Source organism: Streptomyces sp. JJ36, from assembly GCF_021696945.1.
GTDB lineage: Bacteria > Actinomycetota > Actinomycetes > Streptomycetales > Streptomycetaceae > Streptomyces.
On the sequence record NZ_JACYHE010000041.1, the window covers coordinates 1 to 52,258 of the forward strand.

Annotated in this window: 28 protein-coding genes; 14 read left to right on the forward strand and 14 right to left on the reverse strand. The window is 76.5% G+C overall.

Annotated elements, in window-relative coordinates; translation table 11 throughout:
* The 4 genes from HOY81_RS27600 to HOY81_RS16560 form a co-directional block, all read right to left on the reverse strand.
* A partial coding sequence (locus HOY81_RS27600; RefSeq protein ID WP_308341081.1) for a hypothetical protein occupies positions 1-297 on the reverse strand: 297 nt, incomplete at its 3' end.
* A gap of 415 nt (positions 298-712) precedes the next feature.
* Positions 713-1,813, reverse strand: a complete 1,101-nt coding sequence (locus HOY81_RS16550) for a HAMP domain-containing sensor histidine kinase (RefSeq protein WP_237321193.1) — start codon at positions 1,811-1,813, stop codon at positions 713-715.
* On the reverse strand, positions 1,813-2,589 hold the full coding sequence (locus tag HOY81_RS16555) for a response regulator transcription factor (protein ID WP_237321194.1): 777 nt from the start codon (positions 2,587-2,589) through the stop codon (positions 1,813-1,815). The genes HOY81_RS16550 and HOY81_RS16555 overlap by 1 nt, the downstream gene beginning before the upstream one ends.
* 80 nt (positions 2,590-2,669) lie before the next feature.
* Entirely contained in the window at positions 2,670-3,437 is a 768-nt protein-coding gene (locus tag HOY81_RS16560; RefSeq protein WP_237321195.1) for a spermidine synthase, read from the reverse strand.
* 237 nt (positions 3,438-3,674) lie between these two features.
* Here HOY81_RS16560 and lon point away from each other — a divergent pair, with 237 nt between their 5' ends.
* Together lon and HOY81_RS16570 are read left to right on the forward strand one after the other, a co-directional pair.
* A complete protein-coding gene (gene lon / locus HOY81_RS16565; RefSeq protein WP_237321196.1) occupies positions 3,675-6,104 on the forward strand; it encodes an endopeptidase La in 2,430 nt (809 codons plus the stop codon).
* Between the two features lie 300 nt (positions 6,105-6,404).
* Positions 6,405-6,860 (forward strand): MarR family transcriptional regulator, encoded by a 456-nt coding sequence (locus HOY81_RS16570; protein WP_237321197.1) that lies wholly within the window; start codon positions 6,405-6,407, stop codon positions 6,858-6,860.
* A 73-nt stretch (positions 6,861-6,933) separates the two neighbouring features.
* On the opposite strand, the gene HOY81_RS16575 is transcribed toward HOY81_RS16570, so the two are convergent.
* Positions 6,934-7,788 carry a protein phosphatase 2C domain-containing protein gene (locus tag HOY81_RS16575; protein WP_237321198.1) on the reverse strand — a complete coding sequence of 285 codons (855 nt, stop codon included), beginning with the start codon at positions 7,786-7,788 and terminating at the stop codon, positions 6,934-6,936.
* Positions 7,789-8,268: 480 nt separating this feature from the next.
* On the opposite strand from HOY81_RS16575, the gene HOY81_RS16580 reads away from it, so the two are divergent.
* From HOY81_RS16580 to HOY81_RS16600, 5 genes are all read left to right on the forward strand, one after another.
* Positions 8,269-11,313 (forward strand): nitrate- and nitrite sensing domain-containing protein, encoded by a 3,045-nt coding sequence (locus tag HOY81_RS16580; RefSeq protein WP_237321199.1) that lies wholly within the window; start codon positions 8,269-8,271, stop codon positions 11,311-11,313.
* The gene (locus HOY81_RS16585) at positions 11,310-11,849 is read left to right on the forward strand and encodes a roadblock/LC7 domain-containing protein (RefSeq protein WP_237321200.1); all 540 of its coding nucleotides are present in this window, start codon (positions 11,310-11,312) and stop codon (positions 11,847-11,849) included. The genes HOY81_RS16580 and HOY81_RS16585 overlap by 4 nt, the downstream gene beginning before the upstream one ends.
* The gene (locus tag HOY81_RS16590; protein WP_237321201.1) at positions 11,846-12,244 is read left to right on the forward strand and encodes a DUF742 domain-containing protein; all 399 of its coding nucleotides are present in this window, start codon (positions 11,846-11,848) and stop codon (positions 12,242-12,244) included. Before HOY81_RS16585 ends, HOY81_RS16590 begins: the two co-directional genes overlap by 4 nt.
* A complete protein-coding gene (locus tag HOY81_RS16595; RefSeq protein ID WP_237321202.1) occupies positions 12,225-12,824 on the forward strand; it encodes an ATP/GTP-binding protein in 600 nt (199 codons plus the stop codon). The genes HOY81_RS16590 and HOY81_RS16595 overlap by 20 nt, the downstream gene beginning before the upstream one ends.
* A gap of 96 nt (positions 12,825-12,920) precedes the next feature.
* Entirely contained in the window at positions 12,921-14,153 is a 1,233-nt protein-coding gene (locus tag HOY81_RS16600; RefSeq protein ID WP_237321203.1) for a styrene monooxygenase/indole monooxygenase family protein, read from the forward strand.
* Here the strand turns inward: HOY81_RS16600 and HOY81_RS16605 are convergent.
* Together HOY81_RS16605 and HOY81_RS16610 are read right to left on the reverse strand one after the other, a co-directional pair.
* Positions 14,143-15,414 (reverse strand): NlpC/P60 family protein, encoded by a 1,272-nt coding sequence (locus HOY81_RS16605; RefSeq protein WP_237321204.1) that lies wholly within the window; start codon positions 15,412-15,414, stop codon positions 14,143-14,145. The two genes, HOY81_RS16600 and HOY81_RS16605, sit on opposite strands and share 11 nt — an antisense overlap.
* 160 nt (positions 15,415-15,574) lie before the next feature.
* Positions 15,575-16,213 (reverse strand): alpha-ketoglutarate-dependent dioxygenase AlkB, encoded by a 639-nt coding sequence (locus HOY81_RS16610; RefSeq protein ID WP_237321205.1) that lies wholly within the window; start codon positions 16,211-16,213, stop codon positions 15,575-15,577.
* A gap of 157 nt (positions 16,214-16,370) precedes the next feature.
* Here HOY81_RS16610 and HOY81_RS16615 point away from each other — a divergent pair, with 157 nt between their 5' ends.
* A complete protein-coding gene (locus tag HOY81_RS16615; RefSeq protein WP_237321206.1) occupies positions 16,371-16,787 on the forward strand; it encodes a hypothetical protein in 417 nt (138 codons plus the stop codon).
* A 263-nt stretch (positions 16,788-17,050) separates the two neighbouring features.
* On the opposite strand, the gene HOY81_RS16620 is transcribed toward HOY81_RS16615, so the two are convergent.
* The 7 genes from HOY81_RS16620 to HOY81_RS16650 all read right to left on the reverse strand — a co-directional run bounded on the left by HOY81_RS16620 (position 17,051) and on the right by HOY81_RS16650 (position 22,142).
* On the reverse strand, positions 17,051-17,923 hold the full coding sequence (locus HOY81_RS16620) for a protein kinase (protein WP_237321207.1): 873 nt from the start codon (positions 17,921-17,923) through the stop codon (positions 17,051-17,053).
* An 84-nt stretch (positions 17,924-18,007) separates the two neighbouring features.
* The gene (locus HOY81_RS16625; protein WP_237321208.1) at positions 18,008-18,298 is read right to left on the reverse strand and encodes a hypothetical protein; all 291 of its coding nucleotides are present in this window, start codon (positions 18,296-18,298) and stop codon (positions 18,008-18,010) included.
* A gap of 5 nt (positions 18,299-18,303) precedes the next feature.
* Entirely contained in the window at positions 18,304-18,786 is a 483-nt protein-coding gene (soxR, locus tag HOY81_RS16630) for a redox-sensitive transcriptional activator SoxR (RefSeq protein WP_237321209.1), read from the reverse strand.
* Between the two features lie 31 nt (positions 18,787-18,817).
* Complete coding sequence (locus HOY81_RS16635) at positions 18,818-19,582, reverse strand: TetR/AcrR family transcriptional regulator (RefSeq protein WP_237321210.1); 765 nt, start codon at positions 19,580-19,582, stop codon at positions 18,818-18,820.
* Positions 19,583-19,629: 47 nt separating this feature from the next.
* Complete coding sequence (locus HOY81_RS16640; RefSeq protein ID WP_237321211.1) at positions 19,630-20,559, reverse strand: diiron oxygenase; 930 nt, start codon at positions 20,557-20,559, stop codon at positions 19,630-19,632.
* A gap of 222 nt (positions 20,560-20,781) precedes the next feature.
* The gene (locus tag HOY81_RS16645; protein ID WP_237321212.1) at positions 20,782-21,198 is read right to left on the reverse strand and encodes an SH3 domain-containing protein; all 417 of its coding nucleotides are present in this window, start codon (positions 21,196-21,198) and stop codon (positions 20,782-20,784) included.
* A 218-nt stretch (positions 21,199-21,416) separates the two neighbouring features.
* Positions 21,417-22,142, reverse strand: a complete 726-nt coding sequence (locus HOY81_RS16650) for an N-acetylmuramoyl-L-alanine amidase (RefSeq protein ID WP_237321213.1) — start codon at positions 22,140-22,142, stop codon at positions 21,417-21,419.
* A gap of 241 nt (positions 22,143-22,383) precedes the next feature.
* On the opposite strand from HOY81_RS16650, the gene HOY81_RS16655 reads away from it, so the two are divergent.
* The 6 genes from HOY81_RS16655 to HOY81_RS16690 form a co-directional block, all read left to right on the forward strand.
* Positions 22,384-22,962, forward strand: coding sequence for a TetR/AcrR family transcriptional regulator (locus tag HOY81_RS16655; RefSeq protein ID WP_237321218.1), 579 nt, complete (start codon positions 22,384-22,386; stop codon positions 22,960-22,962).
* A 492-nt stretch (positions 22,963-23,454) separates the two neighbouring features.
* Positions 23,455-32,922 (forward strand): type I polyketide synthase, encoded by a 9,468-nt coding sequence (locus HOY81_RS16670; RefSeq protein ID WP_272892910.1) that lies wholly within the window; start codon positions 23,455-23,457, stop codon positions 32,920-32,922.
* On the forward strand, positions 32,919-37,823 hold the full coding sequence (locus HOY81_RS16675; protein ID WP_237321214.1) for a type I polyketide synthase: 4,905 nt from the start codon (positions 32,919-32,921) through the stop codon (positions 37,821-37,823). The genes HOY81_RS16670 and HOY81_RS16675 overlap by 4 nt, the downstream gene beginning before the upstream one ends.
* Positions 37,820-41,389, forward strand: a complete 3,570-nt coding sequence (locus tag HOY81_RS16680; protein WP_237321215.1) for an amino acid adenylation domain-containing protein — start codon at positions 37,820-37,822, stop codon at positions 41,387-41,389. Before HOY81_RS16675 ends, HOY81_RS16680 begins: the two co-directional genes overlap by 4 nt.
* A 4-nt stretch (positions 41,390-41,393) precedes the next feature.
* Positions 41,394-47,540 carry a type I polyketide synthase gene (locus HOY81_RS16685; RefSeq protein ID WP_237321216.1) on the forward strand — a complete coding sequence of 2,049 codons (6,147 nt, stop codon included), beginning with the start codon at positions 41,394-41,396 and terminating at the stop codon, positions 47,538-47,540.
* A gap of 82 nt (positions 47,541-47,622) precedes the next feature.
* On the forward strand, positions 47,623-52,258 hold a 4,636-nt coding region (locus HOY81_RS16690), incomplete at its 3' end, for an amino acid adenylation domain-containing protein (protein WP_237321217.1).

The window sequence follows — 52,258 nt, forward strand, 5'->3', positions numbered from 1 at the left end:
GGGCGCGGGGCGCGCGGCCTGCGCGGTCCCCGCGTCGGCGGCGGGCGCGGCGGCACCGGGGGCTCCCGGGCCGGCCTTCCCCTCGGCCGCGGTCTTCGGGCTGCCGCCCGCCGGCCCCGGCTTGTAGTCCGCGAAGAAGTCCCACCAGGCTCGGTCTACCGAGTTCGGGTCCTGGAGGTACTGCTGGTAGATCTCGTCGACGAGCCACTCGTTGGCACCGAAGGCGGGGGAGGGGGTCTTCCCCTCTCCGTCCTGCTCGGTCGAGACGCTCGAGGTGTTGGGGGACTGTGACGACACGGCGGCAACCGCCCTCTTCCGCTTCCTTAGGTGGTGGACAGCGGAAATAAAGGCTACGCCTACCGAGGCGATCCTTGCAGTCCGCACGGGGTCGTCGTCGCGTACGTCACACTGCGGAGCTGGTTTGGTGCGGTTTCCGGGCGGGAAAAACCCGAAGTTTCGCCGTCAGCTGAGGAACCGGACCGGACCCGGGTGCGTCCCGCGCGTGACTCTACCCCGGTGAGCTGGGGCGATGCCCGGCCGGACAGCCGTGCGCCCCCACGGACCGGCCGTCCGTGCCGGGCCGGAGCCGTCCGTGCACCCGGGGTGAGCGGGCCGCTCGCGGAGGCCCGTGGGCGCTCCGGGGGACGCCGGTGGATCTCCCCGGGGCCCCCGCGGGGCGTGCGGGGAGCGCCGCGTACTTCCCCCGCACGCGTCAACCGCGGGCTGGATCCGGCCCCGGAAGGGTGACCCGTATCCGGCAGCCCCGGGGGGACTCGGCCACCCTGATCACACCACCGTGCAGATCGACCGCCCAGCGCGCGATGGCCAGTCCGAGCCCCGTGCCGCCGTCGGAGCCGCCCGAGGGCCGGGGACCGGCCGCCTTGGCGCGGTTGAAGCGCTCGAAGACGCGGTCCCGCTCCTCCTCGGGGATGCCGGGGCCCTCGTCCAGCACCTCGACCTCCAGGCTGCCCGGCAGCTCGCCGCCGCGCGCCCGTATGGTGACCCGGCCGTGCGGGGGGCTGTGCTTCACGGCGTTGTCCACGAGGTTGGTCACCACCTGGTGCAGCCGCTCCGCGTCCGCGTACGCGGTCAGCTCGGGCGGGGAGACGTCCAGGTGCAGGTGCACGTCCGTGCGGGCGTGCCCCGGCCCCTTGCTCATGTTCGCCTCCTTGAGCACGCCGGCCAGGTGGGGCCACACCTCGAAGCGGCGGACGTGCAGCGGCACCACCCCGTTGTCCAGCCGGGAGAGGTCCAGGAGCTGGTCCACCAGCCGCCCCAGCCGCTGGGTCTGGGAGAGCGCGGTGCGCATGGTCTCCGGGTCGGGGTCCGAGACCCCGTCCACCACGTTCTCCAGCACGGCGCGCAGCGCGGCGATCGGCGTCCGCAGCTCGTGCGAGACGTTGGCGACCAGCTCCTTGCGGTGCTGGTCGACCGCTGCCAGGTCGGCCGCCATGCGGTTGAAGGTCTTCGCCAGCTCGCCGAACTCGTCACGCCGCCCGCCGCGCACCCGGCGCGAGTAGTCGCCGTGCGCCATGGCGCGCGCCGCGTGCTTCATCTCGTCCAGCGGCGCCGTCAGCGACTGCGCCACGAACTGCGTCAGCAGCAGCGAGACGATGATCGACAGGATGGTGATGACCCGCAGTTCCGTCGCCGAGTGCACGGCGAAGAGCGCCAGCAGCGTGGTGATCACCACCGAGACGATCACCAGCGCGCCGAGCGCCGCCTTGACCGAGCGGTACGGGTCGAGCGGGCGCAGCCCCTCCCACGCGCGGGACCAGAGCCGGGAGCCCGCGGCGCGCAGCCGCCCGCCCATTACGCCCCGTCGGCGGCGGGGGTGGCGGGCGCCGGCGTCTCCAGCGCGTAGCCGACCCCGTGCACCGTGCGGATGCGCTCCGCGCCGATCTTGCGGCGCAGCGCCTTGATGTGGCTGTCCACGGTGCGGGTGCCGGAGGCGTCCGCCCAGTCCCACACCTCGGCCAGGAGCTGCTCGCGGGAGAGGACCGCCCGCGGCGAGTGGGCCAGGCACACCAGCAGGTCGAACTCGGTCGGCGTGAGATGCACGTCCTCACCCGAGACCCGCACCCGGCGCTGGGCGTGGTCTATCTCCAGCTCGCCCAGGCGCAGGGTGCCGTTGCGCGGGGTGCTGGCGGCCAGCGCGGCGCGCTCCACCCGGCGCAGCAGGACGTGCACCCGGGCGGCCAGCTCCCGCATGGAGAACGGCTTGGTCATGTAGTCGTCGGCGCCGACGCCGAGCCCGACCAGCATGTCCGTCTCGTCGTCCCGCGCGGTGAGCATCAGCACCGGCACCGGGCGCTGCGCCTGCACCCGGCGGCAGACCTCCAGGCCGTCGAAGCCGGGCAGCATGATGTCCAGGATCAGCAGGTCCGGCTGCCACGCCTCCGCCGTCTCCACCGCGGCGGGGCCGTCGCCGGCCGTCTGCACCTGGAAACCCTCGGCCCGCAGCCGCATGGCGATGGCGTCGACGATCGTCGGGTCGTCCTCGACGACCAGGATGCGTCGCTGCGCGCCCGGGGTGGTGGCCTGAGCGGCCGTGCCGCCGTGGTTCTGTGGTGTGTTCTTCTGGTCCATTCGGCCCGCCCGTGCGTCGCCCCTGCTTGCGTTGTGTGTACGTGCTGGGCAGCAGCGTAAGCGCCGCGCGGGTACCGCGGCTACGTCGCTCTCCGCGCGAGATGGACCACGTCGGGGACGCCTCGGACGACCGGGATCTCTTCCGTACGGACCCGGACGAATCCGGAATGCCGCAATGCGTCCTCGAAGGCGGGCGAGGGGCGGGCCGACCAGACCGCCAGCACCCCGCCGGGGGCCAGCCGCTCCCGGCAGGCGGCCAGTCCCGCGGGGGAGTAGAGCGCGTCGTTGTCCTCGGTGACGGTCCAGTCGGGTCCGTTGTCGACGTCCAGGCAGAGCGCGTCGTAGGCGTCGTCCGCGGTGCGCAGCCAGGTCAGCAGATCGGCGTGGACGAGTTCGGTGCGGGGGTCGTCCAGCGCGGCCGCGGAGACGGCGGCGAGCGGGCCCCGGCGGTGCCAGTCGAGGATCGCCGCCTCGCGCTCCACCACGTCGATGCGGCCCCAGGCGGGCTCCGCCGCCGCCTCGGCCAGCGAGAACCCCACCCCGAGGCCGCCCAGCAGCAGCGCGGGCGGCTCCGTGCGGGCCCCCAGTTCCGCCAGCGCGGCCCGGACGAGCAGCCGCTCGGAGCGCCCGTCGGAGGTGTCCATCAGGAAGCAGCCGTTGGCGATGATCTGGAGCAGCGGGCCGTTCCGGCGCAGCACCACCTCGCCGTACGGGCCCTCGCGGCGGTCCAGCACCCGGGGCGCCTCCTCGCCGGCGTCCCCCGGGGAGCCGGGGTCGGCGGGGTGACCGGTGTCCGCGGGGTCGTACGGGCCGTACGGGGGCTCCGGTGCGCGTGTCATGGCGCCCATCCTGGCGCATCGCCCGTGCCCGGCGGCCCGTCCGGGGCGGCCCGCCGGCCGGCCCGCACCCCGCGCGCACCGTCGCGATCGCCCTGAGCGAACGCCGTCCGCCCGGGCGTGCCGCTCCCGCCCGCGGGTGCCCCCGACGCTGATCGCCCACAGCGAACATCCGCCCACCGGGGGAACACCAGGCGGTCCCGCCGCATTGAGCCCGTACAGCTCAACTTGCCTGCCTAGGGAGAGATCATGGCTGTCACGCCCGCAACGCTCACCCTGCCCGTGCTGCCTCTCGACGACGAGGTGGTGCTCCCCGGCATGGTGGTGCCGCTCGAACTGTCCGCCGCCGAGGTACGCGCCGCGGTGGAGGCCGCGCAGTCCGCCGCCCGGGAGCGGGAACCCGGCGCGGGCAAGCCGCGGGTGCTGCTGGTCCCACGGGTGGACGGGTCCTACCCGGACATCGGCGTGCTGGGGCGCGTCGAGCAGGTCGGCAGGCTGGCCGACGGCGATCCGGGCGCCCTCGTCCGCGGTCTGCACCGGGTCCGCATCGGCTCCGGTACCACCGGCCCCGGCGCCGCCCTCTGGGTGGAGGGGACCGAGATCGAGGAGCGGGAGCCGGAGCCCCTCCCCGGCGCCGTCGCCGAACTGGCCAAGGAGTACAAGGCGCTGGCCACGAGCTGGCTCCGCAAGCGCGGCGCCTGGCAGGTCGTGGACCGGGTGCAGCAGATCGAGGGCATCGCCGCACTCGCCGACAACGCCGGCTACTCGCCCTTCCTGACGACCGAGCAGAAGATCCGGCTGCTGGAGACCACCGACCCGGTGGAGCGGCTGCGCCACGCCACCGAGACGCTGCGCGAGCACCTGGCCGAACAGGACGTCGCCGAGTCCATCGCCAAGGACGTGCAGGAGGGCGTGGACCGGCAGCAGCGCGAGTTCCTGCTGCGCCGCCAGCTCGAGGCGGTCCGCAAGGAGCTCGCCGAGCTCAACGGCGACCCGGAGGACGAGGGCGAGGACTACCGCGCCCGGGTGGAGGCCGCCGACCTGCCGGAGGAGGTCCGCAAGGCGGCCCTGAAGGAGGTCGACAAGCTGGAGCGCGCCTCCGACCAGAGCCCCGAGGGCGGCTGGATCCGCACCTGGCTGGACACCGTGCTGGAGATGCCCTGGCAGGTGCGCACCGACGACGCGTACGACATCCCCGGCGCGCAGCGGGTGCTGGACGCCGACCACGCCGGGCTGAAGGACGTCAAGGAGCGGATCACCGAGCATCTCGCGGTCCGCAAGCGGCGCACCGAGCGCGGACTCGGGGTGATCGGCGGGCGCCGCGGGGGTGCGGTACTGGCCCTGGTGGGTCCCCCGGGCGTCGGGAAGACCAGCCTCGGCGAGTCGGTGGCCCGCGCGATGGGCCGGAAGTTCGTCCGGGTCGCCCTGGGCGGCGTACGGGACGAGGCGGAGATCCGCGGCCACCGGCGCACCTACGTCGGGGCGCTGCCCGGCCGGATCGTCCGGGCGGTGAAGGAGGCGGGCTCGATGAACCCGGTGGTCCTCCTCGACGAGATCGACAAGGTCGGCTCCGACTTCCGCGGCGACCCGGCCGCGGCGCTGCTGGAGGTGCTCGACCCGGCGCAGAACCACACCTTCCGGGACCACTACCTGGAGGTCGAGCTCGACCTCTCCGACGTGGTCTTCCTGGCCACCGCCAACGTCCGGGAGGCCATCCCGGAGGCGCTGCTGGACCGGATGGAGGTGGTGCAGCTCGACGGCTACACCGAGGACGAGAAGGTCGTCATCGCCCGCGAGCACCTGCTGCCCCGGCAGCTCGAACGGGCCGGACTGCGGCCGGACGAGGTGGTCCTGGACGAGGCGGCGCTGCGCATGCTGGCCGGCGAGTACACCCGCGAGGCGGGCGTACGGAACCTGGAGCGGGCGCTCTCCCGGGTGCTGCGCAAGGTGGCGGCCGAGCACGAGCTCGGCAGCCGGGAACTGCCGTCCACCGTCGGAACGGACGGGCTGCGGTCACTCATCGGGCGCCCGCACCACACCCCCGAGTCCGCGCAGGATCCGGCCGAGCGCCGCACCGCGGTGCCCGGGGTGGCCACCGGGCTGGCGGTCACCGGCGCCGGCGGCGACGTCCTGCACGTGGAGGCGTCGCTGGCCGACCCGGAGACCGGGGGCGGCGGGCTGACCCTGACCGGCCAGCTCGGCGACGTGATGCAGGAGTCGGCGCACATCGCGCTCTCCTACCTGCGCTCCCGGGGTGCCGAACTGGAGCTGCCGGTCGGCGACCTGAAGGACCGCGGGGTGCATCTGCACGTCCCGGCCGGCGCCGTGCCCAAGGACGGGCCGAGCGCGGGGATCACCATGACGACCGCGCTGGCCTCCCTGCTCAGCGGCCGCCAGGTGCGGCCGGACGTGGCGATGACCGGGGAGGTCTCGCTGACCGGCCGGGTGCTGCCGGTCGGCGGCATCAAGCAGAAGCTGCTCGCCGCGCACCGCGCCGGGGTGACCACCGTGATGCTGCCGAAGCGGAACGAGCCCGACCTGGACGACGTGCCGCCCGAGGTGCTGGAGGGGCTGGACGTCCACCCCGTGACGGATGTGCGCCAGGTGCTGGAGCTGGCGCTCAGCCCGGCGTCCGCCCCCGCGCCCGGCGCGGCCCCGGAGGTCCCGGCCGCGGCGTGACGGCCGCCGCGGCGCGTACGCAGCGCGGCGCGGCGGGCCGCGGCCGGGACACAGAAGTGGCCCCTCCCGCCCGGTGGAGGGGCCACTTCAGCCGTGAGGGGCGCCGGCGCCGCCCGACGCCCCGGTTATCCACTGGGTGTGGACATGACATTCACGGACGGTACGCGCGGAGAACCCGCCCCTGGAAGGGATGCGCGGCGTGCCGTTGGTCTAGCCCTGCGGAATACTGGCGGAGCTGCGACGATCGGGCTCGCGGACGGAAACTTTCACGACGGGAAGAGCCGGGGAGAGGGCGCTGACGTGCACGAGGGCGGCCGGGAGGGCGATTTCGGACCCGAGTACCTGGATCTGGAACGCGAACTCGCCGTGCTGCTGCGGCGGGCCCGCGCCTCCTCCGGCGAACTGGCCCGCGAGGTCCACCCCGACCTGGAGCCCGGCGCGTACGGGCTGCTGGTGCGGCTGGAGGACGCGGGCCCGCAGCGCGCCACCGCCCTGGCCGCCTACTTCGGCGTCGGCAAGGCGACCATGAGCCGGCAGCTCCGGGCGCTGGAGGAGCTCGGGCTCATCGCCCGCACCCCCGACCCGGAGGACGGGCGCGCCTGGCTGATCGAGCTGACACCCGGCGGGCGGACGCGGTTCTCCCGGGTGCGGGCGGCGCGGCGCGCCGAGTACGCCCGCCGGCTCGCCGCCTGGGACCCGGACGAGATCGCCGAACTCGCCCGCCTGCTGCACCGCTTCAACGGGCTGATGCCCTGACGAGCCGGGTGCCGCCGGCCGGGCGCGCGGCGGGGCCTCCGCCCCGTGGCCCGGCGTGCCGGGCACGCCGGCGTCACCCCGGCTCGGCGAGGAGCACGGTGGCGTCGTCGTGGCACTTGCCGCGCGGGAAGCGGGCGCCCTCCGGGTCCGCGGACTCCGCCTCCCGCACCCGGCGCAGCAGCGTCGCCGCGCCGTCCGCGCGGACCAGGGCGAACAGGTCCGCCCAGCCGCCCAGCCGGAAGGTCTCGACCCAGCGGGAGGCGCCGTCGGTCACGGCCAGCAACGCACGCACCCCGGACCGCGGGGTGCGGCCGGTGAGGGCGAGCCGCGCGACCCCCGGGTCCGCCGCGGCGGTGTGGAAGCCCCGGCCGTCCGGCGCGTTGCGCAGCGCCTCCACCGCGCGGGCGTACTCCGCGGCGGCGGTGACCCGCTCCGGCGCGTCCCGCGGCAGCGCCCGTACCCGGTCGCGCAGCCCGGTGACGTCCGGCGGCAGCCGGTCCAGCCGGTTGTCCAGCACCGGGTGCACCGCGCCGCCGGGGCTCTCCAGCAGCAGGGCGGAGTCGGAGAGCACCAGATGCTCCACCTCCTGCTCGTCCCAGCGGGCGGCGACCACCGTGGACTGCGGAGTCCGGGGGTGAGAAAGATCACAGGTTTGACGGTGGGCGCCGGCGGTACGCGCGAGGGCCTCGGCGAGACACTCCGTCAGCGTCAGATCCCGTCGCGAACCGGACAGTTCGAGCAGCGCGCCGCCCAGCCGGGCGGTGAACCACGGCACCCCGTGCACGCATCCGTCCCCGCCCGCGGGCGGCGTCACCCCGTCCAGGAGGACGACCGCCCCGCCCGCTCCCGACGCAGGCAGCACCGCCGAAACGTGGTCCTCGTTGGGCCGGCCGGGGTCCCCCGGCTCGGTGACGGTCTCGATGCGCATGCCCGCAGTCTGCCGCAGCGGCGACGGCGCCGGGCCGGGCGACCCGTCAGAGACCGTCCGTCGGACCGGGCCGGCAGGTCAGCGGCTCGCAAAGGGCCCGAGTTCTGCCGGAATACGGTCTTCCGCGCAGCTGCGAGCGGGCATCTTGCCAGGCCACGGCGCGGATTTCCAACCGCCTCGCCGCGCTCCGGGGGTCCCGCCGGTCAGGCGGCTTGTTCGCCGACTCCCGAGTGATGTTCACTCCTTCGGGTGGCGCGGCACGGGGAACCACATCCGCCCCATTCCGGCACTGACAGGGTCGGACGTCGTGAGTCGCGGCGGGACGGGCGGGACCGTCCCGTGCCGCACAGGCGGACTGCCGCCCCCGGGCCGACCCGGGCGGCCGGGACAGAGATTGCGAGCACGGTGCGGACGAAGCGACTTCGGAAAGCTGGCGGGACCGACACGCAGCCCACCGACCCCCCGCAGCGTCGCGCACGGGTGCGCAACCGGCTGCTGGTCTCCGTCGCGCTCTGCTGCGTCGCCGTGGCGGCCGCCGGCGCCCCCGGTCTGGTGAGCGCCTCCGGGGCGCTCTCCGACGCGCAGGACCTCGTCGACCGGGCCACCCTCAACCAGCGGGCAGTCGCACTGGCGCACTCGCTCTCCGACGAGCGCGACGACGTGGTGGAGTTCGCCGCCGCCGGCCGGGCCGGCGCGGCCGCCGCCGAGCCCAGCGCCTCCCAGCAGGCCCGGGTGGACCGGCAGATCACCGAGGTGCTGGCGGCGGACGAGCTGCCCCGGCCGCTGGTACGCAGCCTGCACGAGCTCCCGGAGACCCGGCAGCAGGCGCTGTCCGGCGAGAGCACGCCGCTCGAGGTCTACGAGGCGTACTCCGCCGCCCTGGAGCAACTGCTGGCCGTCTCCCGCACCGTCGCCCAGGGCATCGCCTCCGACCCCGGCGCCGGGTTCGCCTCCCCGGAGACCTCCGCGGTCGCCACCGCCGAAGCCCTGCCGCACCTGGGCCGCGCCGTGGAACAGGCCGGCGCCACCCGCGGGCTGCTGCGCGGCGCCCTCGCCGGTGACGGCGCCCAGCCGGCCCTCACCGGCGAGGCCCAGCTCGCGCACGTCCGCGAGCAGGCCGCGCTGGCGGACTTCGAGCAGACCGCCGGCACCGAGGCCCGCGAGACCTACGGCAAGACCGTCACCGGCACCGACGTGGAGCTGGCCGACCGTTACCTCGCCCGGCTCACCGACGCCCCCGCGCTCTCCGCGGAGGACCGCGGGCTGGACCCCGAGCGCGTCGCCGCCGCGCTCTCCGCCCGTATCGACCGGATGCGCGGAGTGCACTCCTCGCTGGCCACGGCCGAGGTCGCCCGGCTGGAGGGGGAGCGCGACGACGCCGTCACCGCGCTGGAGCTCCGCGTCGGCCTGGTCGCCGCCTGCCTGCTGCTCGCCACCGGTATCAGCGTGCAGACCGCCCGGTCCCTCGCCCGGCCGCTGTCCGTGCTGCGCCGCGGGTCGCAGCGGCTCGCCGGCGATCCGGCCGGTGCGGAACCGGTGCGCTTCACCGGCCGCAACGACGAGTTCGCGGACGTCGTACGGGCCCTGAACACCCTCCGGGAGACGGCCGCCACGCTGCACCGGCGGGCCGGCGACGCCGAGGCGGACCGGGACCGGCTCCGCGACGAGAGCGGCGAACTCGCCGCCGAACGGGACCGGCTGCGGCAGGAGCAGGAGGCCCTGCGGGAGCAGCTGGAGGCCGGCCGCGGCGCCGTGCACGGCACCTTCGTCCACCTCGCCCTGCGCACCCTCGGGCTCGTGGAACGGCAGCTCGGCATCATCGAGTCGCTGGAGGCCGAGGAGGCCGACCCGGACCGCCTCGACACCCTCTTCAAGCTCGACCATCTCGCCACCCGGATGCGCCGGCACAGCGAGAACCTGCTGCTGCTGGCCGGGGCCGAGCACACCACCACGCACCACAGCGGACCGGTACCGCTGCTCGACGTGCTGCGCGCCGGCATCAGCGAGATAGAGCGCTACGAGCGGGTGCAGCTCGCCTCCCTGCCGCCGCACGTCCAGGTCGCCGGGTTCGCGGCGGACGACCTGAGCCACCTGCTGGCCGAACTGCTGGACAACGCCACGGCGTTCTCCGCACCCGACGCCGACGTGGAGCTCTCCGGCTGGCTGCTGGAGAACGGCGAGATCATGCTCTCCGTGCAGGACCAGGGCATCGGCGTCACCGCAGAACGCCTCGCCGACCTCAACGCCCGCCTGGGCGCGCCGGAGCAGCAGCAGCCCCCCGGCGCCGAGGGCGCGGACGAACCGGGCACCGGCCTCGGCATGGGGCTGTACGTGGTGGCGCGTCTGGCGACCCGGCACGGGCTGCGGGTGCAGCTCCGCGAACAGAAGCAGGGCGGCATCGCCGCGGTCGTGGTGGTGCCGCGCACCCTGCTGCCGGACCGTCCCGCACCGGGCGGGACCGTGCCGCGCGGGGACACCCCGGGGGCGGGCACGGCACCGAGCCTGCCGGGATCCGTGGCGGAGGCCAACTCCAACACGCTGCCGCGCCGCGCCGGCCCGGCCGCCCCCACCACCCACGGCACCGGGAGCGCCCCGGAGACGGCGCCGCGGGAACCCACCACGCACACGACCGGCCCGGCGGACGCGCAGGCCGCCACCGGGGTGCCGGGGGACGCCGCGGAGGCGCCCACCGGCGACCGCCCGGACCCGGGCCCGCCCACCGACGGCGGCGCGCCGGAGACCTCCGGCGCGCCGGAGACGGGGGCCGCGCCGTCCGGGGCGGGCCTGTCCGGCGCCGCGGACGGCGCGGCAGCCGAGGACCCCCTCGGCGCCGGCCCCGGCTCGGCTCCCGGTGCCGCCCCCGCGGACGGCGGGGAGGAGCCGGCGTACTCGGCGTACTCCGCGCTGGAGGGAGCCTTCGGGGCCCCGCACGGCGGCGCCCCGGAGCCCTCTGCCGCGGACGCCGCAGGCCCGGAGCGACCGGTGGTCCCGCAGCCCCGGCGACCCGCACCCGCCGAGCCCGGAACGGGCGCGTCCCCGCAGAGCGCCGGCCCGGACCCCGTCGGTCCGGGGCCCGCCGGCCCGGTGGCGGCCGATGCGGAGTCCGCCGGTGCAGGGCCCGCCCGCCGGGAGTCCGCCGATCCGGTGCCCCCCGGCCCGGAGTCCGCTCCTCCGGGGCCCGCGGGCCCGGCGGGCCACGACCCGGACGCCGGCGGGGTACCCGGGCCGGCGGCCCCCGCACCGGATCCCGCGGGCAGCCCGGCCGGAACCCCCGAAGAAACCCCCGCAGCGGACGTCGCGCCCGCCGCGGAGCCCACCCCCACGCACACCGACAAGGGCCTGCCCAAGCGCACCCCGAGACATGTGACCGCCGCGGGCGCCCCCGCCCGCCCCCGCAAGAGCGGGGCCAACGCCGACGAACTGCGCCGCCGCCTCGGCGGTTTCCAGCGCGGCGCGCAGGACGGGCACCGGGACGCGGCTGCAGAGAACCGTGAGCGCGGCGAGGAAGAGGAGACACGGCGGTGAATCCCCCCACCACGAAGAACACAGCGCACCCCTCCGGCAGTACCCAGGCGCGGAACCTGCGCTGGCTGCTGGCGAACCTGGTCGACGAGGTACCCGGCGTGCTCTCCGTCGCCGTGGTCTCCTCCGACGGGCTGCTCCTGCTCTCCTCCGAGCCGGTGACCCGCGAGCCCGTCCCCGGGGAGCCCACGGACGCCGAGGCGCCCGGCGGCGAGGCACGTCCCGCGGAGCGGGGCCCGAAGGGATCCAGCGCGGATCTCGCGACGATCGTCTCCGGTCTCGGCTCGCTCACCGCCGGGGCCGCCAAGCTGATGGACGGCGGCGGCGTCAGGCAGACGATGGTCGCCATGGACGAGGGGAGCCTGTTCGTGATGTCGATCAGTGACGGCTCCCTGCTCGGCGTGCACGCCGCGCCCGACTGCGACATGAGCGTGATCGCCTACCACATGGCCCTCTTCGTCGGTCGCGCCGGACACGTCCTCACGCCCGAACTCCGCACCGAGTTGCGCACGTCGATGGAGCTGGAGCTGGAACAGTGACCTCCCGAGCAACGCCCCCCTCCCTGCCGATACGCACTCCCGCCCGGGTGCGCCCGTACGCGCTGACCGGCGGCCGCACCCGGTTCGGGCACGTCCTGCTCGTCGAGACCTTCGTGGCGGCGATCGAGGCACCCCCCGAGCGCCCCGAACTCGCCGCCGGTACGCTGCGCGACCGGGTACTGCCCGAGATGCAGGCCATCGTCGAGCTCTGCCGCCGGATGCGCACCGTCGCGGAGGTCGCGGCGCTGCTGAAGATGCCGCTGGGCGTCGTGCGGGTGCTGCTGAGCGACCTCGCCGACCAGGGGCGGATACGTGTGCACGGAACCGGGCACGGCACCGAGCGGCCGAACCGGGCACTGCTGGAAAGGGTGTTGGGTGGACTTCGCAGGCTCTGAACCGAGCGCGGCCTGGCAGGACGATCTGACCCGGGCCCCCATCTCCACCAAGATCGTGGTGGCGGGCGGCTTCGGTGTCGGGAAGACGACCTTCGTCGGCGCGGTCTCCGAGATCGAGCCGCTCACCACCGAGGCCGTGATGACGCAGGCGAGCGAGGGCACCGACGACCTCGCCGCCACCCCCGAGAAGCAGACCACCACGGTCGCCATGGACTTCGGGCGGATCACGCTCGACGCCGACCTGGTGCTCTATCTCTTCGGCACCCCGGGCCAGCAGCGCTTCTGGTTCATGTGGGACGACCTGATCCGCGGGGCCATCGGGGCGGTGGTCATGGCGGACACCCGGCGGCTGGAGGACTGCTTCCCGGCCCTCGACTACTTCGAGAGCTGCGGTCTGCCCTACGTGGTGGCGGTCAACCACTTCGAGGGCACCACCGCGTACGCGGCGGAGGACGTGCGCGAGGCGCTGTCCGTCCCCGCCGAGGTTCCGGTGGTGATCATGGACGCGCGGAAGCGGGACACGGTGACCGAGTCGCTGCTGGCCCTGGTCGGGCACGCCGTGGACCTCGCCCCCGCCTGAGCCGCGCCAAGCCCCGGCCCGCCCCAGCACCCCCCGCCGCGCCCGTACGCCGTCCGCCCGGGCGCCACACACGCAACACACGCAGGGAGATCCGCCATGCGGAAGATACTCATCGTCGGAGCCGGTCAGGCCGGGCTGCAGCTCGCCCTCGGCCTCCAGGCCCAGGGCTACGAGGTGACCGTGATGTCCAACCGGACCGCGGAGGAGATCCGCGGGGGCCGGGTCATGTCCACCCAGTGCATGTTCCACCGGGCGCTCCAGCACGAGCGGGACGTCTCCGCCAACTTCTGGGAGGGGCAGGCCCCGAAGATCCAGGGGCTCGGCGTCTCGGTCGCCGGCCCGGACGGCTCCCGCGCGGTCGACTGGCTCGGCCGGCTCGACGGGCACGCCCAGTCCGTCGACCAGCGCGTGAAGATGGCCGGCTGGATGGAGACCTTCGCCCAGCGCGGCGGCCAGCTCGTGATCCACGGCGCCGCCGTCTCCGACCTCGACTTCTTCGCGAGCCGCTACGACCTGGTGCTGGTCGCCGCCGGCAAGGGCGAGCTGGTCTCGATGTTCGCCCGGGACGCCGCCCGCTCGCCGTACGACACCCCGCAGCGCGCCCTGGCGGTCAGCTACGTGCACGGGCTCGGCCCGCGCCCCGAGCATCCGGAGACCGAGGCCGTCCGGTGCAACCTGGTGCCCGGTGTCGGCGAACTCTTCGTGATGCCCTGCCTGACCACCTCCGGCCGCGCGGACATCCTCTTCTGGGAGGGCGTCCCCGGCGGTCCGCTGGACGCCTTCCAGGAGACCAAGGACCCGAACGAGCACCTGGCGAAGACCCTGGAGCTGATGGAGCGCTTCACCCCCTGGGAGTACGCCCGCGCCACCAAGGTCGAGCTGACCGACGCCGGCGGCACCCTGGCCGGACGCTACGCCCCCACCGTGCGGCAGCCGGTCGGCCGGCTGCCCGGCGGCGGCCGGGTGCTCGGCGTCGCCGACGTGGTGGTCGCCAACGACCCCATCACCGGACAGGGCTCGAACTCGGCGGCCAAGTGCGCCGCGTCGTACCTGGCGTCCATCGTCGAGCACGGCGACCGCCCGTTCGACGAGCAGTGGATGCAGGCGACCTTCGACCGCTACTGGGAGACCGCCCGGCACGTCACCAAGTGGACCAACGCCATGCTGGCGCCGCCGCCGGAGCACGTGCTGAACCTCATCGGCGCGGCCGGGCAGGCGCAGCCGGTCGCGGACCGCATCGCCAACGGCTTCAACGACCCGTCCGACTTCGAGGACTTCTTCTACGAGCCGGAGAAGGCCGAGGCCTATCTCGCGAGCGTCACGGGCTGACGCCCGCCGCGCCCGGCGCACCGGAGGCCGCCTGGGTCACCGCGGGCGGCGGCTGCCACGAGGGGAGCGGCGCCGCCCCGGGGTCCGGGCGCACCGCGCCCAGCGGCGGGTCGTCCGCGACCGGCGCCAGGGTGACCCGGCCGCCCGGTCGCGGCGCGTGCACCACCAGCCCGTGCCCGGCGTAGAGCGCCACCCGGCCGGCCTTCGGGTGATAGAGCACCAGGTCGCCCGGGCGCACTTCGTCCAGCAGCACCCGGTGCAGCCGCCGCCACTGCCGCACGCTGGTACGCGGCAGGGACCGCCCGGCGTGCCGCCAGGCCCGTGCCACGAAGGCGGAGCCGTCCCCCGGGCCTTCCGCGCCCTCCGTGTACTCCGTGCCGAGCTGCTCCAGCGCATGGGTCAGCGCCTGCTCGCCCTGCGCGCTGGGGGCGCGGGTGCCGGTGCCGTCCCCCGGCGGCCCGGAGTGCGGGAAGGCGCCCGGGGAGTCCGCCCGCCGCGCGGACTCGAGGGCCCGGAGCTGCGCCAGACGGTCGTCGTCGAGCGAGGTCAGCAGCTCCTCGACGCGCCGCAGCTCCTCCCGGGCGGCGTCCCGGCGCTCCCTGCGCTGCCGCGCCAGCTCCCGCTTCTTCCGCAGGGCCTGCCGCTCCCGCTCCACCAGCGCGTTCCGGTGGCGTTCCCCGCTGGCGAGGCGGCGCACCGCGGCGTTCTGCCGTACGGCCGCGCGCTCCAGGGCGTGCCCGTGGTGCAGGGCGCTCATCGGGTCGTCGGCGAAGAGCAGCCGCACGGCCGGCGGCACCCCGGGAATCTCGCCCCGGTACTGCCGCCGGGCCAGCCGCCCCGCCGCCTCCCGCCCCGCGGAGAGCGCGTCCCGGGTGCGGGCGAGCCGTTTCCGCAGCCGGTCCACCTCGGCGCGCTGCGTCCGCAGGCGCTGCTCGGCGGCGTGGTACGCCTCGGTCGCGGCCTCGGCCCGCCGGTACCGGGTGCGCAGCTCGGTCAGCAGTTCGTCCAGGGGTGCGTCCGCCGCCGGTTCGCCGGGGGCCCCGGGGTTCGCCGGGGCCGTGGGGGCGCCGGTGGTCGGGGGGTTCCCCGGGCCGCCGGGCTCCACGGGCTCCGGGGAGGCCGCCGGGTCCGCGGGGGAGCGGTGGCTGCCGGGGGCCGGCAGCCCCGGGCGCGGGGCCTCCGCGGTGTGTGCGGGGTGGGCGGCGAGCAGCACCGCCGTCGCCAGGGTCGCCGCCGCCGTACTGACGGTCCGTCGGGTCATCGGGGGACTCACCTCCGTGGTGTCCCACTGATCCTGACCAGGCGTCAGCAGACCGCGCGCGCCGGAGTGGGCGGATCCGCCCACTCCCCGTCACCCGTGGGTGTGGCCCCTCACCCGTGCGGACCCCGGGGGCCGGTGCGGGCGCCGGGCCGAGGCGGCGTCAGCTCACCCCGCGGGGACGGAACTGGACGCTGATGCGGGGACCCACCGGCCGCCGCGTCTTCGGCACCGCGTGCTCCCAGGTGCGCTGGCAGGAACCGCCCATCACCAGCAGATCGCCGTGGCCCACGGTCTGCCGCAGGGTGCGGCCGGCGCCGCCCTCCCGGGGGCGCAGCAACAGCGGCCGCGGCTCGCCCACGGAGACGATGGCCACCATGGTGTCCTCGGTGCTGCCACGCCCGTGCCGGTCGCCGTGCCAGGCGACGCTGTCCCGGCCGTCGCGGTAGTAGCAGAGGCCGGCGGTGCGGAACGGCTCGCCGAGCTCCGTGGCGTAGTGGCGGCTCAGCGCCGCGCGCGCCTGCTCCAGGACGGGGTGGGGGAGCGGGTCGTCCTCGCCGTGGAAGGAGAGCAGCCGGGGGACGCCGACCACCCGTTCGTACATCCGGCGTTCCTCGGCACGCCAGGGCACCTCGGTGCGCAGGTACTCGAAGAGCCCGTCCGCCCCGGCGACCCAGCCGGGGAGCAGATCCAGCCAGGCGCCCTGGGTCAGCGGGCGGCGCCGGACCGCGTCGAGCGGTCCGAGGGTGATCTCGCCGCCCTCCTGAAGGTCCAGGAGAGAGGGCTGGAAGTACGGTGTCACGCAGCCAGGGTAGCGCGCTTGTCGAACGGATGTTCTGGTAGTGGATGTGTGAGGGGTGGCCGGAAGTGTGCGGTGGCCGGGGCGCGGGTGAACGGAGAGCACGCCCGGGCCGTACGCACCCCCGTGCGTCCTGTTCCCGAGCGAGGAGGATCGGCCCATGAACACCAGAACCGGGCTTCCCGTCCAGGCGTTGCCGGACGGTGAGGCGGAGGTCGCCGTCATACTGCGGCTGACCTGGGAGGATGTCGCGGCCCTCGGTCGCGAGGCGAGTCGGCTGGCCGCCCGGTTCAAACGGCCGGTCGGTCTGGACGAGGCCGCGAGCCACCGGCTGCGCGGGCGCCCCGCCCTCGGGCAGGGCAGCCCCGAGCGGGCCGAGCCGGCAGGGCGCCAGGACCGCCCTCCGGAGGGTGCCGAGCCCGCGGGCCGGCAGGACCGCCCGGAGCGGGCCGTGCCCGGGAGCCGGGCCGAGCGCCCGGAGCCGGGTGCCCGCCCGGCGGCCGGCCTGAACGGCACCGGCCGCCCCGGAGTCGTCCCGCCGCCACCGCCTCCGTCCCCGGCCGCCGCCCGCGAGTGACCCGGCCGCCGGTCCCCGGCGCCCGCCGGGGCGGTACGCGTCGCCGTGCGGCCGGTGTCCGCATCCACCCGGGACCCTCGCCCGGGGCGGGTGCGGAGTCCCGGCGTGCGTGCCGTCGCGGTGCGTACCCGGGGCGGCGCGATCCGGCGGCAGGGAGAGGCCGCCGGGGGCGCGGGCCGTGCAGCGGCCGCCGGTTCCGCCGTACCCGCGCCGCCGGGGACGAGCGCCGTCGCAGCGGGAGAGGCGTGCGGGTTCCGGGGGCGTCAGCGGCGGAAGAGCCCGCGGGGGAGGAGGGCACGCACGCGTGCGGCGTGCACGTCGATCTCGTGCCGGCAGTGCTCCGGCAGCCACTCCGCAGCGGGCCGCTCCCCCTGGTCCCCCAGGTCCAGCAGCCGCCCCAGCGGTCCCGGCGCCGGCCGGGACCCGGGCTCCTTGTGGAGGCACGCCAGCAGCGCCGGGTGCAGTCCCTCGGGTACCCCGGTCAGGTCGGGGCTCTCGCGGGTCGCCGGCAGCACGGAGCCGTGGAAGGGCAGGCGGGCGGAGGCGGCATGGGCCAGCACGACGCCCAGTTCGAACATGTCGTCCGCCGGTCCGGCGGCCTCGTCGTCCTCCGCCGGCCCGGCACCTCCCGGTCTCAGCCCGCTGTCGAGCAGCCGCGGGTGGTCGGCGGCCAGCAGCACGTTGCCGGGCCGCAGGTCGCGGTGGGCGAGCCCGGCGGCGTGCAGCGCCGCCAAGGCCCCGCAGAGGGCGCCGCCGAGCGCCCGTACGGCGTCCTCGGGCAGCGGACCGTACTCCCGTACGACCGTGCCCAGCGTGGGCCCGGGCGCGAACTCGGAGGCCAGCCACGGCAGGTCGCCGTCCAGCTCGCACGCGAGGGCGCGGGCGACGCAGGGCAGACCGGGGTGCCGGGCGGTCGTGCCGGTCTCGTGCCGCACCCGGGCGCGGAGCTGCCGGTCGCGCAGCAGCTCGGGCCGGAGTGCGCGTACCGCGACGGTCTGCTTGCGCAGGCCGGGGCGCGGAGTGCCGCGGCCGAGGTAGACCGGGCCCAGGGTGCCGCCGCCCAGCACGCCGTGCACCCGGAACGGGCCGAGCCGGCGGGGGTCGGCGCTCCCGGGAGGGGCGATGCCTTCGATCACCGGAGCAGCGTAGGCCCGCCGGCCAGGCGGTGGAGGGGCTGCGGCGGAACCTGCCGAACTTCTTCGCAACCGACGCCGGCGCGGTCACCCGCCGGCGTCTCCCGTCCGCCGGCTCCACGGCCGGCGCAGCGGCCTCCGGGGCGCCGCCTCCGGGTCGTACACGTACCGCCAGCCGCGGGGCAGCCGGAGCCGGGGCGTCAGCGCGGCCGGCTCCAGCCGGTACACGTGCACGGTGCGTCCCGCGTCTCGCCTGCCCGGCTCCCCGGGCACCGGCACCTCGTACGTCTTCGGGGGCCGGCCGGTGGGCCCCACCAGGACGGGCAGCACCCGGCCGTCCAGGGGGCCGCCGACGAAGGGGGTGTCCTCGCTGCGCACGCCGCTCAGTCCTGCGGCTGCGGGTCGGGGCAGGGCTCGGAGAGGCGGCGGGCGCCGGGGCCCTCGTCGCCCAGCCGGTCGTGCGGGTTGGCCAGCGCGCAGCGGTCGATGGAGAGGCAGCCGCACCCGATGCAGTCCGTGAGGTTGTCCCGGAGCTGCTCCAGCAGCCGGATCCGGGCGTCCAGGTCGCTGCGCCAGCACTCCGAGACCCGTGCCCAGTCCTCACGGGTGGGCGTACGGCCCTCCGGGAGCAGGGCCAGCACCTCGCGGATCGCGGCGAGCGGGATGCCCAGCCGCTGCGACGCGCGGATGAAGGCGACCCGGCGCAGCGTGTCGCGGCTGTAGCGGCGCTGGTTGCCCGCGGTGCGGCGGCTGTGGATCAGCCCCTCGCGCTCGTAGAAGCGGAGGGCGGAGGTGGCGACGCCGGCCCGCTCGGCGAGTTCGCCGACCGTGGCCTCCCGGGCCTTCCAGGACAGATGCGTGGACATGCGCCCAGCCTAGTCCGGGCTCAACGGCCCTTTACCTCTCACCGGGGCCCGATTCCCCGGTCTCCGGGTGCTCCGCGCCCTCGCCCCCCGGCAGCACGGCCTCGGCCAGCAGCGGCGCGACCCGCTCCACCAGCGACGCCACCGCACCGTCCGGCTCCTCCAGCTCCAGGGCGCGCCGCAGCACCGACGCCGTCTGTGCGTCGTCCGCGGCGGTGGCCACCAGCAGGGTGATCAGGTGGTCCAGCAGCCAGCGGCGCAGCTCGGCCCCGGGGGGCCGCTTCCCCTCGTCCAGCCAGATGAGCGAGGCGCCCTCCACGGCACTGATCCAGGTCCGCACCATCAGCCGCAGCCGCGGCCCGGGCTCGGGGATCTCCAGGTGCCGCAGGATCTGCTCGGCGGCGTCCCGGCGTACCTCGTCCACGATGGCGCCGGTGCCGGAGGTCTCCACCACGCTGCCGCCCTGAAGCAGCGCCTTGAACCCGGCGGCGTGCTGGTCGACGAAGTCGAGGTAGCGGGCCAGCGCCCGGGAGAGGCGACCGGTCAGCGGCCCCTGCGCCGGCTCCCGGAAGCATCCCTCCACCTCGTCCGCGGCCGAGCGGAGCGCCGCCTCGTAGAGCTGCTGCTTGCCGCCGGGGAAGTAGCGGTAGACCAGCGGCCGGGAGACGCCGGCCGCGCCCGCCACGTCGTCCAGGGAGACCTCCTCCGGTGCCCGGCGGGCGAACAGGTCCAGGGCGGTCCGGATGAGCTGGCCGCGCCGCTGGTCGACGCTGAGCCTGCGGTACGCCGGGGCGGTCATGTCCAGCAGCGTAACCGCCGGCACCCCTTTCCCGGGGCCGAGGGCGGTCAGGCGAGCAGCCCGGAGCTCTTCCACATGCGGCGCCCGACGCCGCGCAGCACCCCGATCTCGTCCAGGAAGTCGGTGAGCCGCCGGGCGCCCTGCTGCATCACCTCCCGGCGGTGTGCGCTCGCCCGTACCTGGGCCACGGCCTCCCGCCGGTCCAGCCCGGCGTCGGTGTAGACCTGCGGGTTCACGAAGGAGAGGGAGAAGACCCGGGCCGCCTCGCCGGAGCTGATCCGGGTGAGCTCCGCCTCCCAGCGGGGGCAGCTCACCATCTGGCGGCGGAGCTCCTCGCGGGCGTAGCGGACGTGCCGGGCCTCCTCGATGACGTGGATGCGGGTGACGCCCCGCACCAGCGACTGCACCCGCTCGTCGGGGAAGGTGAGCCGCTGCATCCAGTCCAGGATCTCCTCGCCGAGCAGCGTGGCGGTGAAGGAGCCGGGCGTGGTGGAGACGGTCTTGAGCACCCGGGCGAGGTTGTGGTGGAGCCGGCGGACGGGGTACGCCGGGGCGCCGCCCCGGTTGATCATGCGGGCGAACATCATGGAGTGCCGGCACTCGTCGGCTATCTCGGTGAGGGCGTACCGGACGTGCGCGCTGGTCAGCGGCTTGTCGTAGATGTGCCGGGCCAGGAGCTGGATGAGGATGACCTCGAACCAGATGCCCAGCGACGCCAGCGAGGCGGCCTCCAGCCGGGACAGGTTCATCCGCTGCTCCTCGGACATCCGGCGCCACAGCGGGGTGTCGTAGAGGGAGACCAGCTCGGGCGGCCAGAACCACTTCCCGTCCTCCAGCGGAGCGTCCCAGTCCAGCTCGGTGTCCGGGTCGAAGGAGTGCTTGCGGGAGGACTCCAGGAGGCGCTGGGCGACCTGCTCCCGGTCCCTGAGCTGGCCGAGGGCGTCCCGCAGGACCTCGGTCTCGGTCATGGTGGTCATGACAGTGCGCACCTCACAGTGGTGTTACCGGCGGTTACCAGCGTGGTCACCACTTATGAGACTGCGCGTCAGCAAGCACGTCAATCCCCTGTACACGTCAATCCCCCGGGCGTCCGGCGCGCCCGGCGGACACGTCACCGCGCCTCCGGGCCACGGGGCGTCCGGAGGCGCGGTGCGCTGTGCGGCCGGCGTGCGGATCACGCGCCGGTCGCGCGGAGGGGCTCAGTGCCGGCAGAAGTGCGGCGCGGGGCCGATGTTCTTGATGTAGCGGGCCGAGGCCCACATCCAGTTGCCGTTGGCCAGCTTGTACCAGCGGGGGTTGCCGTTGATCACCTGGCCGTTCACCTTGCAGCGGATCTTCACGATCTGGCCGTGCTTGAGGAAACCGACCACCCGGTGGCGCTGGCTCGGGCCGGTCCGCACCTTGAGGCCGGTGCGGGCGATCACCTTGCCCAGGTAGGTCCGGTGCCAGCCGCCCATCTGCGGGGCCTGCTGCGGGGCCTGCTGCGGGACGGTGACCTTGACGGGGGCGGCGGGCGCGGACTGCTGCACCGCCATCGCGGGGCCCGCCGCGGTCATGGTGGCGACGGCGCCGCCGGCGGCGCACAGAGCCACCTTGCTGAACGTGGACTGAAGCACAGTGCCTCCTACGGAGGGGAAGGGCCCCTGGGACGGGGGCCTGGAAGAGAACGCGGGGACGCGGTCCGTGCCGGACCGGTCACCCTGTGCGTAAATAACGCTAAATGCCCCACTTTGTGCCCGCAACTCGTCACGGTGAGCAGCCCTCGTCGGAGGGCTCGGCGGCGGGCGCCGGGAGACCCCGGCCCCCGGGCCCCTCGGGGGGCCTGGCGCGGCGTTCACCGGCGCAGCCGGGCCACCTCGGCGCGCAGCCAGGGCAGCGCGTCGTACAACGCCTCGCCGGGGCAGCGCGTCTCGAAGCTGTCCCGGTGGCCCGCGACGACCGGGAGGGAGGCCTCGGTGCCCTTGTGGAAGCGGCTCTCGCTGTTGGTGGACACCAGCCGCACCCGGCCACGGGGGTCGGCCGAGGGCTCCAGCTTCCAGGCGGCCACCGCCGCCACGGCGTCCAGCATCGGCCGGGGCACGTGTGCGCCCGCAGGAAAGGTGCCGAGAGCGGCGATGCCGACGCTCGCGGTGTTGAACCCCCGGGTGTGCGCGCCGAGCACCTTGCGGCCCACCCCGCCGCCGCGCCCCTCGTAGATGTTGCCGCAGCGGTCGACGACGTAGTTGTAGCCGATGTCGTCCCAGCCCATACGACGGACGTGGTCCCGTTGCAGCCCGCGCAGCATCGCGGGCACGTCGGCACAGTCGTACGTGTTCGGATGGTTGGTGTGATGGATGAAGACGGCCCGCACCTTCTCCACGTACGCCGGGGACTCGCGTACGAGCTCCTCGTCCGCGCCCCAGGCCGGGCGCCGCGTCAGCTCGGGCCGGGGAGCGGCCGGGCCGGCGGCGGGGCGTGCGGAGTCGCGCCCGGGCACGAGGTCGTGCACCGGGTCGCCCCACCGGATGAGCAGCGCCAGCGGAAGCATCGCCGCCGCCAGCGCGAGCCGGGTCGGCCGCATACGCCACACGGTGCGCGCCGGGACGGTCGTTCGCACATCTGGACGCAGCCGTTCGGGTGAACCGTGACCGCCCCCTCACGCGCCGCGCAGTCGGCGGGACGGCGACAATGGAGGGGTGGGCGAGGAGGCAGAGCGGGCGGAGGAGGCGCGCAGCGACCGGACGCCGGAGGTGCCCGGGGCCGGCCGGGTCGTTCCGGGGCGGGGCGGCGCCGGCTCCTCCCGCGCGGCCGACGACCCGCCCGTGGCCGACCGGCGGGAGGAACTGCTGGCGGCCGCCGCCGAGGTGTTCGCCGCCCACGGCTACCGGGGGACCACCGTCCGCAGGATCGCCTCCGAGGTGGGGATGCTCGCCGGCAGCCTCTACCACCACTTCGACTCCAAGGAGTCGATGCTGGACGAGATCCTCGCCGCCTTCCTCGGCGACCTCCGGCAGCGCTACGAGGCCGTGCTGGCGTCCGGCCTGGACCCGTGGGAGACCCTGGAGGCACTGGTCGCCGAGTCCTTCCGGGCCGTCGCGCGGCACCCCGCCGCCGTGGCCGTCTACCGCGGAGAGGCGCCGTTCCTGGCCCGGCTGCCGCGCTTCGGGTATCTCGCCGACGCGCAGCGCCGTTTCGCGCGGGCGTGGCGGGAGACCCTGGAGCGCGGCGTCGCCGACGGGGTGTTCCGCGCCGACCTCGACGTGCGCCTCACCCACCGCTTCCTGCGGGACGCGGTGTGGGTGGCCGCGTCCCGGTACCGGCCGGGCGGGCGGTATTCCCCGGAGGACCTCGCCCGGCACTTCCTCTCCCTGCTGCTGACCGGCATCGCCGCCCGGAACTGACGCCCCCGGCGTCCCTCGCGGCGCCGCCGCCGGGTTTCCGGTGACCGGTGCGGTACCGGCACGGTGCGGCCCGTACCGCCGCCAAACGCTTGTTCAGCCGGGTGTGCAAGAATTGCGCGGCGCTGAAATTGCCATGAAACCGCAGCGGAATCGGTGGCCGCTTCCTGACACGCCGGTGCCCCGCGCGTGCCGCACGGTTTCCGCAAAGCGGGCGCGCCGGGGCGAACTCCGCATCACGCCCGTCGCCTGCCGTGCCGTTTCCGCTCTTTGTCCGCTTCGTGGCGTTCCCTCTGGTGCGTTGACCGGGGTGGGGGGCGGGTATATGGTCACTGCCGTTTGCGCTCCGGGAAATCGCATTCCCGGTGATTACCGATCGCTCGCTGTTTTCTGCACGCACCTGTTCTGTGTCATATTCCGACGACGGAGTTCTGGGATGCTGGTCATGAATGACGGCCGTTCGCGGCCTGCCCGAGCCGGAACCGGAGCGTGCCGATGAGTGCGCCGGCCGAGCCGCCTCGAAGAAGCCCTTTTCCGCGTACCGCGGAAACGCTCGCCGATCATTTCCGGGCCGTTTTCCAGGAGAAACCGGAGCAGTCCGCGTACACCTTTCTCCCCGGGCCCGGCGCCGACCCCCGCGCGCTGTCCAACGCCGACCTCGACCGCCGCGCGCGAGCCGTGGCCACCGCTCTGCGCGCCCACGCCGCCCCCGGCGACCGGGCGCTCGTCGTGTGCCCGCCCGGGCTGGACTACCTGACCGCCTTCCTGGGCTGCCTCTACGCCGGCGTCGCCGCCGTCCCCGTGCACCCGCCGGACCCGGTGCTGCTCAAGCGCACCCTGCCGCGCCTGGTCGGCGTGGTGGCCGACGCCCGGCCCGGCGTCGTGCTGGCCACCCGGGAGACCGCGGCGGTGGCCGGCGAACTGGCCCGGCACAGCGCCGCCTTCGCCGAACTGCCGTGGACCTGCGTCGACGCACTCGGCGCCGGGGACCCCGCCGGGGCGGCCGCCGACGCAGCCGTCTCCGCCGGCGCCTCGCCCGGCGCCCCGGACGCCCTGGACGCCCTGGCGGACGCCTGGCGGCGCCCGGAACTCGACGGCTCCGCTCTCGCCTTCCTCCAGTACACCTCGGGCTCGACCGGCCGCCCGAAGGGCGTGATGCTCTCCCACGCCAACCTGATCCACAATCTGCAGTGCATCAACGACCGGCTTTTCGGCAACGAGCCGGACACCCGCATGGTGAGCTGGCTGCCGCCCTATCACGACATGGGCCTGATCGGCGGCCTGCTGGCCCCCGCCTACGGCGCCTTCCCCACCGTCTTCCTCTCCCCGGTGGACTTCCTGAAGCAGCCGCTCCGCTGGCTGCGCGCGGTCGCCGAGCACCGGGCCACGGTGAGCGGCGCGCCCAACTTCGCCTACGAACTCTGCGTGACCCGCACCACCGAGGAGGAGCGCGCGGCGCTCGACCTGGGCGGCTGGCGGGTCGCGTTCAGCGGCGCCGAGCCGGTGCGCGAGCGCACCCTGCGGCGGTTCGCCGAGGCCTTCGCCCCCGCCGGCTTCCGGCACGAGGCCTTCCTGCCCTGCTACGGCCTCGCCGAGGCCACCCTGTGCGTCTCCGCCGGGCACCACGCCGCACCACCCGTGACCCGGAGCCTGGAGCCCGCCGCACTCGCCGACGACCGCGCGGTTGACGCGCGTCGACCCGAGGAGGGACGCAGCTACGCCGGCTGCGGTCACACCGTCGGCGGACAGGACCTGGCCGTCGTCGACCCGGAGACGCGTACCCGGCTGCCCGGCGGCCGGGTCGGCGAGATCTGGGTCAAGGGGCCCAGCGTCGCGGCCGGTTACTGGGAACGCCCGGAGGAGACCGCGGAGACCTTCGGCGCCCGGCTCGCGGACACCGGGGACGGCCCCTATCTGCGCACCGGCGACCTCGGTTTCCTCGACGGTGAGGAGCTCTTCGTCACCGGCCGGCGCAAGGACGTGCTCATCGTCGCCGGGCAGAACCACTACCCGCAGGACATCGAGCAGACCGTCGAGGAGTGCGATCCGGCGCTGCGCCCCGACAGCGGCGTCGCCTGCTCCTCCGAGGGTGCGGACGGCACCGAACACCTCGTGGTCCTGCACGAGATCACCGGGTTGCCGAGCGAGGAGGACGCGCAGCGGGTCTTCGCCGCCGTACGCGCCGCCGTCGCCGCCGAACACGGCCTTCAGGTGCAGGAGATCGGGCTGCTGCGCCGGGCGAGCATCCCGAAGACCTCCAGCGGCAAGCTGCAGCGCGCCGGCACCCTGGAGGCGTACCGGGCGGGCCGGCTCAAGGTCCTCGCCGCCTGGTCCGCCGCCTCCGGGGATGCGGCCGGTGCCGCGGCCTCGGGCCGCGGGGTACGCGCCCCCGCCGTCGGCGAGAGCGAAGGCGCCGAGCAGCCCGGCGCCCGCACCCCCGGCACGGCCGGGTCCGCCGCCACCGGCGACACCGCCGCGACCGGCGCCGACGGCGGCATGGCCGGGACGAGCGCCTCCGGCGAAGCAGGGGCCGGCGCCGACGGCGGCTCGGCCGGTTCCGCCGCCTCCGCCGGCACGGGGACAGGCCCCGGCGCCGCGCCGGGGGACGCCGAGCGGCTCCGCGCCGAACTGGAGCGCTGGCTCACCGGCACCGTCGCCGACCGGCTCGGCGTGCCCGCCGCCTCCGTCGACCCCCGGCAGCCGCTCGCCGGCTACGGCTTGCAGTCCGTCGACATGGTCGGCATCGCCGGCGCCCTGGAACAGCGGCTCGGGCGGTCCCTGCCGGCCACCCTGACCTGGGAGCACCCCACCATAGAGGCGCTGGCGGCCCATCTCGCCGGCACCGGCGGCCCCGCGGGGGCGGTCGCCGGCCCCTCCGTACCGGAGGCCCGCCCCGGCGTCACCCGCGGCAGTTCCTCGTCCGCGGCCTCCGGCACCCGCCAGGACGTCGCCGTCGTCGGCATCGGCTGCCGCTTCCCCGGCGGCGTCACCGGGCCCGCCGACTTCTGGCGGCTGCTGCGCGACGGCCGGGACGCCGTCACCCGGGTCCCCGCCGACCGCTGGGCTGCCGAGGACTATGTCGACGAGGACCCGTCCGTGCCCGGCCGGACCACCACCGCCTGGGGCGGCTTCGTGGACGGCATCGACCGCTTCGACGCGCGCTTCTTCGGCATCTCCGGCCACGAGGCCGCCCGGATGGACCCACAGCAGCGGCTGCTGGCCGAGGTCGCGTGGGAGGCGCTGGAGGACGCCGGGGTGCCCGCCGACCGGCTGGCCGGGTCGCCCACGGGGGTCTTCGTGGGCATCGCCACCAGCGACCACCTCCAGGCGCACCTGCGCGACCTGGACCGGATCGACGCCTACACCGGCACCGGCAACGCGTTCAGCATCGCGGCGAACCGCCTCTCCTACCTGCTGGACCTGCGCGGCCCCAGCATGGCGCTGGACACCGCCTGCTCCTCGTCCCTGGTCGCGGTGCACCAGGCGTGCCGCAGCCTGGCCCGCGGCGACTGCACGGTGGCGCTGGCCGGCGGCGTCAACGCCATCCTCTCGCCCGCCCTCGCCATCAACTTCAGCAAGGCCGGTGCCATGGCCGCCGACGGCCGCTGCAAGGCGTTCGACGCCCGCGCGGACGGCTATGTGCGCTCCGAGGGCGCCGGGATGGTCGTGCTCAAGCCGCTGGACCGGGCGCTGGCGGACGGGGACCCCGTCTACGCCGTCATCCGCGGCGGCTCCGTCAACCAGGACGGCCGCAGCAACGGCATCATGGCGCCCAACCCGCAGGCCCAGGAGGCGGTGCTGCGGGCCGCGTACGCCGACGCGGAGGTGGAGCCGCACCGTGTGCAGTACGTCGAGGCGCACGGCACCGGCACCCTGCTCGGCGACCCGATCGAGGCCAAGGCGCTCTCCGCGGTGCTGGCGCCCGGGCGCCCCGCGGACGCGCCCTGCCTGATCGGCTCGGTGAAGTCCAACCTGGGCCACCTGGAAGCGGCCGCCGGCATCGCCGGGCTGATCAAGGCCGCCCTGATGCTGCGGCACGGCACCGTTCCGCCGAGCCTCCATTTCGATCGTCCCAATCCCCACATACCGTTCGACAACCTCGCGGTGCGGGTCGCCGGCGAACTGCGGCCGTGGCCCGGGCACGACGGCCCCGCGCTGGCCGGGGTCAGCTCCTTCGGCTTCGGCGGCACCAACGCCCACCTCGTCCTCCAGGAACCCCCGCGGCCCGAGCCCGCGCCGCCCGCCGCGACCGGCCGCGCCGAACTGCTCACCCTCTCCGCCCGCGACCCGGAGGCGCTGCGCGAACTCGCCACCCGGCACGCCGACCGCCTCGACCGGCCGGGCGACCCCGCCGAACTCCCCGCGCTCGCCGCCGCCGGCGCCCTCCGCCGGGTCCACCACGAGCACCGGCTGGCCTGTACCGGTACCTCGCGGGCCGAGCTCGCCGCCGCGCTGCGCGCCTTCACCGCCGGCGAGGAGCACCCCGGCCTCGCGCACGGCGTCCGGCGCACCGGCCGCCGCCCCCGCCCGGTCTTCGTCTTCGCCGGGCAGGGCCCGCGCTGGTGGCCCGTCGCCCGCGACCTGCTGGAGGACGAACCGGCGTTCCGCGAGACGATCGAACGCTGCGCCGCCGTGCTCAGCGGGCTCACCGACTGGTGCCTGCGCGACCAGCTCACCGCCACCGGCGCGGACTCCCGGCTGGACGACCCGGCCGTCGGCCAGCCCGCGCTGTGCGCCGTACAGATCGCCCTGGCCGCGGTCTGGCGGTCCTGGGGCGTGGAGCCGGCGGCCGTGGTCGGCCACAGCGTCGGGGAGATCGCCGCCGCCCAGGTGGCGGGCGCCCTCGACCTCGCGGACGCCCTCCGCGTCGCCCTGCACCGCGGCCGCGTGATCCGGTCCGCCACCGGCAAGGGCCGGATGGCCGTCGCCGGTGTCCCGATGGAGGAGGCGGAGCGGCTGCTGGCCGAACGCACCGACGGGGACGTCTGGGTGGCCGCCGCCAACAGCCCCGGTCTCACGGTGCTCTCCGGCGAGGCCGCCGCCCTGGAACGGCTGGCCGAACGGCTGGACGCGGAGGGCGTCTTCAGCCGGGTGCTGGAGTCCGTCGGCTTTGCCTCCCACTGCCCCCTCATGGACCCGCTGCGGGACGAGCTGACCCGGCGGCTCGCCGGGCTGCACACCCGCGAAGGCGCGATCCCGCAGCTCTCCACCGTCACCGGGCGATTCCTGGAGGGCGGCACGGACGCGCACTACTGGGGCGAGAACCTGCGCTGCCCGGTGCTCTTCGACGGCGCCGTCGCCACCCTGGTCGAGGCCGGGCACGACGTCTTCGTGGAGATCTCCCCGCACCCGATGCTCGGCGACGCCGTCACCGAGCGGATGCGCCTGCAGGAGGCCGGCGGTGCCGTGGTGGCCTCCCTGCGCCGCGAGGAGCCGGGCCGCGCCACCCTCCTCGGCGAGCTCGGCAGGCTCTGGGCCGCCGGCCACCCCGTCGACTGGACCCGCCTGCACGGCCGTACGGTCCCCATGGCCGCGCTGCCGGCCTACCCCTGGCAGCGCGAACGCTTCCCGCTGGAGACCCCCGCGACCGCCGGCCCGGACGCCGCGGCGCGGACCCGGCACCGCGGGCACCCCGTGCTGCAGACGCCGGTGCGGTCCGCCACCGACCCCGGCACCCGCCTGTGGTGTGCCCGCGTCGACCTGACCGGTCACCCCTACCTCGGGGACCACCGGGTCGCCGGCGCCCCGGTGCTGCCGGCCGCCCTGGTCCTGGACGCGGCGCTGGCCGCCGCCCGCGAGACCCTGGGGGCGCCCCGCGCCGTGCTGGAGGACGTACGCCTGACCGGCGTGACCCTGGTTCCGGAGCAGGCGGCGGAGGACACCCTGCAACTGGTGCTGACCCCGGACGGCGCGGAGGACGGCGGGTTCCGGCTCTTCTCCCGCGGCGGGACCGCCCCGGACACCGCCGGCGCCCCGGACGGCCACGACTGGGCCGAGGTGGCCCACGGCCGCTACCGCACCGCCCCCGAGGAGACCGCCGCCGCACCCCTGGCGGACGCCCGGGCGCGCTGCCCCCGGCCGCTGGAGGGCCCCGCCCACTACGCCGCGCTGAGCGCCGCCGGGCTGGGCTACGGGCCCGCCTTCCAGGGGGTGGAACAGGCGTGGCGCGGCGACGGGGAGGCCGTCGCCCGGCTGCGGCGGCTGCCCGAACTCACCACCGACCGCGGGCGCTACGGAGTGCACCCGGTGCTGCTCGACGGCTGCCTGCAGGCCCTCGCGGCGGCGCTGCCCGGCCCGGCGGACGGCGCCGGCGACCCTGTTCAGACCGCCGGGGACGGCGACGAGGGCGGCACGGACGCCCGTACGCTGCGGGAGACCTGGCTGCCCGTCGGCGCCGCCCGCTTCACCCTCACCGAGGACGCCGGCGCGCCCTGCTGGGCCCACGCCGACCTGCGGGACCGCGAGCAGGACGCCGACGAGATCCGCGGCGGGCGGGTGCTGCTCTACGACGCGGACGGCCGGCTCGCCGGCGAGGTCGCCGGCCTCACGCTGCACCGCCTCGACGGCGACCGCGACCGGGACCGCACCGGCGAGGCGCTGCTGGTCCCGGAGTGGCGGGAGGCGGGGCCTGCCGGCACCACCCTGCCCGAGGACACTGCGGAACAGGCCACCGGCCGCTGGCTGCTGCTGCTCCCGGAGGAACCGGAGTCCCCCGCGGCCCCGGCGTCCGCGCAGGACCCCGGCACGGCCGGCGACCCGCTGCCGGCCCGGGTGCGGGCCGCACTCGACGCCCGCGGGGCCCGGTCCGTCACCGTCGTCCCCGGGGACGGGTACCGCCGCCTCGCCGCCGGGCGCTACCAGCTCGACCCCGCCCGCCCCGAGGACTTCGCCGCCCTCCTCGCCGAACTCGGCGAACTCGACGACACCCCCTGGGCCGGTGTGCTGCACGCCTGGAACCTCGGCCTCGCCCTCGGCGACGGGGACCCCGGGCATGGCGCCGGCGAGGAGGCCCGCCGGCAGGCCGCCGGGCAGGACGGACCGGACCCGGCGGCCGCCGAGGCGGCCTGGGACCGGGCGCAGGACCTCGGCACCGTCTCCCTGCTCCACCTCGTGCAGGCCCTGGCCCGGCACCCGTGGACCGCGTCCCCGCCCCCGCTGGCCGTGGTCACCCGCGGCGCGCAGCCCGTGGGCGGCGGTGCGGCCGCCGGGCCGGCGCCGGACCCCGCGCAGGCCGCGGTCTGGGGCCTCGCCCGGGTCGCCGCCCAGGAGCACGCCGAACTCCGGCCGCTCGCCGTGGACCTGGACCCCGAACCCGCCCCCGGCGAGGCGGAGTCCCTGCTCGCCGAGGTGCTGCGCCCCGCACGGGGCGACCAGCTCGCGCTGCGCGGCGGCACCCGCCACACCCCCGCGCTCACCCCGTGGGACGCCGCCGGGGCCGCCGCCGCACCCTGGCCGCGGCGCCGGTACGAGCCGGAGCGCGACGGCAACCACCGGCTGCTCGCCGAACGCCCCGGCATCCTCGGCAGCCTCACCCCGACGGTCCGGGAACGCCCCGTGCCGGGACCCGGCGAGGTGCAGATCGAGGTCGCCGCCGCCGGGCTCAACTTCAGCGACGTGCTCAAGGCCATGGACGTCTGTCCCGGGGTGCCGCCCGGCATCACCCCGCTCGGTGCCGAGTGCGCCGGCCGGGTGGCGGCGGTCGGGGAGGGCGTCGACCGGTTCCGGCCGGGGGACCGGGTGATGGCCGTGGCCCCCTCCGCCCTGGCCGCGTACGCCACCACCGCCCAGGAACTCGTCGCGCCCTGCCCGGAGGGGCTGACCGACGAGCAGGCCGCTGCGCTGCCCATCGCCTTCCTCACCGTGGTCTACGGGCTGGAGCGGCTCGCCCGGCTCGGCCCTGGCGAGTCGGTGCTCGTCCACTCCGCCACCGGCGGCGTGGGGCTCGCCGCCCTCCAGGTCGCCCGGCGCAACGGCGCCGAGGTGTACGCCACCGCCGGCACCGAGGAGAAGCGCGCGCTGCTCCGCTCGCTGGGCGTCCGGCACGTGATGGACTCCCGCTCGCTGGACTTCGCCGACCAGGTCGCGGAGGCCACCGGCGGCCGCGGCGTCGACGTGGTGCTCAACTCGTTGACGGGCGAGGCGCTGCGGCGCAGCCTGGGGCTGCTCGCCCCCGGCGGGCGCTTCGTGGAGATCGGCAAGCAGGACGTCTACGCGGACTCCGGCCTCGGGCTGCACGCCCTGCGCGGCAACCGTTCCTTCCTCGCCGTCGACCTGGAACAGACCATCGCCGAACGGCACGACCTGATCGCACTGCTCTTCGCGGAGGTGGGCGAGGGTTTCGCGCGCGGCGACTTCTCGGCGCTGCCGGTCACCCCCTTCGGGGGCGGCGAGGCCCAGGCGGCCTTCACCCATATGGCGCAGGCCCGGCACACCGGCAAGATCGTGCTGCGGACCGGCGAGGCGGACACCGTCGCGGTCCGTCCCGACGAGCGCCGCATCCGGCCGGAGGCGAGCTACCTGATCACCGGCGGGCTGGGCGCGCTCGGCCTGGAGACCGCGCGCCACCTCGCGGACCGCGGCGCCCGGCACCTGGTGCTGCTCGGCCGCAGCGCTCCCTCCGCGGACGCCGAGAAGGCCCTGGCCGCACTGCGCGAGCGCGGCCTGCGCGTCACCGTGCACCGTGCCGACCTGGGCCGGGCGGCGGAGGTGGCGGCGCTGCTGGACCTCTTCGGCACCGAACTGCCGCCGCTGGCGGGCGTGGTGCACGCCGCGGGCGTCCTGGACGACGGGCTGCTGCTGAGCCAGGACCGGGACCGGTTCCGCGCCGTCGCCGCCGCCAAGGCGGCCGGCGCCTGGCACCTGCACCGCGGAACCCTGGCCCGCGGCACGGAGCTGGACTTCTTCGTCCTCTACTCCTCCGCCGCCGCCCTGCTCGGCTCCTCCGGGCAGGCCAACTACGCGGCCGCCAACGCCTTCCTGGACGGCCTGGCCCGGCACCGGCGGGCGCGCGGGCTGCCCGCCCAGAGCATCGACTGGGGCCCCTGGACCCAGGCCGGTCTGGCGGCCCGCCCGGACCGCGGCGGGGCGCTCGAGGAACGCGGCGTGCTGGGCATCGACCCGGCGGACGGCGTCGCGGCCCTGGACCGGCTGCTGGACTCGCCGGCCGCGCAGGCCGCCGTCCTGCCGCTGGACCGGGCGCGGCTCGCCGAGTCCGCCGCGGCCGGGCTGCTGCCCCCGCTGCTCGCCGCCCTCGCGGCGCCCGCGGGCGGGACCGCGGACGGCGGTCCCGGCACCGGGGACGGCACCGGGGCCGGCTTCCGGGAGACGCTGCTCGCCGAGCCGCCCGGGCGGCGCCGCCGCGCGGCGCTCGTACGGCACTGCACGGCCGCGGTGGCGCGGGTGCTCTCCCTGGAGGAGGCGCAGGTCGACACCGCGGCGCCGCTGGGCGGCATGGGGTTCGACTCGCTGATGTCGCTCGAACTCCGGAAGCGGCTGGAGAGTTCGCTCGGGGTGGAGCTGCCCGCGACCTTCGTGTGGCGCTTCCCGACCGTCGAGGCGATGGCTCCCTTCCTCGCCGAGCGCATGGGCGTCCCCCTCGACGAGGAGCCCGGTGCCGCGCCCGGGGACGGGTCCGCGCCGGGCGCCGGTGCGGGCCCGCCCGCTGCGGCCCGGGGCGGGAGCGCGGCCGGACCGGCCGGCGCGGGGCAGGGGGCGGCACCGGCCGCCGGGGGCCCTGCCGGAGCGGGCGCCGGGTTCCGCACGGGGCCGGCACAGGCCCCCCACGGCCCCGGGGCGCACGCGTCCACCGCGCCGGGCACCGCCGCGGGCGCCCCCGCACCCCCGGCCACCGGAGACGAGGCGGCCGGGGAGGCCGCGGCGCTGGACGGGCTGTCCGACGGCGAGGTCGAGGCGTTGCTGCTGGCCAAGCTGACCGAGTTCGACGAAGGGCGGGACGACGCATGACCTCGCACGAGCAGGCGCAGACCGCGGGAGCGACCCTCCGGCGCGCGTACCTGGCCGTGGAGCGGATGCAGCGGCGCGTGGACGAGCTGGAGGGCGCCGCCTCCGAACCGGTGGCGCTCATCGGCCTCGGCTGCCGCTTCCCCGGCGGCGTCACCGACGCCGACTCCTACTGGGAGCTGCTGGCCAAGGGCACCGACGCGATCCAGGAGATCCCCGCGGACCGCTGGGACGCCGAGGCCTTCCACGCCGAGGCGCACGGCACGCCCGGCCGGATGAGCACCCGGTACGGCGGCTTCCTCGACCGGGTGGACACCTTCGACCACGAGTTCTTCGGCATCTCGCGCCGCGAGGCCGTCGCCATGGACCCGCAGCAGCGGCTGGCGCTGGAGGTCACCTGGGAGGCGCTGGAGAACGCGGGCCGGGCGCCGGGCGCCCTGGCGGGCAGCCGCACCGGGGTCTTCCTCGGGGTGTGCAGCAACGACTTCGCCACCCGCACCCTGCGCGACCCGCTGGACGCGACGGCGTACGCCAGCACCGGCACCGCGCACAGCGTCGTCCCCGGCCGCATCTCCTACACGCTGGACCTGCGCGGCCCCAGCGTCGCCGTGGACAGCGCCTGTTCCGCCTCCCTGGTCGCCGTGCACCAGGCGTGTCAGGCGCTCCGCGCCGGCGAGTGCGACCTCGCCGTGGGCGGCGGCGTGAACGTCATCCTCTCGCCGATCCCGAGCATCGCCTTCTCCCAGTTCCCCGGCATGGTCGCCCCCGACGGCCGGTGCAAGACCTTCGACGCCTCCGCCGACGGCTACGTACGCGGCGAGGGCTGCGGGATCGTCGTCCTCAAGCGGCTCTCGGACGCGCTGCGGGACCGGGACGCGATCCTGGCCGTGGTCCGCGGCGGCGCCGTGAACCAGGACGGCCGCAGCTCCGGCATCACCGCGCCCAACGGCGCCGCCCAGCGCGACGTGCTGCGCCGGGCGCTGCGCGCGGCCCGGGTCGCGCCGGAGCAGGTCTCGTACGTCGAGGCGCACGGCACCGGCACCACCCTCGGCGACCCGATCGAGGTCGACGCGCTGGCGGACGTCTACGGACGGCCCGAGGGAGAGCCGTTCTACCTGGGCTCCTCGAAGACCAACATCGGCCACCTGGAGGCCGCCTCCGGCATCGCGGGGCTGATCAAGGCGGCGCTCTGCGTGCAGCGCGCCGCGATCCCGCAGAACGTCCACTTCACCGCCCTCAACCCGCACCTCTCCTTCGACGGCACCACCTTCGCGGTGCCCACCGAACTCACGCCCTGGCCCGCCCGGAAGGGGCCGCGCACGGCCGGCGTCAGCAGCTTCGGCTTCAGCGGCACCAACGTGCACCTGCTGGTGGAGCAGCCCCCGGACCCCGCGGAGACCGCGGCGGGCGGCGCGGAAGCCGCCGGCACGACGGCGGACCGGGCGGGCACCACGGTGGACGGGGCGGCGGACGGGACCGGTGCCGACGCGCGGACGCCCGCCCCGCTCACCCTCTCCGCCAGGACCGGCACCGCCCTGGTCGCCCTCGCGGAGCGGTTCCGGGAGCGGCTGGCCACCGGCCCGGAGACGGACCCGGCCGACGTCTGCTGGTCCGCCGCCACCGGCCGCGGCCACTTCCGGCACCGGCTGGCCGCCGTGGGCGGCAGCACCGCCGAACTCGCCGGCCGGCTGGAGGACTTCCTCACCGGCCGCCCCGCTCCCGGCCTCGCCGACGGCACCGCCGCGCCCTCCGGCGGCCCGGACGACCCGTCCGACGTGGTCTTCCTCTTCCCCGGCGAGCTGTCCGGCCTCCCCGGCGCCACCCCCCGGCCGGGCACCGCCCGGCGGCTCCGCGCCACCGAACCGGTCTTCCGCGCGGCGCTCGACCGGTGCGCGGAACCGCTGGGACCGCACCTGGACGGTGCGGACCTGCCGGACGCGCTGCACGCCGACCGCCCCGAGGTGGCCCAGCCCGCCCTGTTCGCCGTCTCCTACGCGCTCTCCGAACTCTGGCGTTCCTGGGGCGTGGAGCCGGCAGCCGTGCTGGGGCACGGCTGCGGCGAGCTGGCCGCGGCCTGCTGCGCGGGCGTGCTCAGCCCGGAGGACGGGATGCGGCTGACCGCCGAGCGCGCCCGGCTGCCGGAGGGCACCCCGGGCGCGGCCGTCGCCGCAATCCGCGCGCCCGAGACGGAGGTCGCCCGGGCGCTCGACGGGCGCGGCGGGCGGGTGTCCGTCGCGGCCGTGGACGGCCCGGAGGCCACCGTGATCGCCGGCGCGCCGGAGGACGTCACCGCCCTGTGCGAGGAGTTCACCGGGCGCGGCGTACGGGCCGTGCGGCTGCCCGGCGCGGCCGTCGCCCACGCGCCGTCCGGGCCGGCGCCCGAACCGCTGCGGCGCGCCGCCGAGTCCGTACGGCACGCCCCGCCGCGCATCCCGCTGGTGGCCACCCTGGACGGACGGCTGTGGCCGCGGGACCAGGCACCCGACGCCGACTACTGGTGCCGGCACGCCGCCCGCCCGGTGCGCTTCGCCGACGGCCTCGCCACCCTTCGCGAGGCCGGCCACCGCACCTTCCTGGAGACCGGCCCCTGGGCCACCCTGCCCGCCGTGGCGGGCCGTACGCTGCCCGCCGGCACCCTGCTGCTGCCCAGCCTGCGGCCCGGCCAGGAGGACCGGGAGGTGCTGCTGGACTCGCTGGCCCGGCTCTACGCGCGGGGTGCGGAGATCGACTGGGAGGCCGTCACCGGCGGGACCGGGCGCCGGCGGGTGCCGCTGCCCGCGTACCCCTTCGCGCCCACCGTGTGCCCGCTGGAGCCCGTACCGGCCGGTGCCGCGGCCCCCGCCGCGTCCCCGCCGGAGACCGCCGGGGACGCCGCGGGTGCCGAGGCCGCCGAGGACCCCGCGTTCCCGGACGAGGAGCTGCTCCACGAGCCGGTGTGGGAGCGCGCCGGCGCTCCGGCGGCCGGCGCCGGGGAGGACGTGACCGGCGTGCCGGCCGTCCGGAGCTGGCTGGTGCTCGCCGACGCCGCGGGCGTCGGCGACCGGTTCGCCGCGCTGCTGGAGCAGCGCGGCGAACGCTGCGCCCGGGTCGCGGCGGGGGAGGCCGCGGCCCGGGACGCGGCGGCGCTGCACCGGCTCGTCGACGGGCTGGACCTGCCGGAGGACGCCGCCCTGGAGGTCGTCCACCTCCGCGCCCTGGACTCCGCCGACGACGCGACGGGCCGGGACGCCTGCCTGAGCGCCGTGCAGGCCGTCCAGGCGCTGGCGAAGGCCCGCGACCTCGGTGCGGCCCGGCTGTGGCTGGTCACCCGCGGCGCGATGCGGACCGGCCCGGAGGACCCGGCGCCGTCGCCCGCGCAGGCCGCCCTCTGGGGCCTGGGCCGTTCGCTCCAGCAGGAGCATCTGGGGCTGTGGGGCGGGCTGGTCGACCTCGACCCGCGGGAGGACCCGGCGACCCAGGCGGACCGCCTGCTCGCGGTGCTGGACGACCCCGGCACCCCGCCCGGCACCGGCTCCGGTGCCGCCGGGAGCCGCGAGGACCAGCTCGCGCTCCGCGGACCGCACCGGTACGTCGCCCGGCTCGCCCGCGGTGAACTCCCCGTCGCCGCCGGCCCGGAGGCCGGCTGGCGCCCGGACGCGGCCTATCTGCTCACCGGCGGCCTCGGCGGCCTCGGCCTCGCCCTGGCCCGCTCGATGGCGCAGGCCGGCGCCTGCCGCCTGGTGCTCACCGGCCGCACCGGGCTGCCGCCGCGCGAGACCTGGGCGGACCTGGACCCCGGCTCGCCCGAGGGACGCCGGGTCGCGGCCGTACGCGACCTGGAGGCGCTGGGCGCGAGCGTCACCGTGGCGGCGCTGGACGTCGCCGACGAGACGGCGATGCGGGAGTTCCTGGAGCGGTACGAACGGGAGGCCCGCCCACCGATCCGCGGTGTGGTGCACGCCGCGGGCGTCGGCGAGGCGCAACCCGTGCTGGAACTGGACGCCGCCGCGCTGGACCGGCAGCTCGGCGCCAAGGCGGCCGGCGCCCGGGTGCTGGACCGGCTCTTCGACGCCACCCGGCCGCTGGACTTCCTCGTCCTGTGCTCCTCCGCCGCCTCCGTGCTCAGCTCCCCGTTCACCGCGGGATACGCGGCCGCCAACGCCTTCCTGGACGCCCTCGCCCAGCACCGGCGCGCCACCGGCCGCCCCGCCCTCAGCGTCAACTGGGGCATCTGGCGGGACACCGGGATGGCCGCCCGCGGGGCCGGGGAGACGCCCGGACTCAGCGCCGGCATGGGCACCCTGCCGCCCCGGCAGGCGCTGCGGCTCTTCCACCGGCTGCTGCGCCACGAGGAAGGGCAGGCCGCGGTGCTGCCGGTGGACTGGTCCGCCTGGGGCCGGCGCTACCGGGAGATCTCCGGCTCGCGGCTGCTGGACCGGCTGCTCACCGAGGACCCTGCGGACGGAGCCGGCCGCCCCGCGGCGGGCGCCGCGGACGCGCTGCCCTCCCGCGAGGAACTGCTGGCCCTCTCCGGGGACGCCCGCGCGGAGCTGCTCACCGAGCGGCTGCGGGGCTCGATCGCGGCCGTGCTGCGCGCCGGGCCGGACGCCGTGGGTCCCGACCAGTCGCTCTACGGCCTCGGCCTGGACTCGCTGATGGCCGTCGAGGCGCGGAACGAGATCGAGCGGCGCACCGGCGTGTTCCTGCCCATCTCGGTCTTCCTCGGCGGCGCCTCCGTACGGGACCTGGCCGGGGAGATCGTCACCCGGCTCGCCCAGGAGGCGGCCGGGAAGGACGGCGAGGACGGCGGGGACACCGGGCAGGCGCCCGGCGCCGCGGGAATCCGGCGGGTCGAGCGCTCCGAGGACGCGCTGGCCCGGCAGTTGCTGGAGGAGCTGGAGCGAGACGAGGAGCCGGCCGAATGACCGAGACCAGCGCACTCGAGGAGCGGCTGGCCGCCCTGCCGCCGCACAAGCGCGAGGAGTTCCGGCGGCTGCTGAGGGAGCGGCAGGCGCAGCAGCCGGTGGAGAACACCTTCCCGCTCTCCGTGACCCAGCAGGGCATGTGGTTCCTGGAACAGCTCCGGCCGCACAACCCGGCGTACGTCATCCCGGCCGCCGCCCGCATCCGCGGCCCGCTGGACACGGCGGTGCTGCGGGACGCGGTCAACGAGATCGTGCGGCGGCACGAGGCGCTGCGCACCGTCTTCCGGCAGCGCGACGGCGACCCCGTGCAGGCCGTACGGCCCGCGCTGAGCCTGGACATCCCCGAGACCGACCTGCGGGGCGCCGGCGGCCCGGACGCCCCCGAGGTGCGGCGGCGCATCGCCGACGCCGTGGCCGAGCCCTTCGACCTGTCCGCCGGGCCGCTGCTGCGGATGCGCCTGCTGCGCACCGGCGAGCAGGAGTACGTCCTGGTCGTCGCCCTGCACCACCTGGTGGCCGACGGCTGGTCGGTGCGGGTGCTGCTCACCGAACTCTCCGCGCTCTACGCGGCCTTCGCCGCCGGGCAGCCCTCCCCGCTGCCCGAACCGAAGATCCAGTACGGCGACTTCGCGAGCTGGCAGCAGCACACCCTGGCCAAGGAGCCGCCCACCGAGGACCTGGCGTACTGGCGGGACCATCTGGCCGGGGCGCCCGACGCGCTCGCCCTGCACACCGACCGGCCACGCCCCGCCGTACAGGGATTCCGCGGCGGCTCCGTGCCGTTCGCGCTGCCACCGGAGCTGATGCGCCGCCTCACCGAGCTCGGCGCCGGCCGCAAGGCCACCCCGTACATGGCGCTGCTCGCCGCCTTCGCCGTGCTGCTGCACCGCCGCACCGGTCAGGAGGACGTGGTGGTGGGCGTGCCCACCGCCGGCCGGGGCCGCGCCGAACTGGAGCCGCTGATCGGCTTCTTCGTCAACACCCTGCCGGTGCGGGCCGCACTCGGCGGCGACCCCGACTTCCACCGGGTGCTGGAGCGGGTGCGGGACGCCTGTCTGGGGGCGTACGCACACGAACAGGTGCCGTTCGAGAAGGTGGTGGAGGAGCTGCGGCCGCCGCGCGACCTCAGCCGGCCGCCGGTCTTCCAGGTGAGCCTCTCCTACCAGGCCGACCCGATGCCCGCGCTCTCCGTCGCCGGCATCGAGTTCACCCGGCTCGCGCTGCGCGCCGAGGGCGCCCGCTTCGACCTGGAGCTCCAGTTCTTCGCCGAGCAGGACGGCGGGGTCGGCGGCTGGTTCGAGTACGACCGCGACCTGTTCGACGAGTCGACCGTCGCCGGGATGGCCCGCCGGCTGCGGCGCGTGGTGGAACGGGTGGTGGCCGAGCCGGACCGGCCGGTCGCCGCACTGGAACTGCTGGACGACGCCGAGCGGGAGGCAGTGCTCGCCGCCGGGCGCGGCCCGGAGCGGGAGTGGCCCGGCGAGGGCTGGATCCACGAGCGCGTCGCCGCCTGCGCCCGCCGTACCCCGGACGCCGAGGCGGTGCGCTTCGAGGGCGGCAGCCTGAGCTATGCCGAACTCGACCGCCGCGCCGGCCGGCTGGCGCACCGGCTGCGCGACCGCGGCGTCGGCCCGGACGTGCTGGTCGGCGTCTGCATGGAGCGGTCGCCGGAGCTGGTGGTGAGCCTGCTGGCGGTGCTGAAGGCGGGCGGCGCCTATGTGCCGCTGGACCCGGCGCTGCCGGCCGCGCGCCTGGACCACCTGCTGCGCGACACCGACCCGCCGGTGGTCCTCACCCAGCGACGGCTGCGGGAACGGCTGCCCGCGACCACGGCCGAGGTGCTGTGCGTGGCCGGCCCGGCCGCCGGCACCGACGACGCCTCCGTCCCGGCCGCCCCGGGCGGCGCCGCCGGCGGGGGAACCCGCTCCCCGGACCTCGGGCCCGAGCACCCGGACGACCTCGGGCCCGAGCCTCACCCCGGCGCCGCGGCCGGCCCCGGGGCGGCCACCGCCCCGGAGGCCGCCGCGGACGCCGGTCCGGACACAGACCCGGACACAGACCCGGACACAGACCCGGACACAGGCCCGGACGCCGGCCCCCGGGTGCCGGTCGGCGGCGAGCACCTCGCCTACGTCATCCACACCTCCGGCTCCACCGGCGAACCCAAGGGCGTGATGAACGTCCACGCCGCCATCCTCAACCGGCTGCTGTGGATGCAGGACGCCTACGGCCTCGGCCCCGGCGACCGGGTGCTGCAGAAGACCCCGTACTCCTTCGACGTCTCCGTCTGGGAGTTCTTCTGGCCGCTGATCAGCGGGGCCACGCTGGTGGTGGCCCGCCCCGAGGGGCACAAGGACGGCCGCTACCTGCTGGAGACCATCCGCCGCGAGTCCGTCACCACCGTCCACTTCGTGCCCTCGATGCTCCAGGTCTTCCTGGAACAGGACGGCGTGGAGGAGTGCACCTCGCTCCGCCGGGTGATCTGCAGCGGGGAGGCGCTGCCCCGCGACCTCCAGGACCGCTTCCACGCCCGCAGCCGTGCCGAGCTGCACAACCTCTACGGCCCCACCGAGGCCGCCGTCGACGTCACCGCCTGGGCCTGCCGCCGGGACGCGGAACCCGGCCCGGTGCCCATCGGCCACCCCATCACCAACGTCCGCCTCTACGTGCTGGACGCGCGCGGGCGACCGGTGCCGGACGGCGTGCCCGGCGAACTGCACCTGGCCGGGCGCTGCCTGGCCCGCGGCTACCTGAACCGGCCGGAGCTGACCGCCGAACGCTTCCCCCGGGACCCCTTCGCCGGCGAGGCGGCCGGACCCGGCGCCCGGATGTACCGCACCGGCGACCTGGTGTGCCGGCGGGCGGACGGCGCACTGGAGTACCTGGGCCGCCTGGACCACCAGGTGAAGCTGCGCGGCTTCCGCATCGAACTCGGCGAGATCGAGGCCGTGCTCGCCGCTCACCCGGCGGTGCGGGAGGCGGTGGTGGCGGCGCACGGCGCCGGCACCGGCGACGCCTTCCTCGCCGCCTACGTCACCGGTGACGCCCTGCCGGACGCCGACGCGCTCGCCGGGCATCTGCGGGAGCGGCTGCCGGAGTACATGGTGCCCGCCGCGTTCGTCCCGCTGGAGCGGCTGCCGCTGACCTCCAACGGCAAGACCGACCGGGCGGCGCTGCCCGTCCCCGCCCGCCGTCCCGCGGCGTCCCGCACCGCCTACGCCGCGCCCCGGGACGACCTGGAACGGACGCTCGCCGCCCTCTGGCGCGACGTGCTGGACGCGGAACGCGTCGGCAGGGACGACAACTTCTTCGACCTCGGCGGCCACTCCCTGCTGATGGCCCGGGTGCAGGCGGCGCTCGCCGCCGAACACGGGGTGGAGGTGTCCATGGTGGAGCTCTTCCAGTACCCCACCGTCGGCTCGCTCGCCGCTCACCTCGACCGCGCCGCGGGCGGTGGTGGCGAACGCGCCCTCGGCGGCCGGAGCCGGGCCGAGGCCCGCCGCCGCACACAGGACCGACGACAGGCCGCGGCCGCGCGCCGGGCACGCTCACGGAACGGTAGGTGATCTTGTGCCGGACGCAGCCGAGACCGCGGGCCGGGTGGCCGTCACCGGCATGGCCGGACGCTTCCCCGGCGCCGGGGACGTGGACGCCTTCTGGCGCAACCTCGCCGAGGGCCGGGAGACCATCTCCTTCTTCTCCGGTGAGGAGGCCCAGGACTCCGGGGGAGGCGCCGCCGGCGGCGGCCAGGCGTACGTCCCCGCCAAGGGCGTACTGGAGGACGCCGACCGCTTCGACGCCGCCTTCTTCGGCTTCAGCCCCCGCGAGGCCGAGGTGATGGACCCGCAGCACCGGGTCTTCCTGGAGTGCGCCTGGCACGCCCTGGAGTCCGCCGGCCACGACCCGCGCACCTTCGAGGGGCGCATCGGGGTCTTCGCCGGCGCCAGTCTCAACTCGTACCTGCTCTTCCACGTGCTGGGGAACCGGCGGGTCTACGCCTCCACCGGCAGCTACCAGACGCTGCTCGCCTCCGACAAGGACTTCCTGGCCACCCGCGCCGCCTACAAGCTGGGCCTCACCGGGCCGGGCGTCACCGTGCAGACCGCCTGCTCCACCTCGCTGACCGCCGTCCATCTGGCCTGCCAGAGTCTGCTGAACGGCGAGTGCGACGTGGCCCTGGCCGGCGGCGTCTCCGTCAGCGTGCCGCTGCGCGGCGGCTACCACTACGAGCCGGGCGGCATCCTCTCGCCCGACGGGCACTGCCGGGCCTTCGACGCGGACGCCGGCGGCACCGTCGCGGGCAACGGCGTCGGCGTCGTGGTGCTCCGCCGGCTCGCCGACGCCACCGAGGACGGCGACACCGTGGACGCCGTGATCCGCGGCACCGCCGTCAACAACGACGGCTCGCTCAAGGCCGGTTACACCGCACCCTCGGTGGACGGACAGGCCGAGGCGATCGCCGAGGCGCTGGCCGTCGCCGAGGTCGACCCGGACACCATCGGCTATGTCGAGGCGCACGGCACCGGCACCGCGCTCGGCGACCCCATCGAGGTCGCCGCCCTCACCCGCGCCTACCGGGAGCACACCGACCGTACCGGCTACTGCGCGCTCGGCTCGGTCAAGAGCAACGTCGGGCACCTGGACGCCGCCGCCGGCGTCACCGCGCTCATCAAGACCGTGCTCGCCCTGCGGCACGAGGCGCTGCCCGCCACCCTGCACCACCGGCGGGCCAACCCGGCGCTGGAACTGGACTCCAGCCCGTTCACCGTCAACACCGCGCTGCGACCGTGGCCCCGCCGGGCCGGGGCGCCCCGCCGCGCCGGGGTCAGCTCCTTCGGCATCGGCGGCACCAACGTCCACCTGGTGCTGGAGGAGGGCCCGGAGCCGCCCGCCGCACCGCCCGAGGACCCCGAGGGCACCGCCGGGCACGCCCGGGTGCTGCCGCTCTCCGCACGCACCCCGGAGGCCCTGGCCGCCCAGGCCGAACGGCTCGCCGCACACCTGACGGACCACCCCGGGGAACGGCTGGCCGACGTGGCCCACACCCTCGCAGTGCGCCGGGCGGCCCTGGAGCACCGTACGGCCGTGGTCTGCCGGGATCGTGCGGAGGCCGCCGGCCGGCTGCGCCGGGTGCGCCCCGCCGACGCGGTGGCCGCGCGGGACGGCGAGGCGCCGGTGGCCCTGCTCTTCCCCGGGCAGGGCGCCCAGTACCCGGGCATGGCGCGGGACCTGCACGCCCACGAGCCGGAGTTCGCCGCCGCGCTGGAGGAGTGCGCCCGGCTCTTCGCCGCCGAGACCGGCGAGGACCTGCTGCCGCTGCTGCTTCTCGCGGAGCCGGAGGACGGGCCCGGAGCCGCCGGAGAGGCCGCGGGGGCCGCCGCGCGGCTGGCCCGTACGGAGCTCACCCAGCCCGCGCTGTTCGCCGTGGAGTACGCCCTGGCCCGGCTCTTCGCCGCCCGCGGCGTACGGCCCCGCGCCCTGGCCGGGCACAGCATCGGCGAGCTGGTCGCGGCCACCGTCGCCGGGGTGTTCTCCCTGGAGGACGCCGTACGGGTGGTGGCGGCCCGCGGCCGGCTGGTGCAGCGGCAGCCGGGCGGGGCGATGCTGGCGGTCTTCCTGCCGGAGGAGGAGACCGCTGCGCGGCTCGGCCCGGGACTCTGCCTGGCCGCCGTCAACTCGACCGGCCTGACCGTGGCCGCCGGGACGGAGGAGGCGGTGGCCGCCCTGGAGCAGCGGCTGCGGGAGGAGGGCGTCGGCCGTCGCCGGCTGCACACCTCGCACGCCTTCCACTCCCCGGACATGGACGGCGCGGTGGAGCCCTTCACCGCGCTCCTGCGCGACGTGCCGCTGCACGCCCCGGAGATCCCCTTCCTCTCCAACGTCACCGGCACCTGGATCACCCCCGAGCAGGCCACCGATCCCGCCTACTGGGGGCGGCAGCTCCGGGAGACGGTGCGCTTCTCCGCGGCGCTCGGCGAACTGCTGGCCGACCCGGGCCTGGTGCTGCTGGAGTGCGGCCCCGGCACCACCCTGGGCGACTTCGCCCGCGGCCACCGGTCCTGGGAACCCGGACGGACCGCGCTGGGCGCGCTGCCGCACCCCCGGGACCGGCGCGACGCGCACGCCCATCTGCTGGGCTGCCTCGGCGGCCTGTGGAGCGCCGGGGTGCCCGTCGACTGGCGCACCCTGTCCGGGGACGCGCCGCACCGGGTCCTGCGGTTGCCGGGCTACCCCTTCGAGCGGCAGCGCTACTGGGTGGAGCCCGACGACCCGTCCCGTACGGCGGCCGGCGCCGCGGCCGGAACCGGCTCCGCTGCCGAGTCCGGCACCGACGCCCTGGCCCGCGCCCTGGAGTCCACCGCGCCGCCCGGGGAGATGTTCCACACCCCCGGCTGGCGGCGGCTGCCCCCGCGCCCCGCGACGGACGACGGCGGGCGCACCCCGGACCCCGTCTGGCTGCTGCTCGGCGCCGACCTGCCGCTCGGTGCGGCACTGGCCGCACACCTCACGGACGCGGGCGCCACCGTGCTGCGCGCCTCCGCCGGCCCGGGCCGGGCCCGGCGGGAGGGGGACGCCTGGACGCTCGGTCCGGCCGACCGCGAGGGTCTCGCGGAGCTGCTCCGGGCCGCCCGCGCGGCGGCCCGGGACGCCGGCGCGGGTGACGCTGCCCGTACGGGCGGCGCGGGCGATGCGGGCGGCGGGGGCACGGACCGCGGTCCCGCGGTGCGCGTCGTCCACCTGTGGAGCCTCACCGGCGCCCCGGCGCCCGACGGCGCCCCGCCGGACCAGGACCGTCTCGCCGCCGCCCGTGCCCGCGGCTTCGACAGCCTGCTCGCCCTCGCCCAGGCCCTGGACGAGACCCGGGGCGCAGAGCCGGTCGAGGTCGACGTGGTCTGCCGCGGAGTCCGCGCCGTCACCGGCGAGGAGCCGCTGCAACCCGAGAACGCCACCCTGCTCGGCCCCTGCACCGTCCTCCCGCAGGAGGTCCCCGGCACCGCCTGCCGCACCCTCGACCTCACCGGCACCGACCCCGGGGCGCCCGACGCCGCCGCCGTCCACGCCCTCGCCGACCTGCTCACCGGCCCGCCCGCCGCGGAACGCGACCTCGCGCTGCGCGGACGGCACTGGTGGGCGCGGGAGTTCGACCCCGTACGGCCCGGCACGGCCGCCTCGGGACGCGCCCCGCTGCTCCGCGCCGACGGCGTCTACCTGGTCACCGGCGGACTCGGCGGGGTCGGCCTGGCGCTCGCCGGGCAGCTCGCGGACCAGCTCGCCGCCGGGGGCGCCGCACCTGCCTCCGGCGGACCCGGCAAGCCCGTGCTGGGGCTGCTCGGCCGCAGCCCGTTCCCCCCGCCGGAGGAGTGGGCGGCCCGGCTGGAGACGGACGACGCCGGGGACCCGGTCGCCGTCCGCATCCGGGCGCTCCTGCGGCTGGAGGAGCGGGGTGTACGGGTGGTGCCGCTCCAGGCGGACGTCACCGACCCGGAGGCCACCGCCCGCGCCGTCGCCCGGCTCCGCGCCCACGGCCCGCTGCGCGGCGTCGTGCACGCCGCCGGCGCCCCCTCGACCGGCCTGATGGCCGGCAAGACCCGCGCCGACGCCGACGCGGTGCTGGCGGCCAAGACCCGCGGCACCCTGGTGCTGGAGGAGGTCTGCCGGGAGGACCCGCTCGACTTCCTGCTGCTCTGCTCCTCGCTGACCTCGGTGCTGGGCGGCCCCGGGCAGAGCGACTACTGCGCCGCCAACGCCTTCCTCGACCTCTACGCCCAGGCCCGCCGGGACGCCGGCGCCCCCGTGACCGCCCTGGCCTGGGACACCTGGCAGGACACCGGCATGGCCGCCGGGCTCGCCGCACGGCTGGCCGGCGGCCCCGGAACGGCCCCGGAGGCCGGCACCGGACCGGACGGCGGGCCGGCGCCCGCGGAGGAGCCGCACCCGCTGCTGCACCGGCTGGTGCGCCGTACCGGAACCGCCCGGACGTACGCCACCGTGCTCGGCACCGACACGAGCTGGATCGTCGACGAACACCGCATCATGGGCCACGGGCTGGTGCCCGGCACCACCTATCTGGAGCTGGTGCGCGCCGCTGCCGCGGCCCACGCCGGGCCCGGGCGGGAGACCGAACTCCGTGACGTGCTCTTCCTGATGCCGGTGATCGTCCCGGACGGGCAGACCCGCGAGGTGTTCACCACCGTCGAGACCCGCGGCGAGGAACTGGAGTTCACCGTCTCCAGCCGGGCCCCCGAGGGCGGCTGGCAGGACCACGCCACCGGCACGGTGGTGCTGCACGCGCCAGCCCCCGCCGTCGTACGCGACCTCGCGGAGATCGAGCGGGCGTCCGGCGACGAGGTGCTGGAGACCGAGGAGGAGATCCACCGCCGGCTCAAGCTGGACCGGGCCGCCCAGGGCGGGCCGATGACCTTCTCCTTCGGCCCCCGCTGGCGCTGCCTGCGCCGGATCCGCGCCGGCGAGCGACGGCTCCTGGTCACCCTCGAACTCGACCCGGACCACGCGGGCGACGTCGAGGAGTACGTGCTGCACCCCGCGCTGCTGGACGTCGCCGGGGCCTCCGCCCGCATCCACGCCCGGGACGTCTACTACCTGCCCTTCACCTACCGCAGCCTGCGCGTGCACGGACCGCTCACCCGGATCCTGCACTGCGCGGTCGAGCTGAAGGAGCCGGAGGGCGGCGACCGCGAGGCCACCGGCGAGACCCTCACCTGCGACGTCGAACTGCTCGACCCGGACGGCCTGGTCCGGGCCCGGATCACCGACTTCACCATCAAGCGGATCAACGACGTGGCGGGGCTGCTGGAGCAGGTGGAACGGGCGGCCGCGGGGCCCGGAGCCGGTACGCCGGACGCCGGGGACCCGGCGTCCGGGGACCCGGCCGCACCCGGCGGCGGGCTGCTGCACGCGCTCGGCGCGGGCATGAGCCCGGAGCAGGGCACCGCGGCCTTCGCCCGGCTGCTGCGGAGCCCGGACGCCGGGGCGCTGCCCGCCCAGCTCGTGGTCACCGGCCGCGATCTGACGGCCCTGCGCCGACTGGCCCGCGACGTCACGCCGGAGCTGCTGGCCCGTGAGGCCGAGGAGTTCGCGCCGCCCGCCGGTACCCACCCGCGCCCGGACCTGGACACCCCGTACGCCGAACCGGCCACCGAGGAGGAACGGGCGGTCGCCGGCATCTGGCAGGAGGTGCTGGGGCTCGACCGGGTCGGCGTGCACGACGACTTCTTCGCCCTCGGCGGCCACTCGCTCGCCGCGGTACGGATCGGCACCAAGATCCAGAGCCGCTTCGGCACCGAACTCGACCTGCGCGGGTTCTTCGACGCGCCGACCGTCGCCGGGACGGTCGCCGCGCTCGCCACCGCGGCGGAACGCGGACCCGCCGGGGCCGAGGACGCCATCGAGGTGCTCAGCCGCGAGGAACCCGCCGAGGAGTCCGGCGTGGCGACCGGCGGAGTGGTGCCGGACGGTGCACCCGGCGGGGAGGCGCCCCGCCGGCCCGCGCGCTCCCCGGCGGGCGCCACGGCCTCCGGGGCCGCACCGGACGGCGCCCGCCCGGACGGCGGCACGCCGGACCTCGCCGGCGGTTCCGCGGGCCCGGGGGAGCCCGGAGACCTCCCCGGGCCCGACCCCGACGCACTCGACGGGCTCTCCGACGAGGACGTGGACGCGCAGCTCCGTGCCCTGCTCGGCGAGGAGGGCACGGCATGAACCCGCCGCCCGCCACCCCACCGGAGACCCCTCCGATCCCGCCGATCCGCCATCCGCGACACCGCACAAGGAGGGCCCGCCCGTGAGCGGCATCGACCTGGACAGCCTCTCGGCGGAGGAGAAGCGCGCGCTGCTGGCCGAGCGCCTGCGCGCCCGCCGTCGCGCCGCGCAGCCCGCCGCCCCGGGCACCCCCGCCTCCGGGGAGTCCCCCGGCACCCCGGAGACCGCCGCGGCCGGCGAGGCCGCCGGGGGCGCCCCGGGAACACCCGCCGCCCGTGCCGTCGCCCCGTCCGGCGCAGCCGCGGATTCCTCCGGTACTTCCGGCACCTCCGGCGCCGCCGGGGCCCCCGGCCGGCCCGGAGGGAAGGACGCCGGGACGGGACGGACCCGGCGCCGCACCCGGTTCCCCGCCTCCTTCTCCCAGGCCCGCATGTGGTTCCTGGACCGGCTCACCCCGGGCAACGCCACGTACAACATCCCCGGCGCCCTGCGCCTGCACGGCACCCTGGACCTGGACGCCTGGCGCCGCGCGCTGAACGAGATCACCCGCCGGCACGAGGCGCTGCGCACCACCTTCGGCGAGGAGGACGGCGAGCCGGTACAGATCGTCGCGGAGGCGGCGGAGCCCGAGTTCACCGTCCGGGACTGCTCCGGGCTGCGCGGCCCGGAGGGCGAGGCGGCCCTCCAGGAGCTGGCCCGCGAGGAGTTCGCCCGTCCCTTCGACCTCACCCGCGGTCCGCTGCTGCGCGTCACCTTCCTGCGGTTCGCCCCGGACGAGCACGTCCTGCTGCTCACCATGCACCACATCGTCGGCGACCTGTGGTCCACCTCGGTGGCCTTCGCCGAGCTGATCGAGCTGTACGGCGCCTACACCACCGGCCGCGCCCCCGACCTCCCCGAACTCCCCGTGCAGTACGCCGACTACGCCGCCTGGCAGCGCAAGCGGCTGGACGGCGACGCGCTGCGCGGCGAACTGGCGTACTGGAAGGAGACCCTGGCCGGTGCCCCCGCCGTGCTGGAGCTGCCCACCGACCGGCCCCGCCCGCCCGTCCAGACCACCCGCGGCGCCTCCCGCCCGTTCCGCCTCTCCCGGGAGGCCGGCGAGGCGCTGCGGGAGCTGAGCCGGCGCGAGGGCGCCACTCCGTTCATGGCGATGCTCGCCGCCTTCCAGGTGCTGCTGCACCGCTGGAGCCGCCAGGACGACCTGGTCGTCGGCGTGCCGGTGGCCGGGCGTGGCCGCCCGGAGACCGAGCGCCTGATCGGGCTCTTCACCAACATGCTGCCGCTGCGTACCGACCTCTCCGGCGACCCCGGCTTCCGTACCCTGCTGGACCGGGTACGGCGCGCCTGCCTGGGCGGCTTCGCCCATCAGGAGCTGCCGTTCGAACGCCTGGTGGAGGAGGTGCGGCCGCCGCGCGACCTCTCCCGCTCGCCGGTCTTCCAGGTCTCCTTCCTCTTCCAGAACATCCCGCTGCCGGAGTTCGACGGCGTCGGGCTCCGGGTGGAGCCCGTGTACGTGGAGAGCGCCACCGCCCGCTTCGACCTGGAGCTCCAGGTCTTCGACCGGCCGGAGGGGTTCAGCGGCTGGTTCGAGTTCAACACCGACCTCTTCGACCCGGACACCGTGGAGCGGATGTCCCGCCATCTGGAGCTGCTGGTCGAGGCGCTGGTCGCCGAGCCGGACCGGCCGGTGGGCGCCGTCCCGATGCTCACCGCGGACGAACGGCACCTGCTCCGCCACGCCTGGAACGACACCCGCCGGGAGTGGCCCGCCCCGCTCGCCGCGCACCAGCGCTTCGCCGCACAGGCCGCCCGCACGCCGGACGCCGAGGCGCTGCGCACCGCCGACGGTGCCGAGGCGCTGAGCTACGCCGAACTGGCCGCGCAGGCCGGTGCCCTGGCCCGGACGCTCCGGAGCCTGGGCACCGGACCCGGCGACCTGGTCGGGATCTGCCTGGACCGCACGCCGCAGACCGTGGTCGCGATGCTCGCGGTGTGGCAGGCCGGCGCCGCCTACGTGCCCATGGATCCCGGCTTCCCGCCGGACCGGCTCGCGCACACCGTGCGGGACTCCGGGATGGGCGTGCTGCTGACCCGGCGCGCCGTGCGGGACCGGCTGACGGAGCTGCCCGCCCGGGTGCTCTGCCTGGACGAGCCCGGCGCGGACCCGGCGCCCGCCCCGTCCGGGCCGTCCGGGCCCGGCGAGGCCGACCCGCTGCCCGGCGCCGCCACCGGCCCGGAGGACCGGGCGTACGTCATCTACACCTCCGGATCCACCGGCCTGCCCAAGGGCGTGGAGATCACCCACGGGGCGCTCGGCAACTTCCTGCACGCCATGCGGGAGCGCCCCGGCATCGAGCCCGGGGACACGCTGCTGGCCGTCACCACCCCGGCGTTCGACATCTCGGTGCTGGAGCTGGTGCTGCCGCTCGTGGAGGGCGCCCGCGTGGTGCTGGCCGACCGGGAGACCGTCGCCGACGGCGAGCGGCTGGCCGGCGCGCTCGCCGCCCACGGCGCCGGCATCCTGCAGGCCACCCCCGCCACCTGGCGCATGTTGCTGGACGCCGGCTGGCGGGCCGCCCCCGGCTTCCGCGCGCTCAGCGGCGGCGAGGCCCTGCCCGCCGAGCTCGCCCAGCGGCTGCTCGACGCCGGGGCCGAGCTGTGGAACATGTACGGGCCCACCGAGACCACCATCTGGTCCTCCGTGGCCCGCATCGACGGCCCCGGGCCGGTCACCCTCGGTGAGCCGATCGCCAACACCGAGCTCCACGTGCTGGATCTGGCGGGCGAACTGGTGCCGCCCGGGGTGCCCGGCGAACTCTGCATCGGCGGCGCCGGGCTGGCCCGCGGCTACCTCGGCCGCCCGGAGCTCACGGCGGAACGGTTCGTGCCGCACCCGTTCGGCGGCCCGGACGAACGGCTCTACCGCACCGGGGACCTGGTCCGGCGCCGCGCCGACGGCGCGCTGGAGTTCCTGGGCCGCCTGGACCACCAGGTGAAGGTACGCGGCTACCGCATCGAACTCGGCGAGATCGAGGCGGTGCTGGAGCGGCAGCCCACCGTGGAGCAGGCCGTGGTCGCCGTCCGCGAGGACACCCCGGGCGACCCCCGCCTGGTGGCCTACGTCGTCCCCGGGGAGCAGCCCGCCGACGCCGCGGCCGCCGCCGACGCCCCGGCCGCCGCCGACGCCGCGGAGGGCGCCGCGCCGGGTGTCCCGAGCGGCCGGGCCGCCGTCCCGGGCGCCGGGGACCACGCCGCGCCCGGTGGTTCCGAGGCGTCCGCGACGGACCAGGGCCGGGGCGGCCCGGGCGGCCGGGTCGCCGTTCCCGGCGCTGCGGACGATGCCGCTGCCGGGGCCCAGACGGGTCCTGTCGCCGCCCCCGGTGCTGTGCACGACACCGCTTCCGGAAACCGGGGGGACGCTGCCGCCGTCCACGGTTCCGCGGAGGACGCCGGGCCGGGCGGCCCCCCCGCCGGGGACCACGCCGGGTCCGGTGCACACGCGGGCCTCGGGGCCCACCCCGGCGCCGCGGAGGGCGCCGCGTCCCGTGTACAGGCGGGCGCTGCGGCCGTCCCGGGTGTCGCGGCGCCCGACGACGGGGACGGTCGCCCGTCGGTCGTCGGCCACGACGACCGGGACCCCGCAGCCCCCGCGGCCCCCGCGGAAGCGGAAACCCCCGGGGCCGTCGACGACTGGCGCGGCATCTGGGACGCCGCCTACAACGACGCCCCCGACGAGGCCGGCGACGCCGATCCCGCCTTCGACATCCGCGGCTGGGCCAGCAGTTACACCGGGCGCCCCATCCCCGCCGAGGAGATGCGGGAGTGGGTCGAGCGCACCGCCGGCCTGGTGCTCGGTCTCCGCCCCCGCTCGGTGCTCGACGTCGGCTGCGGCACCGGCCTGCTGCTGCACCGCGCCGCCCCGCACACCGACCACTACTGGGGCACCGACATCTCCACCGTCGCCCTGGAGCGGCTGCGCCGCCAGGTCGCCGACCCCGCCCACGGGCTGACCGGCGTGGAGCTCTTCCCCTGCGCCGCCCACCGGCTCCAGGAGCTGCCGGAGCGGCGTTTCGACGCGGTGGTGCTCAACTCCGTCGTGCAGTACTTCCCCGACGAGCGCTACCTGCTGCGGGTGCTGGACGGCGCCCTGCGCCGGGTCGCGCCCGGCGGCTCGCTGGTGATCGGCGACGTCCGCAGCCTCCCGCTGCTGGAGGCCTTCCACGCCTCCGTGGAGCTGCACCGTGCCGAGGACGGCCTGCCCGTACGGCGGCTGCGGGACCGGGTCCGGCGCTCGGTCGCCGCCGACGGGGAACTGGTCGTCGACCCCGCCCTGTTCACCGCGCTGGCCCGCCGCCACCCGGCTGTCTCCCGCGTCTCCGTGACCCCCAAGCGCGGCACCTTCGGCAACGAGATGACCCGCTTCCGCTACGACGTGGTGCTCACCGTCGAGGGCGACGACGCGGACGCCGGGACCGCCGGCGGCGGTCCCGCGGAAGCCGTGACATGGCTCGACTGGGGCCCCGAGGGCCTGACCCCGGAGGCGGTACGGGCCCGGCTCACCGCCGACCCCGGCGCCACCCTGGCGCTGCGCGGCGTGCCCAACGCCCGGCTGCGCCCGGCCCGGCACGTCCTCGACCGGCTCGCCGCCTCCGGCGACCCCGGCGCCCCGGCGGGTGCGGGGGCTCCCGGTCCCGGCGCCGCCCCCGGGCCGGGTA

What these genes read in the sequence shown, in the direction of transcription:
- soxR (WP_237321209.1), bottom strand. Translation starts at nt 18,786, where the DNA reads ATGTCCACGCATCTGTCCTGGAAGGCCCGGGAGGCCACGGTCGGCGAA.
- lon (WP_237321196.1), top strand. Translation starts at nt 3,675, where the DNA reads ATGGCTGTCACGCCCGCAACGCTCACCCTGCCCGTGCTGCCTCTCGAC.
- HOY81_RS16560 (WP_237321195.1), bottom strand. Translation starts at nt 3,437, where the DNA reads ATGGGCGCCATGACACGCGCACCGGAGCCCCCGTACGGCCCGTACGAC.
- HOY81_RS16635 (WP_237321210.1), bottom strand. Translation starts at nt 19,582, where the DNA reads ATGACCGCCCCGGCGTACCGCAGGCTCAGCGTCGACCAGCGGCGCGGC.
- HOY81_RS16680 (WP_237321215.1), top strand. Translation starts at nt 37,820, where the DNA reads ATGACCGAGACCAGCGCACTCGAGGAGCGGCTGGCCGCCCTGCCGCCG.
- HOY81_RS16550 (WP_237321193.1), bottom strand. Translation starts at nt 1,813, where the DNA reads ATGGGCGGGCGGCTGCGCGCCGCGGGCTCCCGGCTCTGGTCCCGCGCG.
- HOY81_RS16600 (WP_237321203.1), top strand. Translation starts at nt 12,921, where the DNA reads ATGCGGAAGATACTCATCGTCGGAGCCGGTCAGGCCGGGCTGCAGCTC.
- HOY81_RS16670 (WP_272892910.1), top strand. Translation starts at nt 23,455, where the DNA reads ATGAGTGCGCCGGCCGAGCCGCCTCGAAGAAGCCCTTTTCCGCGTACC.
- HOY81_RS16615 (WP_237321206.1), top strand. Translation starts at nt 16,371, where the DNA reads ATGAACACCAGAACCGGGCTTCCCGTCCAGGCGTTGCCGGACGGTGAG.
- HOY81_RS16640 (WP_237321211.1), bottom strand. Translation starts at nt 20,559, where the DNA reads ATGACCACCATGACCGAGACCGAGGTCCTGCGGGACGCCCTCGGCCAG.
- HOY81_RS16575 (WP_237321198.1), bottom strand. Translation starts at nt 7,788, where the DNA reads ATGCGCATCGAGACCGTCACCGAGCCGGGGGACCCCGGCCGGCCCAAC.
- HOY81_RS16605 (WP_237321204.1), bottom strand. Translation starts at nt 15,414, where the DNA reads ATGACCCGACGGACCGTCAGTACGGCGGCGGCGACCCTGGCGACGGCG.
- HOY81_RS16555 (WP_237321194.1), bottom strand. Translation starts at nt 2,589, where the DNA reads ATGGACCAGAAGAACACACCACAGAACCACGGCGGCACGGCCGCTCAG.
- HOY81_RS16650 (WP_237321213.1), bottom strand. Translation starts at nt 22,142, where the DNA reads ATGCGGCCGACCCGGCTCGCGCTGGCGGCGGCGATGCTTCCGCTGGCG.
- HOY81_RS16675 (WP_237321214.1), top strand. Translation starts at nt 32,919, where the DNA reads ATGACCTCGCACGAGCAGGCGCAGACCGCGGGAGCGACCCTCCGGCGC.